Raw genomic sequence first — 57671 nt, 5'->3', positions numbered from 1 at the left:
AAGCCGTGCAGATGTCCGTGAACCCGAAGGTGATTGAAACGCCGAAGGTTTCCGCCGTGGCTCTCGACGGTATTCAGCTGCATGCCGTGACCCGCATTACCGTGCGCGCCAGCATCCAGAAGCTTGTGGGTGGCGCAGGCGAAGACACTGTGGTCGCCCGCGTGGGCGAAGGTATCGTTTCTTCGATCGGTTCTGCAAAGAGCCACAAGGACGTGCTCGAAAATCCGAACATGATTTCTAAAAAGGTACTTGCCTCCGGCCTTGACGCCGGCACCGCATTCGAAATTCTTTCGATCGATATCGCCGACGTGGACGTGGGTCAAAACATTGGCGCTATCCTTGAAACCGACCGTGCCGAAGCCGACAAGAAGATTGCACAGGCCAAGGCAGAAGAACGCCGCGCCATGGCATACGCCGCCGAACAGGAAATGAAGGCAAAGGTCATGGAAATGAAGGCGAAACTCGTGGAAGCCGAAGCCCAGATTCCGATGGCTATGGCATCGGCCCTTCGCGACGGCAAGCTCGGCGTAATGGACTATTACAACCTCAAGAATATCGAAGCCGACACGCAGATGCGCAAGGAAATCGGAGCTGCCCCGGAGACTAAGTAGTAACCATGGAAGGACTACTCATTCTCATAGGAATATGGGTTCTCGATATCGTCATTAAGAAGGTCGCGGCCAACCGAAGGGAGCAACAGCAGCAACAACAGGTGCCGCCGCAATACCAGACCGATGACGACGAACTGGACGAATCCGAAGAACCGGCGCAAGGGCACACCCCTCCGCGCTCGTTGCAAGATTTGATCCGCCAGTTCGAAAACGCCCAGCGCCAAGCGACGCAAGGCAATATCGAGCCGCCCACTCCCCCGGTGCAACGTAAGCACGCAGAGCAGCTGACGCTTCGCGACATTGCCGAAGTCGTTATCGGCGTAGATTTTATCGACCTGGAATTCTTGATGGAAGAATTCGACGTTGACGAAAACACCGCCGCCGAAATGCTCATGGATTTGCAAGCCCACCGCATCGTGGGCCGCGACATGGGCGAAGGCGACTGCGACGTTTTAGTGCACGACATGGAAGAACTCGACAACTTGCTGCTCCACGAAAAGCGTGCCGAGCAAGAAAGAGAATCCGCCGCTCGCAAGCATCACGAAGCCGAAATGGACGAGTTGCGCCGCAAGGAACTGGAGCGCCAGCGTGAGCTGAACGCTCTCGAAGAACGCGCCAAGTCTGCACGTGAATCTGCCGCCGCATTCATGGGAAATGATGTCGTGAGTGGAACCGAACAGGCTCCGCGCCGCGCACCCCTTGTTTCGACTAAAAACCTTACCGACGTGCGTAAGGGATTCATCTGGGCTAAAGTCCTGGACGAGCCCCGCTTCAAGCGCCGCTGGAGCGCTCAGTACCGGTAACTACTTACCGAACCACTTGACCGTAACATCAACGAATTTGCCGTCTTTCTTCATCGAAGCAAGGACGGCATTTATTGTATCGCGGAGAGCCTTGTCAGCTTTGCGGAATCCGACCGCATAAAACTCATTGAACACGCCATCTTCCAAAATGGCATATTTTTTATTGTTCAAGACATTCCAGTACTTGGCAGCGACTTCATCCATAAACACGGCATCGACAGAATCTTGCACCATGGCGTCCAGCGCAAGGTTCATAGTTTCAAACTGCACGATTTCCTTGACATCCTTTTTAATTTCAGACTGTTCAATCATTGACCAAGCAGTCGATGCATTCTGAACGCCGATCCTTTTACCCTTCAAAGAATCCAAGCTATTGTAGGACTCGTTCTTCACCATGAAAACCAGTCTGTTGGTAAGGTAAGGATCGCTCAAGTTCATGGAAGAAGCACGGGCGCTATCGACACTCATGCCGTTCCAGATGCAGTCGATATTTCCGGTATACAATTCTTTTTCCTTGTCGGCCCAAGGGATCAAGTGCAATTTAAGTTTCACTCCCAAGCGGGAGCATACTTCACGCGCCAGGTCCACGTCGAAACCCACGACGTTGCTGTCCTTATCGGTAAAGACCATGGGAGGGAAATCACCCATGTGCCCCATGACCAAAATACCAGAAGCCTTTACCCTATCGAATGAATAATCCGAATGCAGGGATTGTTTTTTCTCATTGCAGCCAGAAAGCGCAACAGCGCAGGCAATGGCAGATATAACCGTGAAAAACTTGTTCATGACGTTTTCCTTTTCAAACTTATTTGCCAAACCATTTCATTGAAATTTTCACAAAACGACCATCGACCTTCATCGCCTTCATCATATCATTTACGGCATCGCGGAGAGCAAGGTCGTTCTTGCGGAAACCGATAGCAAGCTTTTCTTTAATATGAGGATCCGCCCACAAGAAGTATTCTTTCTTGGATTTAAAAATCAAATACTCTGCGATGACTTTATCCATGTACACAACATCGACATCGCCGCTGTCCAATGCCGCAAGCGCCTTGAGGTTGTCTTCAAAAGCAACGATTTCCTTAGCGGACATCCCTATCTCGGATGTGACCAAATGGTCTTGCGAAGTGGAGCCCTTCTGCAAGGCAATTCTCCTATTTTTAAGGGAATCCATATTCGCAAGCGAAGAATCCTTCACTACAAAAAACATGCCATTATTAAAGTACGGATCGCTCAAGCTCATGGTCGAAGCGCGGGAACTATCGACACTCATGCCATTCCAGATGCAGTCAATTGCACCCGAATTCAATTCATGTTCCTTGTTGTCCCAATTAATCGGAACCGTCTTGAGTTTGATACCCATACGGGCACAAACCTCTACGGCGAGATCTATATCAAAGCCAACGATGTCGCCATCTTGGTCATAAAAACCCATTGGCGGATAATAGGCATCGAGGCCAATGGTTAATTCCCCCTTTTCAATAACCTTCTTGTAGGAATCATCTCTTTTTTCACAACCGATGATAGCCACAACAAAGGCGATAAAGGCTATAAACGCAAAAATCTTTTTCACTTTACAATCCTTCTTCGCCTTAAAAAATAAGAAAAAAAAAGCGACAGGAGCAAGCTAACTGCTAAAAAATGTAAAAAGGGCCGCATCGCCGCGGTCCCTTTTTATGTTACAAGAAATCAATTTTTAGAAAATCTTGACAAGAATTGCGACAAGCGTTCGTTCCCGGACTGGTTGAACACGAAATCAGGGCTTCCCTGCTCCACGATAACGCCACCATCCATAAAGATGACCTTATCCGCCACATCACGGGCAAAAGCCATTTCATGCGTCACGATGACCATGGTCATCTTGTCTTCGGCAAGTTTCTTGATAATCTTGAGCACTTCGCCAGTGAGTTCCGGGTCTAGCGCAGAGGTCGGCTCGTCGAAGAAAAGAATCTTAGGGTTCATCGCGAGTGCGCGGGCAATGGACACGCGCTGCTGCTGGCCGCCGCTGAGTTCGCAGGGGTAAGCCTTCTCCTTGCCTTCGAGGCCCATGCGCTTGAGCAAGAATCGACCCATGGCGCGGGCTTCTTTGCGTTCGTCCCCAAGCACACGCACCGGAGCGAGGCAAAGGTTCTGAAGCACCGTCAAATGCGGGAACAAGTTGAAGTTCTGGAACACGAGCCCCGTAGAAAGTCGAATATCGCGGAGCGTTTTCGCCGGCGCGTACTTGACTGCTGAGCCCTTCGCCGATGTGTTGGGGACTACCATGTCCTTGCCGTCGACCTGCACCAGGCCGCCGTCAACCGCTTCGAGCTGGGTAAGGCAGCGCAACAGCGTACTCTTGCCGGAGCCGCTGGGTCCGATAATCGAGAGCACCTCGCCCGCCTTCAGGTCAAAAGAAATATCCTTGAGCACATGCAAGTCGCCAAAGGACTTCTTGACGTGTTCTACCTTGAGGATCGGCGCAGATTCATTCACGTTTTCCATTCCACGCCTCACTTATAGTAATTGAGCTTGCGTTCCAGATAGGCGAAAAGCACGCTCAGCAAAAGGTTTGCCACATAGTAGAACACACCTGCCACAAACAGCGGATAAATGCTGGCATATGCCGCCTGCTGTTTCTTGGCCAATGCAAAAAGTTCCGTCACCGCAATCACCTGCGCAAGCGATGTATCCTTCACCAAGGTAATCACTTCGTTTGCACTCGCGGGCACCACACGCTTTACCACCTGCGGTAAAATGATGCGGAAGAATGTCTGCGTACGGGTCATGCCGAGCATGTAGGCGGCCTCGTACTGTCCTTTAGGAATCGACTGGATTCCGCCGCGGAAAATTTCGGCAAAGTACGCCGCATAGTTTATCGAGAATGCGACAATCACCGCCGGGAAACGGTCAAACGAAAAGCCTAGTCCCGAATATTCGCTCAGGTAATACGAGCCGAAATAAATGGCCACAATCTGCAACAAGAGCGGCGTTCCGCGCATCACCGAGATGTAGAAAGACACCGGGTAACGCACCACGCGCCACTTGCTCATCTTGAGAACCGCAATGAGCAGACCCAACGGAATCGAGAACAGGAGCGTAAGCCCGAAAATGGCGAGCGTCGTGCAGAAGCCGCCCCAAAGGATAGGCAAAAGCGTTGACAATTCCGACATTACTTGCCAAACCACTTGGCAGAGATTTCGTCGAACTTGCCGTCGGCCTTCATGGCAGCCAGGGTAGAGTTCACGGCATCACGCAGGGCCTGGTCCTTCTTGCGGAAACCCACGGCATAGACTTCGTCGGAGAGGCCTTCCTCGAGCACAGTGTAGTCCTTCGCATTCGTCACAATCCAGTACTTGGCCACGATTTCGTCCAGGAACACGGCATCCACGCCGCCCTTGTCCAAATCCATGAGCGCCGTCTGGTTGTCGTCAAACGGGACGATTTCCTTGGCGGCCTTGCCCGCTTCGGAGGCATCCAGCAACTTCTGGGCGGTAGAACCGTTCTGCACGGCAATCTTCTTGCCGGCGAGGGCAGCGAGATTTGCAAGAGCCTTGTCCTTCACCGTGAAAATCATGCGGTTCTTGAGGTAGGCGTCACTCAAGTTCATCGCGGCGGCGCGGGCGCTGTCCACGCTCATGCCGTTCCAGATGCAGTCAATCTTGCCGGTGTTCAGTTCCTGTTCCTTCGCATCCCAGGAAATCGGCTGCGTCTTGAGCTTCACGCCCAGGCGAGCGCAAACTTCTGTAGCAAGGTCAATATCAAAGCCAACGATGTTGTTGTCTTTGTCGCGGAACCCCATCGGCGGGAAAGAGTCATCGAGGCCGAGCACGAACTCGCCTGCAGCCTTCACCTTGTTCAGGGATTCATCAGCAGTAGGCTGTTCTGCCTTTTGGTCGTTACAGGCAGAGAATACAGCGGCACAAGCAAACGCCGCAAGCATTGCAAAAAACTTTTTCATAGAAAACTCCTTTTATGGAGCTAAAAATAGAAAAAAAACGTTAGAATTAAACCTACAAGAAATAGGCTGTAACGTTAAACTGCAGGCTCCAAATCTTCATTGGGGACGCTTCTCGGTAAGCGGCCCCTTTTGTCATCTCGACAATTCCCTCTTTTTCGATGCGGGTCATATCGATGGCAAAGCGCACTCCCAAAGTAAGCCCGCCCTCACTAGTGACCATAGGACATCCCAAGCCCAAAATAAGCGCCCAGCCAAAGTCGTCCGCATCAAAGTCAAAAGAATCATCGACCTCTACACCCACAATGGATCCCCCCACATTCAAGTTAAATTGAGGGCCCGCTTCTACATAAAACTTCGACGATGGCAAAACGCGTACCAATACCGGAAACACAAAGCTATACGCATATAGGTTAAATCTTGCTTCATCTTCATAAGGGTCCTCTGGCGGAAGGCTGTAAACATCCCCCTCTAGAGAAATAGCGTAGAATCTAAAAGCAGCCTCGCCCACAAATCCGACGATTGGGTTCAAACGATACCAATACGAAGTCCCAAGTTCAAAGGCAAATCCCGGCCCAGAAGCCAAACTCAATTTTGTAACGCCTTCTTTGGACGAGCCGAAAGTTCCCTTTACCGGCGCATTATCCCACACGTAGTCAAAGCCCCACATCAGGTGACCACCCCAATAATGCGATTTTAAAGACGACGCTTCTTCTGCAAAAGCAAGCGACGCCAGCAATAGCGCAAAAAGGCAAATTTGAATTCTTTTCATCTCGGCTCCTACAGCAAATATAAACTATTTCTAAATTGTAAACAAAGGGTCGAGGACACTGGCATGAGAAATTTATTCCGCCACATCAGCATATTCGCTTGTTCGCTTTTCTGGAGCAACAACGCCAAAATCGGCAATCCATTCAAATTCATTCGCAAATACTGGGCTCAACTGCTCCTTTCTTCTGTCGCCATCCAGATGATTGCCTGCGCATACGGCGGCGAAGACCCCTATGATTATTCATACGATTGCGACCCGGTATTCGACGTCGAAAAATTCAAAAACGAGGGCTACACCGACTGTGAAAAACAAATTGTCGAACAAGCCTTGATTGCTCACGACCTACAAGTCAACCTTGGCAAGCGCGAAGACGCCACCCTTGAGACTTGGAGCGAAACGCGGCGCAAGATCAGAGAAATTGCCGAAACCTGCGACATGAAAAACCTGCAAGCAGAAGGTTCACTCACATCATACTACTGTTCAGACGGAAGAACCTTGAACACCAACTAAAATGACAAGGGAGGGCTCAGCCCTCCCTAAAACCCTCCCTGCACTCGAAACAAGTTTCTTCGTGGGCACCTTCGGTGCAAAAAAAAAACGAATTAAAAAAGGGCCGCATTGCTGCGGTCCTTTTTAATGCTGGTTTGGTTAGGAATTAATCCTTGCCGTACACCTTTTCGGCGTAGGTCACGGTAGCGCCGAGGTATTCGCGGTTCATCTTGGCGATGTAATCCACGGTGATACCCTTCGGGCATGCAGCCTGGCATTCGTAAAGGTTCGTGCAGTTGCCGAAGCCTTCCTTGTCCATCTGAGCGACCATGGCGAGAACGCGCTTCTTGGCCTCGACCTTGCCCTGCGGCAAGAAGCTGAGGTGAGAGACCTTCGCAGAAACGAAGAGCATTGCAGAAGCGTTCTTACAAGCGGCCACGCAGGCACCGCAACCGATACAGGCGGCAGCGTCAAAGGCGCGGTCGGCATCAGCCTTGGGAACCGGAATCGTGGATGCTTCAGGAGCGGCACCAGTGTTCACAGAAACGAAGCCGCCAGCCTGGATGATGCGGTCGAAGGCGGTACGGTCAACGGCGCAGTCACGGATAACCGGGAATGCGGCGGCGCGCCACGGTTCGATCACGATGGTGTCGCCATCCTTGAACTTGCGCATGTGAAGCTGGCAGGTAGTCGTTGCATGGTCAGGACCGTGCGGCATACCGTTGATGACGAGGGAGCACATACCACAAATACCTTCGCGGCAGTCGTGGTCGAAGGCGAAGCCTTCCTTGCCCTGCTTCATCTGTTCTTCGTTCACGATGTCGAGCATTTCCAGGAAGGACATGTCCGGAGAAACATCGTTGATCTTGACAGTTTCGAACTGTCCCTTGGTCTTGGCATCCTTCTGACGCCAAATCTTCAAAGTCAAATTCAGTCCGCTCATTATTTGTAGCTCCTAGTAGCGAGGTGGACGTTATCAAAGGTAAGAGGTTCCTTGGAAAGTTCCGGTGCGACACCGTCGCCCTTGTATTCCCAGGCACCCACGTAGCAGAAGTTCTCGTCGTCGCGCTTGGCTTCGCCTTCCGGAGTCTGGCTTTCTTCGCGGAAGTGGCCGCCGCAAGATTCCTTGCGGTGCAGGGCGTCAAGAGTGAGGACTTCGGCGAATTCGAGGAAGTCAGCCACGCGGCCGGCACGTTCGAGGTTCTGGTTGAAGGAACCTTCGGAACCGAGCACGTTGACGTTTTCCCAGAATTCGGCACGGAGGGCCGGAATCTTCTCGAGGGCGGTCTTCAGGCCGGCTTCGTTACGAGCCATGCCCACGTATTCCCACATGATGTTACCGAGTTCACGATGGATATCGTTAACAGTGCGGTGACCCTTGATGGAGAGGAGCTTGTGGATGCGTTCTTCGGTCTGCTTCTTGCAGTCTTCGAACGCGGCATCGGATTCGGAAACCTTCTCGAGCTTGGTGCCCGCGAAGTAGCCGCCGATGGTGAACGGAATGACGAAGTAACCGTCGGAGAGGCCCTGCATAAGAGCAGAAGCGCCGAGGCGGTTTGCACCGTGGTCGGAGAAGTTGGCTTCACCGAGAACGAAGCAGCCCGGAATCGTGGACATCAGGTCGTAGTCAACCCAGAGGCCGCCCATGGTATAGTGGATGGCCGGGAAGATACGCATCGGGACCTTGTACGGGTCTTCGTCGGTAATCTTTTCGTACATCTGGAAGAGGTTGCCGTACTTGGCAGACACGCCGGCAACGCCCATGCGCTGGATAGCGTCGGCGAAGTCGAGGTACACAGCCTGCTTGGTGTTACCCACGCCGAGACCTGCGTCGCAGACCTGCTTGGCGTTACGGGATGCCACGTCACGCGGAACGAGGTTACCGAAGCTCGGGTACTTTTCTTCGAGGTAGTAGTAACGGTCTTCTTCGGGGATCTGGTCCGGGCTGCGAGTGTCGCCAGCCTTGCGCGGAACCCAAATACGGCCGTCGTTACGGAGAGATTCGCTCATCAAGGTGAGCTTGGACTGCAGGTCGCCGTGGCGAGGAATGCAAGTCGGGTGAATCTGCGTGTAGCAGGGGTTAGCGAACAGGGCGCCGCGCTTGTAGGCACGGAAAGCAGCCGTCACGTTAGAACCCTGGGCGTTGGTAGAAAGGTAGTAGACGTTACCGTAACCACCGGTGCAAAGGCACACAGCGTCACCCACGTGGCTTTCGAGTTCGCCGGTGATGAGGTTACGCACGATGATACCGCGAGCCTTGCCGTCGATCACGACGAGGTCCATCATTTCGCGACGCGGGAACATCTTCACCTTACCGGCGGCAACCTGGCGCATGAGGGCCTGGTAGGCACCGAGCAAGAGCTGCTGACCCGTCTGACCGCGGGCGTAGAACGTACGGGAAACCTGCGTACCACCAAAGGAACGGTTGTCGAGGAGGCCACCGTATTCACGACCGAACGGAACACCCTGGGCGACGCACTGGTCGATGATGAGGTTGGAGTTTTCGGCCAAGCGGTGCACGTTGGCTTCGCGAGCGCGGAAGTCACCGCCCTTCACGGTATCGTAGAACAGGCGGTAAACGGAGTCGCCGTCGTTCTTGTAGTTCTTGGCAGCGTTGATACCACCCTGGGCAGCAATGGAGTGTGCGCGGCGGGGGCTATCCTGGATGCAGAAAGACTTGACATTGTAACCAAGTTCGGCGAGGGATGCAGCGGCAGAAGCACCGGCAAGGCCAGTACCAACCACGATCACCGTGAACTTACGCTTGTTGGCGGGGTTCACGAGCTTGAGTTCGAACTTGTGCTTGGTCCACTTTTCTTCGATGGAACCACCGGGGATTTTAGAATCAAGAATCATTAGTGGGCTCCTTAAAATTAAGCGTTAAAAGAAACTTCGACGGTGCCAACAGAAGGAATCACGAAAGAAGTCTTGGCGGCTTCCTTTTCCTTCTTCATCTGTTCGTACTGCGGCTGGAGGCTGCGGGACTTTTCGATGAGGGCCTGGGTACCCGGCTGGTTAGCGAGGTAGAAGGCTGCAACGGCGGTGATACCGAAACCAAGGGCAACGATAATGCTGTAAGCGATACCGGCGATGTCGATAATCGGGGTCCACTTCTGGTGAGCAATGCCCATGGTCTGGAAGGCAGAAGAAATAGCGTGGAAGAGGTGCATGCCAATCACGAACATGCTGACCACGTAGAATGCAGCCCAAGCCGGGTTAGCAAACATCTGGATGGTGGTGAGCCACATGTCGCGGACGATTTCGCCTTCGGCATTCACATAGAGGTAGTGTTCGCCGAACTTGAGCATCATGAGGTGCTGCACGAGGAAGCCGAGAATGAAGAGACCGGACCAGATCATGGTGAAGGTCGCGAAAGTCTTCTTGCCCTTGCGAGCGTTGACTTCGTAGTCGATGCCACCGCGGGCGACCTTGTTTTCGATCTTAAGCTTAACAGCGAGGAAGATGTGGAGAGCGAAAGCAGCCACCAGCACCAGTTCAACAAGATAAATCATCTTGATCGGGAAGTGGAGCGGGTTGAATCCGGTCAGGAATTCGGTGTAGGCATTGTAAGACGCCTGAGCCGCGGCCTGATCGAAATTCAAGAGCTGGAAGTTACCACACATGTGGCCGAAGATGAACAGGGCGAGGAACGCGCCTGTGCATCCCATGATCTGCTTCTTACCGATGGAAGAGGTAAGATACTTGACGATCCATTGCATTGAGTTGTGTCTCCTTGAGGGGGGTTATTTTTGAAACTTAGAGGACGCAGCAGGCCTTGAGGCTCGGCATTTCGTAGGCGTAGCGTTCGTCTTCCTTGAACCAGAAGTCCAGTTCGCGCTTGGCGGATTCGGGGCTGTCGGAGCTGTGCACGACGTTTTCGGTCATGGAAGGGGCAAAGTCGTAGCGGAGGGTACCGGGTTCCGCCTTAGCCGGATTGGTAGCGCCGTTGATGGCACGAACCTTGGCAATGGCATTTTCGCCGCCGAGGGCGAGCATCACGGACGGGCCCTTGGTCATGTAGGCTTCGAGTTCCGGGAAGAACGGCTTTTCCACGTGTTCGGCGTAGAAACCGCGAGCATCGGCAGAGGTCATCTGGTGCATCTTCACGGCGCAGACGGAGAGGCCTGCAGCGATGTAACGGTCGATAATGCGTCCGATGAGGCCAGACTTGACCGCATTGGGCTTGATCATTGCAAATGTCATTTCCATAGTAGGTACCTTTTGTTTTAAGATGTGGGAAATATAGGATTTTTATTCCTCGGCTTCGATCTTTTTCATCAAGTCTTCGGCAAGTTTTCCGTTGCTCTTGATGTTATCGACAAGCCACTGGGCAGATTCCTTGAGTTCACTGTTCGGATACTTCTGGAGGAATGTTTCTAAAACTTCGAGAGCCTGGTCATTCTGGCCCAAATTTTCGTTGAGCATAAAGCCGCGGCTGAACATGGCCTTTTCTGCATTCGGGCTATCCGGCCACATGGTGTAGAAGGCGTAATAGTCACCTTCGGCATCCAGGAATTCTTCATTTTCGCTCTCGATCTGAGCCATTTCATAAGCGACATGTTCGAATAGGCTGTCGTTATCGGCATAGGCGAACATGACCTTGCGGTATTCGTAGTAAGCGTCAGACTTCTTGCCAGCCTGGTAGAGAGAATCGGCTCGAGCCAGCAGGACGTTCGCAATCATAGTCGGCTTATATTCGGAAACGCCCGTATCGTAAAGGTGAACCGTTGCCTTGGAATAGGCTTCTGCAGCAAATCTCTGAGACATGAGTCTTTCGACTTCGTCGGAACGGCGGGCATAGATTACGGGAACGCTTTCCTCAAAAGTCTTGCCGACATAAAGCATGCGGTATCCCATGTAATATTCATGCTTGTACATATTTACCGGGAAGGCCGCCACCTTACGAAGGTCTTCCTTAGCTTGTTCGTAATTGTAACCTACATGAATCGGGGAACCTACACGGTCGAACAAAGCCTTAAGGGTATCTTCGGGGATGTTTTCGCCACCGAGTTTTTTCTGGATGTAATGTTCGCTCAAGTAATCCCAGCGGGACTGGCGGACCATGGCCCTGTATTCCCAGCTATGGTTCAAATGAGCTTCTTTTGCAGCATCAGCAAAGGCAAACGCTTCGGCAAGCATCGACACGACACGGTCGTGAATGTTGCGGTTCATTGTACGGTGGATAAACTTTTCGTTAAAGCGGATCATATCCGCTTCCGTGAACACGGGCTCCCCTGCCTTGGTAATCAACACGACAGAGGTATCGACATCAAAGTAATAGCCATCCTTGATTGCATTGGCAATACCCACGTCGACGCGGTCAAACGGTTTTAAGCGAGAAGCATCGATACCGGCCAGGTAGAAGACATGGAACGTATTGTCGCTAGCCTTGAGCACAGGCGTTACAAAGCCCGGCTCCTTATCCTTGAGCGTCGGCATCAGCTGAGGCACGACTCCAATGCCATAAGGCAACACGTAATCGACCTTGACGTGTCCAACGTAGCCGCTATCCTTGGCCGTTTTTGCATTCTTGCTATTTGCTGCAGCCACCGACTTGAACTGATCAAGGGTCGGCGTTTCAGTAAACAGGCCTGCAAGTTTCGCGGAATCCGCTTGCACATGGTAAAGTTCATAGCCGGGAACCGTCATGAACTGATCCTGGTGCTTGTTGTAATACACCTTCGGATCAACGGGAGGAAGTTCCTTGATTTCGATATTGTGCTTCGCGAGAAGATCCGTAGACAATTCCTGCTGCAGGGCAACTCGGCGGACATCGGCAAAAGACTTTTTCGCCTTCAGGGAATCTTCGGCAGTCGGATTTTCAAGCTTGAGAGTATCCTTGATATAGGCTGCGAAAGCTTCGGCATTCTTGGAAGCGTAATAGTAGCTTGCCACCAGAGGACGCACCGACAAGAAATCTCCGGTAGAATCTTCGGGGAACATGCTACGGTTGGCGTCGTAGAACTGGCGGAGTTCGGCATCGCTATAAGTCATGTTTTCAGAGACGTAATAGCGCTGGTAAACCATCGTCAGCACGCGAGCGTCAAGGTCGGCGTAGTAAGCCTTCCATTCGTCTTCCAGCTCGGGATATTCTTCAACAGCCTTAGCCGAAAGCGCTGCCTTTGAATACAGATTGTCATAGAGGTACTGATTCTTGACGCCCTTGAGCCCGCCATTTTTCAACAGCAATGCGTAATCTTCTTGATAGACTTTTTCGCCATCGATGCGAGCAAGGATTGTATCCTTGTCGCCGATACCGTTACAGCCGTTCAAAACAAACAGCGAAGCCAATGAAACAAGAGCCAGGAGTTTTGCCTTCATAATTCCTCTGGTTAAGATTTCAAGACAGCAATTTTCGACACTAAGCTACAAAAATTAGCCCACAAAGATACGTCCGTTGCGGAACAACTGCATCCACGGACCGTCTTCGCCCCAGTCTGCCGGGTGCCAGGAGTACTGGCAGGTACGGAACACGCGTTCCGGGTGCGGCATCATCACGAGGGCGCGACCGTCTTCGGAGCAGAGACCGTTGATACCGAAGGGAGAGCCGTTGGGGTTCAGCGGGTAGCGTTCGGTGTATTCGTGCTTGCCATCCACATAGCGGAGCGCCACGAGACCGGTCTTGAGGCATGCTTCGGCAGCTTCGCGGCTAGCGAATTCCGCACGGCCTTCACCGTGGGCCACTGCGATCGGAAGCACGGAGCCTGCCATCCCCTTGAGGAGCACAGCCGGAGTATCTTCGACCTTGAGGCTTGCAAAGCGAGCTTCGAAACGTTCGGAGAGGTTCTGCACAAAGCGCGGCCAGTGCTTGGCGCCCGGAATCAAGTCCTTGAGGTTAGAGACCATCTGGCAGCCGTTGCAGACGCCGAGAGTGAAGGTGTCCTTGCGGTTGAAGTAAGCTTCGAATTCGGCGCGGGCCTTCGGGTTGAAGAGGATGCTCTTGGCCCAGCCTTCGCCGGCACCGAGCACGTCACCGTAGCTAAAGCCACCGCAAGCCACGAGACCGTTGAAGTCCTTCAGGGAAATGCGGCCTTCGAGAATATCGGTCATGTGGACGTCGATGGATTCAAAGCCTGCATTCTGGAAGGCGGCGGCCATTTCGAGTTCGCCGTTGACGCCCTGTTCGCGCAGAATTGCCATCTTCGGACGGCTAGCGTAGTCCTTGATAATCTTTGCAGACGCCGCCACGTCGAAGGTGACCTTCGGCGTGATACCCGGATCGTCCTGTTCCAACTTGAGCTTGTATTCGCTTTCGGCACAATCCGGGTTATCGCGGAGAGCCGCGATGCGGCGGGTCGTGTCGCTCCAGATGGCGCGCAGGTCGGAAAGACCTTCAGCGTAGTCGCCGATGATTAAGTTGTAAGTATCGTTGAGCGTACCGATTTCAGAAACGGTATCGCCCAGGCCGACAGCAGCGAATGCTTCGAACACGGCCTTCAAATCAGCCTTCTTGACCTGGAGTACGGCACCGAGTTCTTCGTTGAACAGGGCGTCAATCAGGTTACCCTTGAGGGCACCGGCATTGAGCGTGACACCCACGTGACCGGCGAATGCCATTTCGGCAACCGTCGTGTAGAGACCGCCATCGCTCTTGTCGTGGTAGGCCATAATCTTGCCTGCGGCATTGAGTTTCTGGATGGTTTCGAAGAAGGCGCGGAGTTCCTGAGCGGAATCGACATCCGGAGCCTTGTTGCCGAGGTTGTTGTAAACCTGAGCGGCGATGGATGCGCCCATACGGTTCTGACCGCGGGCCAAATCAACGAGCACGAGCGTCGAATCCTTATCCTGCAACAGCTGCGGGGTAAGCGTCTTGCGCACGTCGGCACACGGAGCAAAGGCACTGATAACGAGCGAAATCGGAGCCGTCACGCGGTGGCTACCCTTGTCGTCCTTCCACACAGTGCTCATGCTCATGGAGTCCTTACCCACCGGAATCGTAATGCCGAGATCCGGGCAGAGTTCCATACCGATGGACTTCACAGCTTCGTAAAGGTCGGCGCCATCGCCTTCGTAGTTCGGCGTAGCCATCCAGTTTGCGGACAAGTTCACGCGGCCCATATCAGGCACGCAGGCGGCAGCCATGTTCGTGAGGGATTCAGCCACCGTCATACGAGCGGCAGCAGCCGGAGAAATCAAAGCAATCGGAGCGCGTTCGCCCATGCTCATGACTTCACCTTCATAAGTATCGAGAGTTGCAGAGGTCACGGCGCAGTCAGCAACCGGAACCTGCCACGGGCCAACCATCTGGTCACGGCAAATCATACCCGTCACAGAACGGTCACCGATAGAAATCAAGAACGTCTTATCGGCAACGGTCGGGTTTGCAAGCACGCGGTGAGCCACATCCTTGATGGAAGCATCAGCCGGAACCACCGTGGAAGAAAGCGGGCGCTTCTGGCTCTTTTCGTTACGGATCATGCGGGGCGGCTTGCCAAGGAGCACGCCGAGCGGCATGTCGATCGGAGTCGTACCGAAGTGTTTGTCGGTCAGAGTCAAGTGCTTTTCAGGAATAGCCTCGCCCACCACAGCGTACGGGCAGCGTTCACGCTTACAGATAGCGTCGAACACGTCAAGCTTGTCGCCTGCAATAGCGATCACATAACGTTCCTGGGATTCGTTACTCCAGATTTCGAACGGGCTCATACCCGGTTCGTCGTTCGGCACGTTACGCAGTTCAAACTTACCGCCGAGACCGCCATCGTTCACGAGTTCCGGGAAGGCGTTGGAAAGTCCACCTGCACCCACGTCGTGAATGAAGGTAATCGGGTTTTCATCGTTCATCGCCCAGCAGCGGTCGATGACTTCCTGGCAGCGGCGTTCCATTTCGGGGTTTTCACGCTGCACAGAGGCAAAGTCGAGAGATTCATTACCGGCACCGTTAGCCACAGAGCTAGCAGCACCACCACCAAGACCAATGAGCATGGCCGGACCGCCGAGCACGATCAGGTGGTCACCCGGATCGATGTGGCCCTTTTCGATATGTTCATGCTTGATGTTGCCGAGACCACCAGCCAACATAATCGGCTTGTGGTAACCGCGGACTTCCTTGCCGTTCTGGGCATCGACTTCCTGTTCGAAAGTACGGAAGTAACCGAGGATGTTCGGACGGCCGTATTCGTTGTTGAATGCAGCGCCTCCCAGCGGGCCTTCAATCATAATGTCGAGGGCAGAAGCAATACGGGACGGGCTACCAAAGTCCTTTTCCCAAGGTTGGACTGCACCCGGCAGTTTCAAGTTCGAAACGCTAAAGCCCGTGAGACCGGCCTTCGGCTTGGAACCCTTACCCGTGGCACCTTCGTCACGGATTTCGCCACCACTACCGGTAGCGGCACCCGGGAACGGAGAAATAGCCGTCGGGTGGTTGTGGGTTTCGACCTTCATCAAGATGTCGACTTCTTCGTGGTGGAAGTCGTACTTGTTGTTGCGCGGGTCAGCGTAGTAGCGGCCAGCGACAGCGCCCTTCATCACGGCGGCGTTGTCCTTGTAGGCGCTAAAGATGTTGCTGTTGTGGAGCTGGTAGGTGTTCTTGATCATCTGGAACAGGGACTTGTCCTGCTTGACACCATCAATCGTCCATTCGGCACCGAACACCTTGTGGCGGCAGTGTTCCGAGTTGGCCTGTGCGAACATGTAGAGTTCCACGTCGGTCGGATTGCGCTTGAGTTCGGTGAAATTCTTGACCAAGTAATCGATTTCGTCGGAGGAAAGAGCGAGGCCCATTTCCTTGTCGGCCTTCACGAGGGCGTCGCGGCCTTCGGTGAGCACCGGAATCACATTCAGCGGACGCGGTTCTTCCTTGCTGAAGAGAACTTCCAAGGAGGCGGTGTCGGCGAAAACGGCCTGGGTCATGCGGTCGTGAATCTTGGCGGAGATTTTTTCGCGGGCACCGGCGGGAACAGCACCTTCAAACTTTACATAATATGCAATAGCGCGTTCAATGCGCTTGATGGCCGGGAGACCGCAAATGTGAGCGATATCGGTAGCCTTGGAGCTCCACGGGCTGATGGTACCCGGACGCGGGCACACCACAAAGAGTTCGCCTTCGAGAGCCTTGGGTTCGCGGGCCGGACCGTAATGCAGCACCTTCTTCAAAGTTTCGGTTTCTGCATCGGTCAGGTCGGCGGACAAATCCACCACGTGCAGGAATTCAGCGTAAACAGTAGCGACAGAAAGGCCTGCGCTCTTGAAATCGGAAGAAAGTTTCTGGAGACGGAAATCCGACAGAGCCGGCGTACCACGTAAAATGAGCATTATTAACCTCTATTTGTTTTTTACGCGCAAAATTTAGAAATTAGTAGACAGTAGGAAGTAGGAAGTAGACAGAAATAATCGCAACAAAAAACGGCCCGCCGGGCGGGTCGTTTCTTACAATTTTCTAACTCGTTGAGAGTCAAGCGATTAGCGCTTTTTACCCTTCTTGCCTTTTTTGCCCTTGGCAGCCTTGGCGGGCTTTGCAGCCTTCTTCGGAGCCGGAGCTTCTTCGACGGCTTCTTCTGCGCCTTCTTCGCCTTCTTCAGCTTCTTCGATTTCTTCGCCCGGATTACCGACGAGAGCGTTCACGTTCACGGAGACGAGGCCTGCAAGAGACTTGACTTCGGTCTTCTTGTCGACTTCGACCTTGGAGAACTTGGAGATGATGTAGTAGGCGCCCGTAGCTTCAAAGCGGCGAGTCATGTTCGCAATGCTCATGGAGCCCTTGGTAGACGGGAAATACTTGGATTCCAGGCGAGCCTGATCCTGAGAAGTCTTTACAGACTGCACGGTTTCGCAAGCCAAGGACCACACGCCCTTGTTCACATCGATAGAGTTATTCACGTATTCGATGATCTTGGAGGCCCCCTTGTAGGAGTTGGTGGTGGTCTTGGTGTAGTGTTCCGTAGCCTGAGACACGTAGCTACCCTTCTGCATTAAAAGCGTTGCAAGGAGAGCGATAACCAGAACGGTGAGTGCAATAGAAATATTCTTTACGTTCATTTTCACAACTCCTTATTCGAAATGGTAGGCCGCGGGGGCTTCGAGCTTAAAGTGTTCGGCCATATTGTAGTTGGCAAGAGCGCTATAGTCACTGGACTTGAGCTTGCCCTTTGCAAACGTGAACGAAATGACGCAGTTCTTACCGCAAGCCACTTCCTTGACGCCACCTTCGCTCTTCAAGAGGAACTTGTCGGCAAGGCCGGCCTTTTCGTAAATGGAATTCTGAGCCTGAGCCGGAATGCCGGCAGCTTCATACATGTAGGAAAGTTGCTTGAAACGGGCATCCTTATCGCCTTCGATAGCCTTGACGGCGGCATCAAAAGCGGCTTCGGTCTTTGCTGAGGTCAAGGTTGCATAGACAAGACGCCATGCCATACCGTACTGGTCCACGGCCTTCCACTGTTCCTGAACGGCACCGTTGGAAAGTTCAAGGTAAGCATCCACCTGTTCCTTCACAGTCTTCTGTGCCTGATCGTTGTACTGGCCCTTCAGAACCATCATCAAGGCAAACAAGCCGATAATGAGCACAATATCGACAATCATCAAAATTTTGAATTTCTTTTTGTCCATAGGTATCCTTTTGCAAGTTTTTTGCATATAGAATTTACTTCCAAAATAAAAAAAAACAAGCAAACTTTCCGAATTTTAAGGCTTTTTTACAGAAAACACCCCCTTTTTTAGTATATTGCAGCCCATGAGCGAACAAGAAAACAAAGAAATGCTCCCATCGCAGGTCATTTTCGAAAACCTGAAGGAGCTTATCAGGGCTAAAAATACAGCCCACGAATCCATGTTCAAATTCCACTGGAAAAAGATGTGGCCGTTCAGCCTGTTCTGGCCGCAAGTGGATTTCGAACGTATCGTTCGACTCATGAGCGAAATCCGCAAGAACGCCATCAACCAGAAGAATCTTGTACTACAAGCTCAAGGCAAGGCGAAGGATTTTGAAAAGACATTCCTGAACGCGGTTCCCGCTTACCTGGACGCTCTCGATATTTCTTGCCAGAAACTCTCTGCCGCCGCCCAATGGAAGCAGGACATGCTGATGAAGAAAATCCACAAAGATGTCAAGCTCCGCCGCGACGTGTCGGAATGGAGCCGAATCCTGAAGGAATATGAAGATGCACAAGGCAACCTGGTTCGCGCCGGCGCCATTGTGCAAATGGGCTGGGGCGAAATTATTCAGGCTACAAGCTGTAAATGATGTGGAATGTGGAATGTGGAATGACAAATTACACATCACACATCACACATTACACATTTAAAAAGAGTGCTTTCGCTAGATTCAACCGCCATTTGATTTTCTGGAAAACGCCTGCAGGAGAATTTCCGATATGCGTCGCATTGGTAGAATGTTGACGGTATTCCACCAGCGGTTCGTCCATAGACTTCACCTTGAAATTCTTTTCGGCCACAACGCCAAGCCATTGATCGTGCATCGGAAGATTCTTGGGGAACGGAAGTGCCTTGTCCAGGATATTTCGACGGAACGCCATGCAGCAACCCGTAAAGGTATTCTTCCACCAGTTGGCGACTACCCCACTCCTGTAGGCGCGAATATCGCTCAATTTGCCGGAGCAAACCCAAGAAGAATCTGACTCGCCGGAAGGGCGAAGCATCCACGCGTCATGAGTCACCAGGTCAGCCTCATTCAGCGCCGCAAGAGTCTTCTCCACTTTTCCCGAAAGCCAGATATCATCTTGGTCTGCAAGGAAAACGATTTCACCCTTGGACGCCTGCAGCGCACGCTCGTAATTGTAGATAACGCCCAAATGCTTTTCGGCAGGCAGCACGCAGATTCGAGAATCTCCGAGAGATTCCACTACAGCGAGCGTATCGTCAGTAGAACCGTCGTCAGCAATGACAATTTCGGCATCAGGCGACAACTGCGAAAGAATGCTTTCGAGCTGTTCGCGGATAAACTTGCCGCCATTGTATGTCGCCATGCAGACTGAAATCATTTTCGCCCTACCGTTTTAACAGGAACTTCGGAATGAATAATTTGGGCAGGCGTTTGAGGAATGCCGGACTGAACGAAGCCAATTGCGGCAAGCGTCTGAGCGCTTCGCCCTTTTGCGCGTACGCCAGCATCGAGAACCAGTTCGCCTTCCAGTTCTTGACTGCCTGCGGGTAAAGCTTATGATCCTTGTACAATTCAATAATGCGCAAGAACTCTGCATACATGCGATTGTGATTGGCATGCAAGTTGTTCCCGTGAGTGCGATAATGGCAACACACGACATCGGGCGTCACAGGCTGCGGACCGTACTCATAAAGCAATTTCAGGAACAGCGGATAGTCTTCAAAGAAGAATCTGGAATCGTACCCGCCCACGCGGCGTACCGCCTCGACCGAAAGCATCTCGGCGCAACCATGCAGCGGCTTGAGCCCTAACAGGAATTCTTCAAAATGGATTTCGGGCACCGCTTTCAAGTAAGCCGGATCCACTTGTTCGGCCACGACACCGTCTTCGCTCATGGGCTTTACCTGCCCGAAGCAGGCCACTGCATTCGGATGGGCTTGCAAAAATTCCGACTGTTTTCTCAAACGGTCCGGCGGCATGATATCATCGGACGCAAACGTACAGAAATACTTGCCGCGAGCATGTTCCAGCAATTCATTCAACGTCGCGATAACGCCCCTGTTTTCACGATGAATAAAGCGGAACTTGAATTCTTCGGAAAGCTTTTTCAAGATTTCGGGAGAGCTATCCTTGCTACCATCGTCAAGAGCTATCAGTTCAAAAGCGACACCCTTTTGCGAAAGAATAGAACGAACTGCCACTTCAACATATTTCTCGTGATTATAACTCGTCAGGAGCACCGAAACAACAGGCGGAAGCTCACGCTGTTCGGTTTCTACCCCCTGCGCGAAAGCCTTCACGTAAACGTTTTCGGTCATCTTCTGTGCAAACATGTTCGTTACGGAGTATTCCATTTAAGCCTCCTTACCAAAATGTAAAGCACCACAAAATAGACGAAATTTTCAAACGCGTAAGAAGCCATCGGGCCGTTAAATTCAACGAACTTGATTCCCACAAAAGTGCCTGCGGCCAGCAACAATTCTGAGCCCACTTCTACAGACAGAAACGCCACCGTTTCACGACGGGCAATCAGCACGAGCGCAAGCGCAAAGCCACCAGCCCTAAAGAAATCGCCCACCAGTTGCAAAGGCAAGTAATCGACCGCACCCATGTACGCCTGCGAAAACAGCACTTGTACCAGGATACTACGGCCAAAGTACAGGGCAGCAATCATCGCAAGCGAAATTCCCATAATGCGAAGCAGCAACGGATTAAACATCTTGAAAAAATCTCCGCGGCTCATGCTTGCAGAAACCCGCGGCAAGATAATGACCGTCAAAATGGCAGACATCGCCATGAACAAAAAGTCAGAAACTTTCCATACGCTCTGCCAGATGCCAGCCGCATCGTTTCCAAAATGGTAAGCCACCATAGTACGCATCAAAGTGAGCACCACGGGCGTCATCACCATCGGAATCAGGCCCATTAAGGCATACGAAAGCCACGGTTCACGCGTATCAAGCGCCGTTTTCCAAATTTGATTGATGCTAAAACCGGCTCGGCTAGAAATTCTACCCGCAAAAATGGCCGCCACAATCGACTGGGTCGCAATAATTGAAAGCACCGACAGTCGCCCCGTATAAAGGAAAAACGCCACCCAAATCACTTGCCACACCGACGTTACGATATTGATCAGTGCCCACTTGTGATTTTCGCCAAGGCCGTTCATAACGGCAGCTGTAATCGTAATGATGTTTGTCGACAAGATACCCGGCAACGCAAAGAGAATCGCCGCCTGTGCAAGACGCGTCGGAACACCCGGCAACAGGGTTTGCAAAGGCGCCATAAAGCAAAACAGGACAGCTACAACAAACGTGAAAAGGCTAGCAAAAGTAGTTAGACGAAAACCGCCACGCCAAATGCCCAGCAATTTTTCACGATTGTCCTTATTCTGCGCCGTCAGAGCAGTCCAGCCGTTCTGCAAGGCAAGCGAAGACGTCGCCGAGCCAATGCTCATGAAATTCAGGAACTGCCCTACGCATGCAAATGCCGCCGGCGGCAGGAATATCGCAAGCAACTTGTTGATCGCAAAAGCACGCAGCGCGTTGAACAACGTGACTGCACCGGAGCCGGCAAAAAGTTTTGTAAAGTTCAAATCAGACTGCATTTAGGCAAATTCGTTCAAGGATTCAATGACGTAAGAAACTTGATCGTCGGTCAGGGACGGTCCCATGGGAATGCTGAGTTCGGTCTTTGCCAATTTTTCGGCAATGGGTAACGCGCTATGACGGAGTTCACCGCGGACAACCGCTCCGGAAAAAGCCTCTTGCAAATGCGGCGGAATCGGATAATGAATCAATGTTTCGACTCCGCGAGCCTTCAAAAACTTTTGCAGTTCGTCTCGGCGTTCACAGAACACCGGGAAAACATGCCATACATGCGACTTCGGATTTTGAGGACCAGGCGTTACTCGCACCAGCGGGTTCTTTATTTCGGCACAGTAGCGGGCCGCAATTTGCTGACGGCGCGCATTCCAGGAATCCAGATGCGGGAGTTTTGCAAGCAGTATGGCAGCCTGGATTTCGTCCAGACGGGAATTCACGCCTACATACTTATTCACATACTTCTCGACAGAGCCATAATTGCCGAGGGACCTTACCACTTGGGCAAGTTCCAAGTCGTCGGTCACGACAGCACCCCCGTCACCCATGGCGCCGAGGTTTTTGGTCGGATAAAAGCTGTAAGCCGCCGCGTTGGACGAATAGGGCACGCCACAAGCTCCGTGAGCCTGGGCGGCATCTTCAAACACAAGCAACCCGCGTGATTTTGCAAATTCACAAACGGCGGGCATATCCGTCAAGCGGCCGTACAAGTGGACCACCAAAATGGCACGGGTCTTTTCCGAGCAAGATTCCGCCAATCGGGACACATCCAGCACACAAGTTTCAGGATTCGGTTCTACCAGCACTGGCACAAGCCCTGCCGCACGCACCGCCAAAACGGTCGCCACAAAAGTATTCGCCGGAACAATCACCTCATCGCCCTGTTGCAAGCGACCCAGTTGAATAGAAGCCCTCAACATCAAAGTCAGCGCATCGAGGCCATTGCCTACACCGACACAGACCTTTGCACCGCAATAAGCGGCAAAAGCCTCTTCAAAGGCCGAGCAACGCGAACCGCGAATATACCAGTTTGACTTTATAACAGCATCAACGGACTCCGCCAAAGACGAGCCCAAGTCGCGTTCCACGTAGTCTAGCGAATAAAAAGGAACCTGAATCATCAATAGGAAAATAGTAAAATTAGTACCTCAAATAACCAGTAACGCAGAACAATCCACTTTTTTGCTTTATCATTTGCTATTTTACAGGCATGTACGAAATTTTGCCCTACAGCCCCGAAAAAGAATCGCGCTGGGACCGATTCGTCATGGATGAATCCATGAACGGGACATTTTTGCAGACTCGCAAATTCCTGAACTACCATCCGGAAGGCAGGTTTTCTGACGCCTCGTTCCTGATCGAAAAGAGCGGAATCGTTGTCGCAGTCGTTCCCGGTTGCAACGTCGAGGGCAATTTTATTTCGCACCAGGGTTCTACTTTTGGCGGTCCCGTTATTTCCAGGGATTTTTATTCCGGAAACAAGATTCTTGAAATCATCCAGGTCATGAACGACCATATCGAAAAGAATTTCAAGGGAATCCGCCTCAAGCCCACCGCCCCGATTTTTGCGACCGCCCCCACAGAGCTGTTGGAATACGCACTAGAAAACAAAGGTTTTACGCGGCACACCGAACTCAGCTGCTACACGCCGCTGAGCAAGGATGTTGACCCGCTTGAAAACTGCAAGCGCGAATGCCGCCACAATTATAGGCAAGCCGAAAAACTGAACCTCACCTACGGCGAAATTCCCGACAGCGAAATGGAAAAGTTCTACGAATTTCTGGTCCTTTCGAAGGCTCGCCACAACACCAAGCCCGTTCATACTTTGTCTGAACTGCGAGACCTCAAGGGAAGGTTCCCCGAAGAGATTCTTTTCCGCGGAATCTGGAAAGGCGGCGTTTACCTTTCGGGCATGATGATTTTTGTTTTCAGGCAGGCAAAGACTTACCACTTTCAGTACCTCGCACCTGACGACAACCAGCGAGAAACCAATGCCACGACGGCATTGTACGTAAACGTCATGCGCGAAGCCGCCCAGAACGAGTTTGAAAGATTCTCCTGGGGAATTTCGACAGAAGACGGAGGTAAATACCTGAACGAGAACCTTTACCGGTTCAAGGAAAACTTCGGAGCGCTCCCCTGCCTGAACGCTAGATTCGAGAAGTAATTCCGGTCTTATTTTCCGTTCACTTCTTTTATAAAGTCTTCGTATTCGTAGATGTAGTCCGATTCGTCGTAATGTTCGGACGCAAGGACCATGCAAACCGCACCCGACGAGAAATTCTCGATTTCACGCCAATGCATGGTCGGAATATAGAGACCATGGTAGGAGCGGTTCAGCGAGTACTTGGTACGGGTCTTGCCGTCGTCCAGAACCACATCGAAACTACCGCTTGCGGCAATGATCAGCTGACGGAGATTCCTGTGGGCATGACCCCCACGGGTAGTGCCACCGGGGACATCGTACAGGTAGTACAGGCGTTTGATGTCAAACGGAATCAATTCGCCCCCTTCCACGACGCTCAGGTTGCCACGCTGGTCATGGGCAATGGGAATATCGATCAAACGGGGTTCTTTCAGCTGTTTTTCGGTCCAATCCATGCCCCTAATATAACAAAACCGACCTCGGAAGGAGGTTCGGCTTGAAAAAACTCCAAAAATTGCTATATATGGGACTCCAAACTAGTGCATGTCGCGCCAAGCTCTGCCAACATGCATGTTAACCAAAGAGCTTCCTTTAACGAGGTAAACATGTCCTCTTTCCGTGGACCAAAAGGTAAGGTAGCCCGTTCTCTCGGACTCGCCGTCTCTCAGAAGACTCAGAAGGCTCTCGATCGCCGCAACTTTGCACCCGGCCAGCATGGCCAGACCCGCAAGAAGTCTTCTTCTGTGTACAAGCAGCAGCTCGTTGAAAAGCAGCGTCTGCGTTTCACCTACAACATTTCCGAAGCTCAGTTGGCCAAGGCTTATGACGAAGCCAACCGTCGCGCCGGTTCTGCTGGTGACAACCTGATGATCTTGCTCGAAACCCGTCTGGACGCCCTCGTCTACCGCATGGGCTTTGCTCGCACGATTTTCGCTGCTCGTCAGTATGTCGCTCACGGCCACTTCACCGTGAACGGTGTTCGCAGCTACTCTCCGTCTCGCCAGATCAAGGCCGGTGACGTGATTGCAGTTCGCGAAGGCTCTAAGGAACACGTTCAGATCAAGGAAGCCATTGCTAACGCTCCGGCTACCCCTGAATACGTGACTGTTGACGCTGGCAAGATGGAAGGCTCTCTCGTGAAGCTCCCGCTCCGCGACCAGATCCCGGTCAAGCTCGAAGAACAGCTCGTCGTGGAATACTACTCCAGGTAGTAACCACTCAAACCAAGAGTTTGGACACCCTGCTTCAGCAGGGTGTTTTTTTTTGCATTCACAAAAACAGACGGCCGTCAAAAACATATATTTATCTTACGAAGTGAGAAAATACGATGGCCTCGTTTAAGAGTAGACAAAATATAATGGTGATCGAAGACGATCCGAATTGCCAGGAAATTCTCCAGAACGTCCTGGAAGAGTCTTACAATATCACCGTAGTCGGCAACACGCAAGAAGCCTTGCTTTTGTTGATGGACGCCCCCACGACCTATTCCCTTATTTTACTAGAGCTGGAACTGCCCGACGATGCCTGCATCGAATTTTTAAAGCAACGAAGCGCCCAAAGCTTTTTGCAGAACATTCCCGTTATCGTCATTACAGGAGAAGGCGATGACAACGGGTGTTACAAACTGGGCGCCGACGAATTCATACGAAAGCCCCTGAACACCCCCGATATTATTCTCGCCCGCTGCGAGCGCACCATGGCTTTATACGAAAGCAAGAACCTGGTGCAACAGACCGAAAGGGACAAGCTCTCGGGACTTTATACCATTGACTATTTCTTTGAATACCTGAAGCAGATACTCCCGCTGGACATGGGGTCTGATCGTGATGCCATCGTGATTGACGTGGAGCATTTCCGCCTGATCAACGAGATTTACGGACGCGGTACCGGAGACCAGGTCTTGGCGGAAATCGGCGCCTACTTGCAGCAAGTGCTTACCAACCTGAACGCGATTGCCTGCCGCGCAAGCGCAGACGTTTTCTACGTATACTGCATTCACCAAGATGACTACCAAGAGCTTCAGACAGCGCTTCAGACTATTCTTACCCATTATATCAAAGTAAGCAATATCCGAGTCCGTGTGGGCGTATGGCATTACGTAGAACGAGGAATGATTGACCCCGAAACATGGTTTGACCGTGCCAAGAGCGCTTGCGACCGCATTAGCGGAAACTTTACGATTTCTGTATCCACATACAACAGTGGACTACACAGTAAGCATCTTCGCGAAGAACGCTTGATCAGGGACGTTTACGAAGCGATTGAACGCAAGGACTTGAGGGTGTACTATCAGCCCAAGTATGCTATTCAAGGCGACAAGCCGCACCTGCGCAGTGCCGAGGCGCTCATCCGCTGGATTCACCCGACACTCGGCTTTATCAGCCCGGGCGACTTTATTCCTTTGTTCGAATCGAACGGCCTGATCCAGATGGTGGACTACTACGTGTGGAAAGAAGCCGCCGCCCAAATCCGCCGCTGGAAGGACGAATATGACTTTACCGTTCCCGTGTCGGTAAACGTTTCGCGTATTGACATTTACGATCCGGATCTTGAGAACAAATTCTGCAACATTTTGAAAGAGAACAACCTTTCGCCCAGCGAGTACATGATCGAAATTACCGAAAGCGCCTACGCCGAAAACGCACAGGGCTTAATCGAAGTGCTCGACAGCATGCGCAAGAAAGGGTTTAAAATCGAAATGGACGACTTTGGTACCGGCTATTCTTCGCTCGGCATGCTGACCGAAATTCCTATCGATATTCTGAAAATCGATATGTCTTTTGTCCGCAGCATGGAAAAGCACGAAAAGAACAAGAGGATGGTGGAACTGATTATCGACATCGCCAAGTTCTTGAAGGTTCCTTGCGTTGCCGAAGGTGTCGAAACTGAATCTCAGCTGCGCGCACTCAGAAGAATGGGTTGCGACGTAATTCAGGGCTATTTCTTTTCGAAACCGGTGGCGCCTGAGGATTTCGCCAAGTTTATTGAAAAAGAAAAGAGCCTGTGGACTAAGTAAGACCGAAGATTTTGTATCTTGTGGATATGAAATCTATTGCTCTTAAAGTATTCGATTATCTCAAAAGTTATTTAAAATCCCTGAACTGGATTGTCCTTTTGGGGATTGCCGCATTCTGCATTGCGCTTGCCGTAATCAACAACATTCGCGTTGAAGATTCCAAGTCTGTCGACTGGATCGGCAGCCAGGAAATCCTTGCCAAGCCGGACGAGGTGCTGTAATGAAGAAGACGATTATCTCTGCAGCTCTCCTTGTGGTGGCCTCAATTTTGGTAGCGATTGGCGTTGCCGAAATTTCGTTCCCGGAATCTTTCTTGACTTTTACCGACCAAGATTGGCTGATTGACATTTGGCCCAAGGCTTACCGCTACAATATTCATGTGGGACTTGCCGCCATCATCGTCGCCACGGGCATTTGCGTTCCGGCTTACCGCCTGCAAAAGGACTTTGCCATCCGTGCGCTCGAAACCTTGTTCCGCGTGGGCATCGGCGGCATGTTCATTTTCGCCAGCATCTACAAGATTCAAGACCCGCACCAGTTTGCGGTTCTGGTGGCCCAGTACCAGTTCTTCCCCGCTTTGCACCTGGAAAGCGTGAACAATTTCTTTGCGCTGGTTTACCCGCAGTTTGAATTTTGGTTTGGCCTCGCCATGATTGTCACGCCGTTCGTGCGTGAATCGGCCTTCGCCATTTTCTGGATGTTCGTAAGCTTTATCATCGCCCTCACCTGGGCCTTGGGCAACGACCTCGGAATCACTTGCGGCTGCTTCGAGCTTGAAGACGGCGACGCCCACGACAAGGCCGAAGCCTGGACAAGCCTGATTCGCGACTTGATCCTGATTTGGCCCACGCTCTGGCTTGCTACTAGAAAGAACCACAGCCTGATCAAGGTGTGGCGCAGGAAATAAATTTCGTGATAAGTTTCCTGAATTTAAACGATTGAATTCAGGAAATCCACAACGCGCTTCGAATAAGCTTCGATAGAAACACGGTCCAAAAGCGCTTGGGCCTTTTCTTCGTTTACGACCTTTTCGCCAGCGAGCACGCGGTCCAAAACCTTGGCGTAAGCCTCGGCATCAGTCGGCGGATCAATGAGCGGACATACGCCATCCAAGTTTTCGAGAAGCGAAGTCGTACCACCGGCAACGGCAGGAGTACCGCAGCTGATTGCCTCGACAGGCGGAAGGCCAAAGCCTTCAAGAAGGCTCGGGTACACCATGAGTTCGGCATGGTAGTAGAATTCACGCAGTTCCGGGGCGTTAAATTCAGGGAAATGGAAAACGTTGTAAAGCTTTTTCGCATTGATAATATCGCGATAATGCTGAGTCAACTTACCCACGCGGACAAATGCGACATCGGGGCGCAAGCGGGCCATTTCGTAGTACGTTTCCACATTCTTTCGCGGTTCGGCAAGGCCCACATGCACGCACATGGCCTTGTAGTTCTTGATTCCGTAGCTGCGGCGGAAGGCTTCGCGTTCTTCGGCAGTCTTCGGTTTTTCAAGACGCTTGAATACGGTTCCATCGATTGGGCAGCCAATGACTGCGCCCGGAGCATTCGCCATGCGCGGGCCAAAGTGCTTGCACACGGCGTTCTTGGTCCATTCGGAATTGAACACGAAGCAGTCAGCATTGATTGTCGGATCGATATAGAACTTGTTCAGCAAGATAAACTTGATGCTGTGCGGGTACTGGGTTTCGGCAAAATCATCATGCAGGTACAAGACAGACTTTGCATCAGGACCGCCTTCGCGCTTGTTCTTTTCAATTGCCTTCTTGGCAGACGAAATCAAGAAACCGAGTTCCGGGCGAATAAAGAAAACGACATCGGGCTTGACTTTTCTGACGCAATCGTAAACGGGCTTGCGCAAGCTAAGAAAACCTGTATAAAGCGACTTCACCCAGACTTCGTGAGCCGTATACGTGCTCGGATCGGCCACAATCTTGCCGCCTTCGGCCGTATGTTCCGGATTCGGGAAAAACTTGGGAGTCTTCATCCACAGAACATGCGTATCAAATTCCTTGGCTACAGACCTCACCAAGTTCAACGTCAGGCGGCCAAAACTGGTACATTCGTTCTTATCGCAAATAAACAGGATTTTCTTCATAGTCAAATTCCGGTAATGGCTTAAAATATAACATTATATTTATATATTGTGGGCTATGGCAAAACTCTGCATCGTAATGGCAACGTACAACGGCGAAAAATATCTTTCGCAAATGCTAGATTCGCTAGTCAACCAGACTCGGCCCGCGGACTCTATCATTGTCGTTGATGACGGCTCTGCCGATTCGACCGTAGCAATCCTCGAAAGCTACGCCGACAGGCTCCCCTTAAAGATTATCAAGTTTGAACACAACCAGGGGCACCGCGCCGCATTTTCAAGGGCGCTCGAAGAAGCGCAGAAGATTCTTGCCGAAAACGATTATATTGCGCTGGCCGACCAAGACGACATTTGGCTTCCGCAAAAGCATGAGCTATTGATTAAGGAAATTGAAAGCCGCGACGTGGATCTTGTTTTTGGCGATGCCGAAGTCATCGATGCCGACGGAAACAAGACGGCCGATTCTTGGCGCGCCCTCGGGCAGATTCCCGAGCACCTTTCTTTGCAAGCAATCATGACCGGCTTTACCAACGTGACCGGTTGCATGGTCCTCTTCCGCGCAAGCCTGCTCAAGGATATTCTCCCGATTCCCGTTGCAGTTCCTGTCCACGACCAATGGATTACATTCTGTGCGTCTGCAAGGAACGGCTACGCCTCCATCAAGGCTCCTGTCATTCAATACCGCATTCACGGTTCAAACGCCATCGGGCTTGGTCACACGCACACTTGGACCGGAAACCTGAAGTTGAACTTGGGCTGGGCCAAAATGTTGCGTGAAACGCCACATTACCAGAAGCTAAGCGCTACCGACCAGAAATTTTTGAACGTCTACATTTCGTACGTCGAAAGCAGACTCACAAAGTTTATTCTGCCCGGTTACCTTTTCTGGATTATAAAGAACGCTAAGGCGCTTTACCCGCATGTATCGTCGAAAACGGCGATGCTTCCGCGAATCCTGTACGGAATCATCGGGGCAAAATTTGCAGCCAAGTTCATGGGAAGGTCGTAATGCAAACCTGCGCAGTCCTTGTCAACTATAAGAATGCGGCCTTGACGGTACGATGCCTGCACGCCCTGGCACAGGGCACTGTCAAGCCCGATCTTATTTATGTGATTGACAACGCCACTTGCGAAGAATCCCAAAAGGTTTTCCAAAGCGAAGATTTTTCGATTCCAGTAAAGTTTATTTGGAATAAGCACAATGTAGGCTTTGCCGCAGCCAACAACCAAGGCGTGCGTGCGGCACTTGCAGAAGGTTTCGAAGGCTTTGTTTGGCTGATCAATAACGACACCGAACCCAAGGGAACTGCCCTCGAAATGCTCTTGCAGAAAGCAAAAGAATCGGGCGCAGGCATTACAGGTTCGCTGATTGTAGACGAAAAAGGCAACTACATCGGTGGCGCTGGAACGGCACACGCAAAGTTTGCATCGGTCGGCCGCCCTCAAGCACCCCAAGGTTCTAACGTTCCGCATTTTGATTATATCGAAGGCGCTTCGTTCCTCATTTCGCCCGAATGCATTAAGAAAGTCGGTTTGTTGAGCGAAGATTTTTTCTTGTATTTTGAAGAAAGCGATTACTGCTATAGGGCAAAGAAAGCGGGATTCTCGCTCGCCTGGGCAACCGAAAGCGTTGTCAGTCATAGAATCGGTTCAAGTACCGGAAGCGAAAACGCCAAAGGCTGCGTTCCCTTCTTTATCGATTGCCTGATGATCCGCAATCGCATTCATTTCGCCAAGCGTAACGGATTCCCCGCAGTCGGCATTTGGGCCGGGTTTCTGATTTCGCTTGCCATACGCATCAAGCGTCGCCAGCTCAATCGAGTCCTGAAAATTATCGAGATTACCTTTTCTACGAAAAGGCTTAAGAAATTCATTGAAAGCAACGGTGGCTACTATGAAATTCATGAATAAGAATCTTTATTGGGGACTGTTTTTTGCAGTCTCTGTAAATGCAGCAAGTGCCACAAATTCTTTCAACGAAAGTCCCGCCCACTTCACGTTTACCGATTCCGCCCGCCACCACGAGGTGAATATCGGCGCACAGTTGGTGGATTCCCTTGCGATTACGAACTTGACGAATGCCCCGACGCATTACGACAATTCGGCCTCGGTTCGCCTGTTCTTGAACGGACACTTTACCGAACGATTCCTGTTCAACGCCAGCGTCAAGGTGAGCACGGATCACACGAATAAAGAAATCTACGACAACTTTTACAATCCGAGCGAAGGAATTCCCTACAACAAGCAGAGCGACAACAAGCGTACTTGGGATATTTTCGCAGCTAACGCCAGCTACGACTTGGACGCCGTAAAGCTTCTCGCCGGATTCGATTACCTGAGCATGGGCCCCGCTCGCCGCAACCACGTGATTCTGCGCGGCGAACAGAGCAATTACCGCCCGTGGCAAGATTCAACGAGCCGCATTTACGAACCGGCGCCTACACCCTATTTCGGCTACCAGTTTGAATTAGGCCCGATTGTCTACTCGCAGTACGCCATGAAGCTTTTCGAGAAGAAAAACTTTGGCAAGTACATGCACGTACACCGTTTGGACTTAAACTTGCCCAAGAACATTACATTCGGCCTTTCTGAAACGGCGCTCTACGGAAGCACCACCGAGGAATTCCCGAACCCGAACGAAGACGCCGACAGCACCGGCCGCGAATTCGAATGGGCTTACGTGATTCCATTCATTCCTTATGTTTTCCAGGAACACCTGCAGGGCGACCAGGACAACATTTCGCTCGCGTTCGATTTGAGCGTAAAGACGATTCCAAACTGGGAATTCTACGGAGAACTCTTGTGGGACGATATGAAGTCCCCCACATCTATGTTTGATGACGGCTGGTGGGGCAACAAGTGGGCCACCTCTGTCGGCATCGCTCGCGACAGCCTTAAACTCGGCAGCTCGCTTTGGAACTGGTACTTGGAATACACCCGCGTAGAGCCTTGGGTCTACACGCACCACAAAGGCGGCGGCTACACATACCGCAGCTATTCCCAGAGCCTCGGCACCGATCTCGGCCCGAACAGTCAGGAAATCTACAGCGAAGTCAGCGGACTTTATAAAGTCGAAAGCGGACTCTTGAAAGACGCCTTGTTCAAGGGAACGCTGCATGCAAGCGCCGTCGCCAAAGACACGGCCTTCGGCGGCAACATCACCGACATGCACACGCCCGAAAGCGCCACCGACAAGAAGTTCTTGAATGACAAGACCACCTTGCACTACGTAGAAGTTGGCGGTAAAATCGAAATCAAGCCCTGGGATTGGATGACCATCCGCGCAGGCTATGACCGTTACTTCGGTGATTACGAAGGCTTCCGCGCTATGGTAGGCGGAAGCTTCCAGTACTAATAATTTTGCGAAAACTTTTTATTCCTCGAACAGCGCATTCAGCTGTTCGGGGGTTTTTGCATCCAACGCCTGCGCACGCCACTGCGGGTTCAGCAGCTTACGCGCAATATTTGCGATGAACTGTGTATGACAATTGGCAGACTCTGCCGGCGAAAGCAATAGACAAATGTATTGCGGCACTTGGCCCTGCTTTACAGCAATGTCAGTAAAACCCTTGGGACAAACCGCAAAAGCAAACAGCGGCTGCGGAAGTCCCGGCACACGCGTATGCGGCAAGAGCAAGCCCTCGCCCATGTAGATTCCCTGGGACACGCGTTCCGACAAGGACTTCCATGTTTCCATGGCATCAAACTTGACCGGGCCATGCACCAGGGCATCGTAAGCAAAGCCCAAAGCCCTTGCGAAGGACTCGGGTTCCGCATAATGTTTTACGTAGATGGGCTGCATTTATACCAACGCGTTGTCCATGAAGTCAAAGACCTTCGGCGAAGTAGCCTTGGCCATCTTCTTGAATTCATCAAAGACAACACGCAGCTGACGCTTACCCGGTTCAATGTACTGTTCAAATTTCTGGATTCCCTTGACCTTGCTCAAGAAGCAATAGGCGCCCATGGCCTGCATCACGCGCTGCAAGCTAGCGTGAATAAAGGCTTCCCAAGCGTCTTCCTTGGTGTAGGTCTTGGTTTCGCGATAAGAAACACGCCAGTATTCAAAGAAGTCCTTGATTTCGGTCAGAGAAAGTTCTACGTACGGGTCCCACAAGAGAGAGGCCAAGTCATAGAACATGGCACCGCGGCGGGCGCCCTGGAAATCCACGAAAGCGATTTCGGAATTCGGCTTGACCATGATGTTCTGGCTCTGGAAATCGCGGTGCATCAACACCTTGTGCTGGGCTTCCACAGAAACCGCAATCAGGGAATAGAACTGACGCACGTATTCAGGGATTTCAGCAATGCCCTTGAAATTCTTCAGGTAGTTTTCAGTAAAGTAGTCGGTTTCCCACTTGAGAGCAGCGAAATCGAAACGACGCAGCCAAAGGTCAGAGCGAGAGCTGAACAGCGAGCGGGAAATGTTTTGCCACTTGATCAAGGAATCGATGACTTCGGGGTAGAGAATACGAACGTTGCCCGTCTTCTTTTCGGAACCCGGCGAAACAATATTGTCGAGCAAATTGTGTGCACCTAGGTCTTCTTGAAGCACAGAGCAAGAAGCTTCGTCCACGCAATAAATCTTAGGAACCGGAAGTCCGAAAGAGTTGAATGCTTCGGCATAATCCACAAAACGCTTAAAATCTTCATCGACCGAGGCAGAAACCTGCAACACGGCGCTCTGCTTACCGGAGGCAATTCGGTAATACTTACGACCCGAACCGGCACCGGCAATAGGGGTTATTTCGTAATCGGCATAGCCGCGGGACTTCAAATACTTTTCAATAACAGGCGAAACAATTTCGTTACTCATGCCTTCCAATATAAAAAAAATGATTCCACGTTAGTGGAATCGAATCCGTGTGGTAATAAAAAAGCTTTATTATTACGAGAACTTAATTCTCGGGTCTACGAGCGTGTAGAGGATATCGCTGAAAAGGCGGCCAATCATTGCCATCAAGCTGCTGAGGAAGATGACGCCCATGACCACGTTGTAGTCGCGATTCACCATGGAGTTGTAGTAAAGTAGGCCCATGCCATCGATATCGAAGACCTTTTCGATAAGGAGCGCGCCCGCAAACATCAAAGTGCAGATTTCAGAAAGACGCGTGGCAATGGGAATCAGGGCGTTACGGAGTGCATGGCGAACGAGCGCCTGGTTAAAGCTCATGCCCTTCGCAAGCGCGGTACGCATATAATCTTTGCCGAGTTCTTCGAGCGCGGAGTTCTTCATCAGGAACGTGAGGAACGCGAATTCGCTGATCATGTAGCAGAAAATCGGCAGAATCAAATGGTGCCCGAGGTCCACAATCTTTTCGAAGAAGGTAAAGTCTTCGAAGTCATCGCTCGTGAGGCCACCCAGCGGGAAAATGTCGAGGTACGAACCGCCTGCGAGGAAGATAATGAGCAAGATACCGAGAGCGTAACCCGGCATCACGTAGCCCGAGAAAATCACGCCCGAAGAAAGGGAATCCAACTTGCTGCCGTGATGCACCGCCTTCCAAAGGCCCAGCGGAATGCAGACAAGGTAGCTCAAGAAAAACGAAGTAATTCCAAAGAACAGCGAAATCGGGAAACGACTCGTAATCACGTCCCACACGGGGAGGCCATAAGTATAGCTAGAGCCCAAGTCCAAGTGCAGAACGTTCCAGAGCCAAGTCAGGTAACGTTTCCAGGCGGGTTGGTCAAAACCGAAGTACGCCTGGATTTGCGCAATCTGATCAGGCGAAAGAGCCTTGGAGGCATCTACCCCGCCCTTCATGGCCGCGGCTTGCTGCGCACGCGAAATCATTTCCTCCACAGGTCCACCCGGCAACAGCTGGATAAGGATAAAGCATACCAATGAAATCCCGATGAGAGTCGGGATCATCAAAAGTAAGCGGCGGAGGATATAAGAACGCATGACCTTACAATGCGATTAACGCATCTTGCCGGAGCGGAGCACGTCCATCATGTTGAAGGGTCTTGCCGTTCCGTTTGCAATGTGGCAAGCGAGGAAGTTCACAGCGTCCACAGTGCCTTCGGCGTAAATCTTGCGGCCGCATACATTGTGCTGGAATTCAAAGTGAACCGTACCGTCAGCGCTGTCGAGACTGTAGGTGTGGAAGGCGTGACCGCCGAGATATTCTTCGGGCACGTGCATGCGTTCCATCTGTTCCTTCTCGTCGCGGACCTTTTCGATATCGTCGACGGTGAAATCAAAACCCATCTTCTGGAAGTCACCCACCACGGCGCGTGCGGTACCGCTGGTGTCAGCCTTGGTCTTCTGGTGGCTTTCCACCACGGAGAGCTTGTAGCCGCTGAATGCCGTCGGGAATTCCTTAGCCAAGAATTCAATCATCGTCTGGAAAGCGACAATCTGCTTTGCCATGTTCGGGGCAATCACGCTGGGGTGATTTGCGTCGGCAACGAGCTTGGCGAGCGCTTCGCGGTCACCGCCGGTGGTGCCCATCACGAACGGAATCTTGTGTTTGACGTAGAAGGCGGCGTTGTCGTTCACAGCCGTCGGGTGCGTGTAATCGATGCAAATGACGTTCGGGTACTTTTCGAGAACTTCGCCAATGCGAGCTTCGCGATTGCTCGGCTTCAAAAGTTGGATGGTCTTGCCGGCGACTTCGGCTTCGTTTTCCACAATAATTTCACCCGTCAGAGAATACGGGACGAGTTCCAAGCCGCGAGCCACGCAGGTTTCGGCCACAATACGGCCCATGTTACCCGGAATACCATTTACCATCACTTGTACAGACATAATAACTCCTAGTTTTTGGGAGGAAAGATAGAAAAAGAACTTAGTTGAAAGAACTTAAAACTTAGAATTTCCAGCGGTTTGATTCATACTCGTCGAGAACGAGCAAAGCGTGGCGCGCTCTTTGAATCTTTTTGAGAGTGGTTTGGTCCTCGGCGAGGTGTGAAAGCGCAATCCGGCAGCGTTCTGCAAATTTGCCGACAGTTTCGCCAGGTTCGCGGCGGAGTCCTACTCGGGCCAAATCCCGCTCAGCGCGGTCAAGTTTTTTCACCCATTCCAGAGACCGTGTCGAAACAAAGGCGTGGCTCTTTGAATTTAATTTATACGCAACGTAAATCTTGCGGCCAGCAAAGCCTGCTACAAGAATGACAAGTACCGCATACAGAATCGGACTTTCTAATAATGCGGTCGATTGATTTTGCCAATTGTCGACGACGCGGCGCCACTCGCCTTCTTTAAGAGCATGCATCACGCGGGCGAAACGCCCGCGCACGCCCTCCCATTTGACGCTCCACCAGCTGGGTGCCTGTGCAAACTGCGGCAAAATGGGAGGCGTCGGGTCGAAGATTACCCAGCGGTTATCTACATACGCTTCGACCCATGCATGTGAATGCTTGCGCCGGAAAATGCTATAAGGCAGTCCTTCAACCACTTCAGGATTTGCAAAGCCCGTCACATACCGCGCCGGAATATTCAACCGGCGCAACACCAGAGTCGCCAAAGTCGCATAGTATTCGCAAAAGCCCTGCTTTTCGCGCCAGAAGACGGCCAGCGGTTCATTCTTCGCTCCATTCCAGCGCGTAATTCCCGGCACCGAGAGCGAGTAGGTGAAATTTGCGAGGTAATATGCCAACATTTTCTGCAACACCAGAGAATCCGCTGCAGTCGAATCCGCAGCAACCGAATCCGCAACCGTGTCGCGCAATTCCATCGCCGCAATCACGGTATCAATCAGCGGCAAGTACCGCTCGCCCACCATCAAGTCGCCCGCACCCGGAACCAGCAAGGAATCAGGCAATTTGCAAGCCTCCGGTACATTCTCCGCCGAGACCGGTCTGCATTTAAAATAATGCCAGTCGGAGCGTTTTCCGTTTCCGTCCAACCCCTGCACCATGCCGCCCGAATAGTAAGTCAGCGAATCCACATCTTTCGCCGCAAAACCCACGACACCGTACGGCGCAAACACAAATCCAAAATTATTGAGCGTCGACTGCACCCAGATTTGTTCCACTTCACGCAGGGAATCGGCCTTCGTCAGCGAATCCGCCACTTCGAGCACGGCGTAGTCCACCTGGTAGTAAGCTGGATAAAGCCGTTTCGCAAACGATGTCGGCAATTTCCAGATACCCGCCGCATACTTTTCGTAGCTGGCCGCCTTAAAGTACCTTGACGGTTGCTTATCCCATACACGCAACACGACCTGGCTATTGTAGCGGGAATTGTAATTACTCCCAAAGCTACCCAGTGCCGCGACCGGATCAAAGCCCATCATTCGTTCGCGCTGGTAATAGTTTTCGGCCATTTGCGCCCCATAGCGGTAACGCTGCGTTTTCCAGTATTGCCAACCACCGTAAGAGATTGCGCTGAGCACTGCAATCACGAGCAAAAAGAGCCCGTACTTGTAAGGTGCCGTACCGCGGCGGCTATAAGCACAAAGCGCAAGCAAAAATCCGACAAGTCCGACAAAGCCCCAACCATGCGGCACCATGTACATTCCAAAGAGTAACGCGCCCACGCCATCGAAGGCGACAAAGACTTCAAAACCACCATTCCCGCGACTCCGTTCCTGCAACGCCGCCAAATACAGCAAGTAGATTCCCGGCAAGAAAATCAAATAAGGCGACACCCCGTTTTCAACCGAAGGCGTCATCACCCAAAAAAGTGCAAGCGGGACTATCGCTCCATACGCCAAAATCTTATTGTAACGCGGGCGCTTCGCAAACTCTCGACGACGAGTTGCATTCAACACGCCGACAACTACAAAGTAGATTGCAAATAAAAGGCCAAGCCACAAGAAATCAAAAGTATGGCCCAGATTCACCGAGGCCAGGCAAAGGAACAACACCTTGAAGGCGTAGCGGATGTCTACCTTCTCGCTCGCCATCATAATGTCACCCTCTCGCCATTCAAATCTTCAGGCGAAACCACCAGCAATTTATCTTCGGTCGAAGCAGGCTGCGTTCCGACCACGATATGCTTGTTCACAAGCGGTTCTTCGTTTTCGTAAAGTCCAATGCGAAGCACCGGATCCATCGGACGCGCCGCAGGCGCCCAGGGTGTAGGCTGTTTTGCATGCGCAAGCGATGCCGGCGGAATTCTCGCCAGGGCATCCAGCAAATTTTTGCGGCTTTCGCTACCGCCATCCAAGGCAATTTCTTCACTATCGATAAAAAATCGTCCGAGAATTTCGCGGTCCAGGAGCCACTCGCCCACCGCCGCCGTCATACGAATCGCATGTTCCAGGTACTGCCGCGACTTGAAATTCGGAGTCGCCGTATCCAGGAGCAAAATAATGCCAGCGCCACGCTCAATTTCAAATTCTTTCGTGAAAGGCTTTCCGTAGCGGGCAAAAGCCTTATGGTGCAAGTCACGCAGAGAATCGCCTTCGCGGTAAGGCCGCACGCCGATAAAATTCATACCCCGCGTAAGGCTTGGCATCAGGAATGGAGCAAACGCCATGCCCGAAGCGCCCTGCGTCAGGAATGGGAATTCTTGCACCTTGAGCGCCCGCGGGTAAACCAGCAATTCTACCGAGCCGTTAAAGCCATAAGGCCAGCGCAAAAGTCCCATGATTTCGGGCACATTCGCCGAGACCTTGTTGAGCATAAAGGAGCCGCGGCGCGTCGTACGCACTTGGCATTCCATCTTGCGCGGCGGCTCGCCCTTCTTAATCTTTTCGCGGTCCGATTCAAAGCCTGTAAGCGAGGGCGGCAAACGATTCGCCCCCAAAGTCACGCAATCAATCGTCGAGCGCACCGCCACATAAGCGGTCACTGTAGCCGTTTCGCCTTCGCGCACACAATTCACCGACACGCTTTCAACCCAAATCTTGCTCCGCTTCGCTGTCACGAACAGGCTAAAGACAAGCCCCAAGAACAGCAGAAAATCAATGCCCGCAAAAATCCAGGCCGCCCAAAATCCCGGCACTGCGCCCGCAAACATCGCGAGCAAAAACAGCGATGCAAACGCACGACCCGCCGGAGTAAAGTAATCCAGCCACCAAAAGTAAACAGCCATCAAAATCCCCGATTTTTTCGGGGTCCGCGGAATCGCGTTCAACAGCCATTTAGCAAAGGAAGACATTCGCGTCCTTACTTAGGAATCGCCACCTGCTTCAGAATTCCCTGCAAAATCTTCTTGCTGGCGTCAGGGTCACCGCTATCTTTGGCGAACACGCGGTGTTCCATCACCGGGAAGAACACGCGCTGAATGTCATCGGGATTCACAAAATCGCGGCCATTCACATACGCACACGCCTGCGCCATGCGCACCAGGTTCATGCCCGCTCGTGGACTTGCCGCGAGACGCACGCCGCCGTCGTTACGCGTTGCCTGCACCAAACTCACAATGTAGCGTTCCAGCGATTCATCAATGTGAACCCGCTGCACTTGGCCGCGTGCCGTCAAGATTTCTCCGGGAACCGTCACCGCCCGCACCGAATCAATCGGTCGGCTCGTACGGTGCGCCCGCAAAATTTCAAGTTCCGTTTCTGCACTCGGGTAGCCCACGGAAATGCGCACCATAAAGCGGTCCATCTGCGCTTCGGGCAGCGGGAACACGCCGTGGAATTCCACCGGATTTTCAGTCGCAAGCACCATAAAGAGTTCCGGCAACTTATAGCGTTCGCCCTCCAGCGACACTTGGCGTTCTTCCATAGCCTCGAGCAAAGCACTCTGCGTTCGCGGCGAAGCTCGGTTGATTTCGTCTGCCAGGAGCACCTGCGTAAATACAGGCCCTTTACGAATTTCAAATTCACCCGTATTCGCCTTGAATACGGCACCGCCCGTTACATCAGCGGGCAGCAAATCCGGCGTAAACTGGATTCGTGCAAAGTCGGCCCCAATTGCAGCCGCAAGCGCCTTTGAAAGCGTGGTCTTGCCCGTACCGGGAACATCTTCCACCAGCACATGGCCATCGGCCAATAGCGCCATCACCAAAAGTTCCACCGTGTCCGATTTACCCAGCAGAACCCCATTTAAAGAATCTATCAGCTCTTTTACCATATTCTAAATATATAATAAAAAAGGAATCACGTTAGTGATTCCAAATCCGTGTGGCCTAAGGCTATTTACTTCGCCCTTTCGCGCATCATGGCAATTTCTTTTGCGTAGCCGGGCAATTCATTCGGCGTTTCCAAGTAAAACGGCAAATTCTTCAGCGCCGCATGGTTCACCACCCGTGTCAACGCATCCAAGCCGATATAGCCCGCGCCCAACACCTCATGACGATCCTTATGGCTACCCATGGGGTTCTTGCTATCATTCAAGTGAATCGCCTTCAAACGTTTCAGGCCTATCACCTTGTCAAATTGTTCAAGAACTCCATCCAGGTTGTCAATAATATCATAGCCGCCATCAAAAACATGGCACGTGTCCAGGCATACACCCAGTTTATCGCTCAATTCAACGCGGTCAATAATGGCACGCAGTTCCTCAAAAGTACGGCCCACCTCGGAGCCCTTGCCCGCCATCGTTTCAAGCAGCACAAGCGTCTTTTGTTCCGGCTTTAAAATCTGGTTCAGCGCGCGAGATATCAAGTCCACGCCCACTTCGACACCTTGCTTCACATGGCTTCCAGGGTGAAAATTGTACATCGCCCCCGGAAAGTGATCCATGCGCCAGATGTCATCGATCATCACGTCAACCGCATACTGCCGCAAGCCTTCGTCAGCAGCGCAAGCATTCAGCGTATAAGGAGCATGCGCCAAAATCGGGGCAAAATGATTGTCATTCAGCAACTTGACAAGCGCATTTGCGTCGGCCGCGTCAAAGGGCTTTGCCGAGCCGCCGCGAGGATTCCGCGTAAAAAACTGAAAAGTATCAGCGCCAATCGAAAGCGCCGTCTGCCCCATGGCCAAAAAGCCCGCCGAAGATGATAAATGACAACCGATATGCATAGAATAAAATTTAGCTCTATACCAAAGAAAAAGGGGTTCGTTTTCGAACCCCAAGTCTTATTTATCGAATAATTCTGTACTTTGGCTTTACAACCTTATGTCCAAGCTTACCGCCAGCGCGCTCAGCTTCTTTCGAAAAATGTCCGAGTTTTTCTTTACCATAACCGGCTGTACGTTCGTATTTCGCTTCCGTTGCAAGTTCCACAGCCTTTGCCATCTGCTCATCCGGATCCGAAATTTCAAAGTCAGGGACAATACCTACATCTTGGAAAAGTCCCCAGTTTTTGTCATAGGAAACAATTGTTGTAATAATAGCCAGGCCTTCGGGAACCAAGAAGTCCGGCATAAGTCCTTCTTCGTTTCCAAAGACATAAAATTGTCCTATCTGCTTTCCATAAGACAATTCACCAACAATCGGAGCCTTTTTGCTGATACCTAGAGCAGAAAGAAGGACTTCCGAGCAGCTTGCAGACCAATCATTTTCAAGCATGACCAGGTAACGGTCTTTTGCACTTCCGTCTTTTTCAGCAACAACGGCTGTCGTATCAAAAATTTGAACGAGCTTTGTCTTACCATCCTTCTTGACAGAATCAACATCGGTCACCACGTCAATAACACTCGTGTCACCTTTTGCAAGGAACTCAGCAGTCATAGGGTAGCACTCTTCAATATCACCACCGCCATTTTCACGAAGGTCAATGATAAGGGACTTGTATTTTTCTGTTTGTTTCAGAGCTTTTTTAAATTCCTCATAGGTTCCAGCACCATCAATCGATTGGCTGGAAAATTCCGTAATTTGGATAACGGGAATAGAATCTCCCTTTTCATTTTTTTCGTAATGCAAATAGACGGTCGGTTTACTTACAAAACCGACAACAGCTTTGACTTCTGCGATTTCACCATCTCTGAGAACATACATAGAAATGGTATCGCTTTCGGCATCTTCCATGCCCTGATAGACATCCCCTAAGCCATAGACGTCTCCAACCCTAAGTCCAAGTTCCTTGGCTTCATCACTCACGCTGGTAATAACGAAAAGTCCATCTTCAATTTCACTGGGTTCCGATTCAATTCCTACAAGGTCATAATCGCCAGAAGCCATCATTTGTTCAGCGATCATCGGAGCTACAGAGGGATCATAATAATGAGTATAGGCGTCAGCCATCTGGTTGTACATATAACACACATCGTAGTATTCCTTTGTACAAGCAGTCTGTCCACCAGGATCCTTTGCATCTTTGGACGAGCCCTTGCCAAAATAGGCATCGACATCATCAGCAAGTTCATCACGAGAATGCCCATAAAAGTAAAGAAGGTCAAGCAATGTAAAATTGGTATTCAACTCTTTGTATGCCGGAGTCTCTTTTGCGGGATCCAGATTTTCAACATCTCCAGAATTCGTACTAGACGACGAGGATTCGTCAGAGCAGGACGACATAAAGGTTATTACGCAAGAAAGCGCAACCAAGCCTAAAAACTTCTTTTTCATATATTCTCCTTGAATTAAGGCCGAAAATATAACAAAATAAACTTTTAGACAGCTTTTTGTAATATTAATTTCGTTAATATTTTACGCAAACAATCTTCTTGCGACTTGCCTTAAAACTCTCAAGCCATACGTAACGACGTTCAAGTTCGATTTTTCATCGGCATAACGCGTCGGAATCGGAAGTTCCGCGAGCTTGTAGCCCAAAGAATCCGCAATCGAAATAATCTCGAGATCAATATCGAACGACGAGCTCAATTTATCGAATTCAAGCGTTCTCAAGAACTCGGAATCATACACGATAAATCCGCTGTGGCGGTCCGTGAGTTTCTGGTAAAAGGCAAAGTTTTCAATCGCCGTCAAGAAGGCGCCACCCAAGCGCTTGTACAAGGGCATGTTTCCAGCCTTGGCACCGCCGCGGGTCAAATGACGAGAGCCCTGCACCAAGGCAAACTTTCTTTCGTCTCCGTGGTCCACATTGTTGACTGTCTTGAGATAGTCAAAAAATTCATCCAGTTGCTCAGCCGGGTACTGCCCATCGCCATGCAAACAGGCAACCAGCTCTGCACCGGAACGCAGCCCTTCGGCAAGGCCTTTCTTCACCACGGCTCCATAACCCGAATTCTGTTCAAAACGCATGTAGCGCAAACGGCTCTTTCGTTCTTCGGCAAGCGAACCCGCAAAATTCTCGAAGGCGCCACGAGTATCGTCGGTAGAACCGTCATCAATAATCAAGATGATAGACTTATTCCAGACCTCATCGGAAATTTTTTGCAAAACCGATGCAAGCGTACCGGCAACATTGTAAGCGGGGATAAATATAAAGAAGTCGTTAGCCATAATGGTGTGCAAACCATGTTAAGGATTCTTCTAGGGCAGTCTTCAACGGAATTTTAGCCTTGAAACCAACAAGGCGTTCCGCTTTTTCGACAGAAGGCATACGGCGCAAGGAATCGTCATAGCCCTTCCCATAGTATTCTTCGCCCGAAATCACCTCGACTCCGGACACTTCGTTTTCATGCACACCCTTAATTGCGGCATACACGGAGCGCATCAGTTGGGCAAGCTCTGCAATCGAAACTTCGTTTGCCGCGTTGCCCACATTGAACGCTTGCGAAAGGGCCTTTTCACCCGACGCAAACACGCAGAACATAAAGTCCACCGCATCGTGCACCGAGGTAAAGCAGCGTTTCGCAACACCTCCATTTACAAGTTTTAGCGATTCCCCACGAACAAGTGCCGTCGAGAAATTCGCAAGTACGCGAGGAATCCCATCGCCGTCGACACCCGGCATAAAGTCCATAAACGGGCCCACGAAATTAAAGGGTCGAACCACCGTCCAATGGAGTCCGTCCAGACCGGCCAAGTAGCGTTCGGTCAAGAGTTTTGCCGTCGCATAGCTCCAGCGGCTTGCCGCCACTGGCCCAAACACAATTTCCGATTCATCTTCTACAAGCGCACCGGAATTTGCAGCCGTCTTGCCGTAAATCTCGGACGTCGAAAAATGAATCAACCAGCTACCGCTTTGGGCGCAGGCATCGGCAAGTGCCCGCGGATGGTCGTAATTGCTGCGAATGACTTCGGCAGATTCGGCCATGTAGCGCCCTGGCGTACAAATCGCCGCCAAGTTGACCACTACAGGATACTGCGCAATACGCTTTACCACCTCGGGGTCTGCAAGGTCTGCGCTCAGGAATTCAAAGCGAGGGTTCGCCAAGTGCTCCTGAATGCGGTAGGAATCAAGATCAACACCAAAAACGCGCCAACTCGTGCGTTCAAAAATAGCACGCAAAAGGTGACTACCAATAAAACCACCGCAACCCACGAGGGCTACGGTGATTGAAGAATCGTTAAATTCGAGAGTCGAGTTCAAATTACTCGGTCACCTTGAAGGTACCGGAATTTGCGCCCTTGGCAGTCTGTTCGTACGGAACCACGCGAATGATTGCCGTCTTGGTCGGTTCTGCCACGTCGTCGGTCAGCACGACCTTCTGTTCATAGCACTTCTTGCCATCCGGTTTCATGGGACCGGCAGATTCTTCGAGCATGTCGAGGCCGCCGTCTTCTTCAGAAGTCTTGAAGACGAAACGGTAACCGGAACCTTGCACGTCAGAACCATAAATCACGGTGATGGTATCGCCCATTTTGAAGGAATCGCCCTTCTTGGGAGAAACGACCTTCACGCCATCTTCGACGGAGCAATCATTGGATGCAGAGGGTTCGTCATTGGAGCTTGCAGACGAAGAATCATCGCAAGCAGCAAACATAAATGCAGCGGACACAGCGCATACAGATGCCATCAATTTAAAAAGCTTCATAAAGCCTCCATTTTTTACTTAATATACAAAAATGAAGACATCAAGACCTGTCCATTGAGCTGAACCCGCACGAAATAACGCCCAGACGTCATTTTCGACTGATTTTGCAGCAACGAAACCGTTCCGAGAGCGACATGGCGCGTTTCTTGGGCAACCACCTTGCCCATCGCATCGGACACCTGAACCATCAACATTCCACCGGCTGTCGTGATTGTCTGGTTTCGGGCATCAAAATGCAGGCTCGGAGCCGGACGTACATTGACAATCGTCGTGCCGCTCGAAGACGATTCCACGTCGTTTTCAACCTTAGCCGGCTTGCAACCGGTGCGGTACACTCCCTTCATGTCAAAGGCAATCATGTCGATATTCGGGCCGCCGTCACTTGTCGTCGAGGCGATCTTCATCTTGAAATCGAGAGCGTCCACCCAGACATCTTCAATGTAGGCGGTATCCCACTTGTCCCAGCTACCCGTCGAGGGGAATGCCACATCATACGTTCCGTTGTCAATCGTGATTTTCATGTCGCGATTGGTATTTCCCTGGAATGAATAGCGGATCATGACGCGGGCATTGGAGGCCGACTGGTCAGACGTCAGCTTGTAAGTCGCAGTGCTGTAGGCGCTATTTTCAATATTGAAGAATCCCTGACCCGTATAGCCTTCGTGGTTCGTTTCCGTCAAGCCATCTGCAATTTCGGGGTTCGCCATATCAATCGGAGAAGGCCAGGCTGCGTCGGCTGTACCATCGAAGCAAAGCTTCGGGTCAATGGAACTCGAAGATTCCGGACCCTCGGAACTAGAGGACGTGGGATTTTCGTTGCCGGATTCTTCGCTATCGTGAGCAATCTTCTTGCATTCGGAACCGCCCTTGAACATGGCCGTATAAGTGATGTTGCGAGCCTTGGTCTTGAAGCCGTAATAAATCATATTCTTCGAGATTTCGTTACAGTCGTCGTCCACCCACTTTTCAAAGGTCTGGCCGTTCGGCGTCACGCGGAGCGTCATCGGGGAACCCGCCGGGAAATACTGGGTCTGCGTAATGAGGCCGCTGTAGTTCGAAAGGTTGGTCTGCACCTTGATGGAATAACGCTTCTTGATAGCAGAAACAAGCGTGGTGAGCGCAGCCTTGGCATCGGCAGAGAGATTCGAATTGTTCTTAAGGTTATCTTCAAGTTCTTCGCAAATCATCTGGGCATGGCCCATGGAGCCCATTTCCTGGAAATGCGTAGTACCATCGTTCACGCCATCCGGGTAATTCGGATATTCGCCCTTCTCCAGTTTCTTGTACAGATAACGTGTCACGTAATCCGGCATGTTCTTGTAAGTAGTATTGTAGGTATTGTACGACTTCATGTTCAAATCCACAAACGGGACCTTGTTGTTCTTCGCCACCGTCTGCATCATGCCGCGGGCATCGTAATTTTTGTCGCCGGTAGAGAACACGTTACGGCTACCGTTCAGGTTCATCGGCGAAATCAAGATGACATTGGCGCCCTTTGCCTTAGCGGCGTCCACATATTTCTGAATATATCCCGGGAAATCTGCGGGCGGAACATAGCGAGCTTCCTTACTGTAATCACGGTCATTATGGCCGAACTGCACGAAAAGGTAATCGCCCGTTTGGAGTTTGCCCTTGACTTCATCCAAGCGGCCTTCTTCAATAAAAGTTCTAGAACTGCGGCCACCAATGGCATAGTTATTCACCTTCACGCGAGATGCGTCAAAGAAATAACCAAGTACCTGACCCCAACCCGTTTGCGGATAAGCGTTATCCTTGTAGGTGCAAACGGTGGAATCGCCCACCACATAAATCGAGAAACTGGTGGAATCACTCACGGCAACGCCAGCAAAAATGGCGGCAGCAACGAAGAATTTTAAAATTCCCTTCATATACTACCTCACCTTCGCATAATTAGCGATAAACTTGGCACTGCCCTGGCGGACCACAACGCGGTAGAGTCCGGCAGACTTCACTATCGTTGCAAGCGAAACTTCTGATGCGTTTTCGACAATTCGCTTTGCCACCAGACGACCACCCATATCGAACACATTCACATGAGCACGTTCCGTACCAACAAGGCGCAGCATTTCGCCATGCAAAGCAAAACCAGTCACATCGCGAACCTTATTCAAAATAGTCGTCGACGTATCTTCGGTGCAGCCTTCGCTTACGCGGCAAACGCCGTCGATACTGAAACCAAAGGCATCTAGATTCGGAGCGCCATCGCTTGTAAGCGACATAATCTTGAGTTCCGTTTCACCCTGCGGGGCATCCATCACCACGTAGGCCGTATCCCACTTGTCCCAGGCACCCGTAGGCGGCGCACTCACGAGGTAGTCGTGGTCCAGATAAGCATTGAACATGCGGTCGGAATTTCCGCCATTGGCGTAGCGCACGGCAAGCGTCACGTAACCCGCCGCCGGGAACTTGACCTTGTAAGAAGCGAAAGACGTCTGCGAGTTTTCGAGATTGAAGAAGCCATCGCCCATAAAGCCGGTCCAGTTGTTTTCCTTGTAGCCGACGCCCGTATCGGGGCTATAGGCATCGAAGAACTTCTTGATGTTCTTGTCGACATCGACATCAATCTGCTCGGTACCTTCAATCGGAGTAAACGGAACGAACGTCACATCGGCAAGGCTCTTCGGAGTCGTCGTCGGGAATGCCGTCAACGCCTTGCCGTCACCGGTATACTTCTGCGCCGTACCGCCTTCATATACTGCGGTAAACTGAGTGGCAGCAGAGCCCATCACGAACGTATGGATGTAGGGAGACTTCACATTGGAGCGGCTCGGGGCACCCACCTTATTGCCGTTGCCGTCGTACCAGCCGAGGAATTTCTTGCCGCTCTTCGGCATGGTCTTGAGCATCACGGTCATTCCCTGCGGGTAATACGCGCCGAGGGATGTCGCATCGGCAGCACCTTCGGGGCTCACCTTGACATCGACCTGGTACATGGGCGCCATGTAGTCGCCGAGCTTTTTCACAATCGGGTCCGTATGCGCACGCATCTGTTCGGTAATGATACGCCCGAAAGCGTTCGCACCGTTCATCTGCAAGTGCACCTGGTCCGTCTGGTCACTGCCAAGATTGCTGTATTCTGCCTTGGTCGCATAGTTGAAGATGAACTGAGCCGCATACTGCTCGCCCACCGAAATCATGTAGTTCGCGACCATCTCGCTCATGTCGATAAACGGCACGTTGAGTTCTTCGGCGAGGCTCTTGTTGAGCGCCGGATAACCGCGGTAGCTGTTATGAATCTGCGTCGGGGAATCGTAATACAGGCGGCGAATTGGGCTCATGATAATCGGGTACGCGCCCTTCGCGCGGACATCGCTCACCATCTTCTTCATGTTGGAAGCGAAGAAATCCTCAGTACTGTAGTTCACGTCATTGATTCCGAACTGGATCACGACGTAGTCGCCCGCCTTGAGTTTTTCAGCGATGCAGTTGCCATTGGAGCAACCTTTCTTGAAGAACATATCGTAATAACCGACAGCAGTGCTGCCATCCTTGGCCTTACCACCGCCACCGAGCGACATGCCGCCCTGGCCACGGTTCACCACCGCCGCCTTGGTCGGGTCGAACCAGTAATGGAAATCCTGACCCTGCCCCTGCTTGGGATAGTAGCCCTCGTTCCAGTCCTGCATGGTGGAGTCGCCACACATGTAGATGGTCACCGCCGACCATGTGAGCGGAGCGACGACCATCGATGCGATTACGGCAGATTGCCAAACCTTGGTGAATATATTCATAACATCCCATCCATTTCCAATTTTATTTATCTCTTAAACAGAGATTTCTGTTTAACCTTTCCGTCCAGTTTCACATTCACGATGTACATTCCTTCCGGAAGCACACCGCGTTCAAGTGCCAGCACAGACTCGCCTGCCGTCACGTAACCCGAGACAGCGCCACGCATGGTACCGGAAGCATCGTAGAACAAGATTTCTACAAATCCCGGAACCGAGGTGAAAAGCGTACCCGTCGACGGACGGTACATGAAACCCCCATCCAAACGGGCAACAGGAAGTGCTTCAGACTTTTTGTCCGTATAGGATTCCACGCCTGCAATGTCAAACAAGAATGCATCCACATCTGCGCCGCCATTCTTTGTCGTAGACTTTAGCGTAATGGTATTCTTGCCCTTCTTCAGCGTGATTTCGATATCAAACGTATTCCATGCAGACCAGCTACCCGTCTCGTCCATCTTGACCGTTCCGATTTCTTCGTCATTCACGACCAGAATCATATCGCGCGCGACGCTATCGCCGTTAGCAAAGCGCACGGACATCGTTGTCGAAGAAGCCTTTGCGGACTTGATCAGCCAAGTACCATAGCTAGACTTCGCGTTCTTGAAATCGAAATAGCCCTTTTCAATATAATCCTTGCTTTCATTTTCCGTGGAGCCCTCGCCCTCGTCAGGATAGGCCGCATCCACAATGGAAGATCCCGTCGGAACCGTCTTAGACGAATCGGTCTTAGCCGTATCAACGACTTCGGCTTCCTTCACGACAATTTCGCCCGAGGCAGTTGCATTTTCGGCCTTGCTCCCCACCGTCTTTACGGTGTACTTGAACGTACCCGTCTTTTTAGGCTTACCGGAAATGGCAACCGTCTGCGTTGCAGAATCCACCTTGGCGGAAACACCCGACGGAAGTCCTTCCACCTTGACTCCGGTACAGAACATGTATTCGTAGCTAATCTTCTTTATCGAATTGCCCAAGGTTACTGTCTGCTTTTCTTTTCCACCCATCAAGGTGAGAGATGCATCCGGATACACGGTAAACGCGCTATCGCCCACGGTATACACGCTCGGTTTCATGAATTTCTTGACCATGTCCGGCAAATAGTAACTCGTATGAGGCGGCTGGTTGTAGGCCGTATTCTGCCAAGCGACTGCAGTACGATACACCGCATCATGCATCAGCGTATACAGGCGGTACGGAGACGTGACCGGGGTCGACAGGATATAGATCTTGGAAGGATCCTTCTCTGTACGAAGAATCAGTTCTTCACGCCAGTCACCAAAGAGGTCTGCAGCAAGGAGCGGTGTATTCTTGGTACCATTGCAACCGATAAGTCCAAGCGTCTCGGCCCCATCAAAGAACTTTACGGATGTTTGCGCAGTCAAATTGGGCTTGATAATTTCGGGGCCATCCAACAGCTCGTCCTGCAAATCCCCGTCAAAGTAGATACGGAAATTAATCGGATAGAAATTGGAGGTACATTCCGTCGCGTAGGAGTACTTTTGAATCTGTTCAATGTAGAAGCTATCAATCGTATCGCACACAAGAGATCTGGCACTATCAATGAGTTCACCCTGTGCCGAACGGATCAATTTTCCCTTCGAAGACCACATTTCAAGACCGCGGTGCGAAGAATCAATATCGGCAGCGATACCACGACCGTTATCAACACCCGTCTGCAACGTTCCCCATAAAACCGTACCATCGGCACCACGCATTTCTTCTATGTATTTAGACGTATGGTTTTCATGCACGCCAAAGTATTCAAGCCCCGGATGGTCCGGATCAATATCGGTCAAATGTCCGGCATCACCATGCCCAAAACCAGTCGAATAGCGGACCGTTCCGTCATGATTCAGAGCCGCAGCGCCATAGACAACTTCATCAAAGCCATCGCCATCCAAGTCGCCGACAAAAATATTATGGTTGCCCTGACCATAGAGGCCCTCGCCCGGTGTTTCGGACTTGTGGAGCCAACGTAATTTCAAATCCTTTCCATCGAAATCATAGGCAGCTACATAAGCCGCCGTATAGTAACCGCGGGCAAAAACGGCACTCGGATGCACGCCGTCAAGGTAAGCCGTTGCCGCCAGATAGCGTTCGCCGCGGTTTCCGTAATTATCGCCCCAAGTAGTACCCGAATCATTTGCCGGGCCGAGCCTTCTGACATCGCGCGTAGGAAGATAATCCACCGTCGTAATTTCAGCGCCATCAATTCCACGGAAAACCGTCAAGTATTCCGGACCGGACATCGGACGGCCCGCCGTATCGAGATAATCCTTGGTGGAATCCCCGATTACATGACCCAGCCCATCAACGGTACCGTCAGCCGTCTTGACAATCATTTCGGCCTTGCCGTCCCCATCGTAGTCGTAAACCTGGAACTGCGTATAGTGCGCTCCGGAACGGATGTTCCAGCCCATATTGACACGCCACAGTTTGGTCCCATCCACCTTGTAGGCATCGATCAAAGTCGGGCTGGTATACCCGTTCTGCGAATTGTCCTTGGAGTTTGACGGATCCCATTTCAGAATCAGTTCATATTGGCCGTCACCGTCAAGGTCCGCCACGCTCATGTCACTGGCCCAATAAGTACAGGTATCACCACCCTTAGACGGAGGACAAGCAGGGGCATCCACCTTGAGCATCTTGTACGGGAAGGAGCGTCCACCATAGGTAACGTTCGAATCCAGGACTAAAGACGGAGTTTCCTTTGTCCCTTCCTTGCCACCGACCACCTTCGCGACCGTATACTTGGACGTTATTTTCCCATCCTTGTCCAAGTAATTGGTCCCATCGGTTTTTCCGACAGAGGCAATCTTCTTGCCGTCGCGATAGAGATTGAATTCCGTATTAGGGTCTTCCGTACCGAGAAGACGCCACGAAACGAGCACTCCGGACTTGCCCAAGCTAGAAACCAGAAGTCCCCTATTCAGGGCCTCCATCTGGCGGGGGTACGCAAAGGAAAGGAGCGGGAGCGCTAGGACTAGCGCCGCAATAACCGCAAGAAAACCGTGACGAGGATGTTTTGTCATAATTTCTCCTGACATTGATGGGTTATTTGCCAAAACATCCGTATCCGTTCACAATATACTATTTTACCCTACTTGTCACCTTTCCAGAACTTGGAAACGGCAAGATTTTTACCATCGATTCTGACCTTCACGATATACACGCCCTTCGGGAGCAATTCGCGGTCAAGCGAAATCGTCGTAGAGCCTGCATTCACATTCCGCGACACTCCCATACGCATCGCACCGGACATGTCGTAGAAGTAAATTTCAGCAAGGCCTGCCTTCGGGGTGTACAACACACCCGTCGAGGGGTTGAACACCATTCCACGCACAGAAGCTGCAACAGGCGTTATCGTGGTCTGCTCGTCGACCTGGCCCGCATAGGCGCTCACGCCTTCGATATCGAAGTAGAACATATCCACATTCGCGCCACCATCGGCGGTCGTCGACTTAAGCGTAATCGTATTGAGTCCCTTCGCCAAATCAATCTTCGCATCGGTCGTAAGCCAAGTCGTCCAGCCGCCGGTCGCATCCATAGAGACTGTCCCTACCTTGACTCCGTTCACCACAAGTTCCATATCGCGTGAGGCACTGCCACCGTTTGCAAAGCGGATGCTGATGGTGGTAGAAGCAGTATGTTCGGAATGCAGGTTCCATGTCCCGTAGCTTGCGGTGGAATTGTCGAAGTTGAAGTATCCCTTCTCGACAAAGCCCGTATTGGTCGTCTCGGACCAGCCGATTCCCGCATCCGGCGTAGAAGCATCGACCTTGGAGGCCTCCTTCTTCGTCGCAACCTCTTCAGCATTTCCCGGAGCAGCAACAGAGAGCACACCCTTCGCAGACGCGGCATCACCCTCACCACCTTCGGTTACAACGGTGTAGGCAAATACGCCCGCTTCCGTCGGAGTTCCCGAAATGGTCACGGTCGAACCCTCTACCTTCGCGGTCACGCCCTTCGGGAGTCCAGTCACCTTCACGCCGTCGCAGCCGATAAACTTGTAGCCGAAGCTCTCGATTGCATTACCCAGCAGGATTCCCTGGTTTTCAAGCCCATCGCCCACCTTCGAAATAGAAGGAGCGAGGCCCGCGACACCTTCGGTACCAAGCATGTAAATGTCGGGTTTCTTCAAGTTCTTCACCATGTCGGGCAGGTAATAGCTCGCATGAGGCGGCTGGTTATAGGCAACATTCTGCCAAGCGACACTCACGCGATATTGCGGGTCGTGCATCAGCGTGTAGAGCCTGTGCGGAGTCGTCACGGGAGTCTGGAAAATCGTGATTGTCGAAGGATCCGTGCTGGAACGTGCAATGAATTCTTCGCGCCAGTCGCCAAACAGGTCTGCCACAATGCAGGGATTCGCCTTAGTGTAGTTGTTCAGAGTCGAACTATTCACTTCATAGAAGCTGAAGTAGCGATCGACCGTCTTCTTGCCAGAATTCCACTTTTCAATCTTTCCTCCGCTGCCGCCACTGCCTGTAGCATCCAGCAATTCATCCTGTAAGTCACCATCAAAGTAAATGCGGAAATTGACCGAAGGCTTCGTCTCATGCAAAAGAGTCCCCTTCACGGTACGCATTCCACCACTGGTACCCGACCACATTTCGAAGCCGCGATTCGTGGAATCGACATCGGCAGCCATGCCACGGCCATTGTCCACATTTCCAGCCTGGGTCTGAGTCGTTCCCCAGATGACCTTGCCATCCTTGTCGCGGTATTCTTCACTATACGCATTCTGCTTTTCTTCGTGAACATCGTAGACTTCCAAACCCGGATGGTCAGGATCCATATCAGAAAGATGCATGGCATCGCCATGGCCAAAACCAGTACGGTATCGGAGCGTTCCGTCATGATTGAGTGCGGCTGCTCCCATAACGATTTCGTCAAAGCCGTCGCCATCCAAGTCGCCAACGGAAAGGTTGTGGTTGCCTTCGCCGTAAAGTCCCTGTCCCTTCTTGTCGGAACTGTGCTGCCAGCGAGTCTTGAGTTCCTTGCCGTCAAAATCGTAGGCGGCCACAAAGAATTCGGTATAGTAGCCGCGGCTCATAATGACGCTCGGGTGAACCCCGTCGAGGTAGGCAATCGCCGCCAGCATACGGTTATCGCGGTTTCCATAGTTATCACCCGAAATCTTTCCACGGGCAGGCCAGTAATTAATCGTATGAACAGCCTCGCCGGTATTTCCCTTGAACACCGTCAGGTACTCGTTACCGGTCATGATCGTTCCCGAAGAGGAGCGGTAATCCTTGGAACCGTCGCCAATGACCTTGCCCTTGCCGTCGACTGTGCCGTCGGAGGTTTTCATCACGATTTCGGCAATACCGTCGCCATCCAGGTCGTAGACCATGAACTGGGTGTAATGGGCGCCGGCACGGATATTCTTGCCGAGGTCGATACGCCACAGGAGGGTTCCATCCATCTTCAAGCCGTCAATAAACACCGATCCCGTGTAACCCGACTGGGAATTGTCCTTGGAATTATTCGGATCCCACTTGAGAACCAAATCCAGTTCGCCGTCGCCATCCAGGTCACCCACGCTCATATCGTTCGGGCTGTAGCTGCATGTAGAGCCATCCGGCATCGTCTGGTCCTTGGGCACATTGAGTCCCTTGACGGTCTTGTACGGGAACCCCTTGCTGTTCTGGTCCAACACGATAAGCGCACCTTCCGCCTTGCCTTCCTTGCCGCCCACCACGGCGGCAACCGTATACTTGGAAGTCGTCTTTCCGTCGGCATCCAGGTAGTTCGTGCCAGCAGTCTTTCCGATGGAGGCAATTTTTGTTCCGTCACGGTAAAGATTGAATTCCGTATCCGGATTCTCGGTGCCCAAGAGGCGCCAACTCACGAGCATGCCCTTGCCCGTGTTCGCAACCGCAAGGCCGCGCGAGAGCTTTTCCATCTGGCGGTCTGCAGAAAAAGCAGGAGAAGCCAGCCCAAACGCTAACGCTGCACCTGCAAAAATCGACGATGTTTTTAAACCAATTCCCATATAAACTCCATTTATTATGGCCTTACTGCTAATCTATTTCTAAATGCTCAAAACAGAACGCAAATTATTCTTAATTGTAGTCTTTAGACAACAGGACTCCACAGCAATTCCTTTTCTAAATATAATCAAAATTTTTATAAAAAGTCCACATTATTTTAAAAATTTACACATTAAATTCCAATTACGAAATAATTTTAAAAATAAAAAGTCTACATTTCTTCATTAATGCCGTCAAGTGTGGACAATTACGGAATCGCCCGCAAGCCCATCACAAGCAAAACGCATTGTTTCAAATTAAAACACAACCTCCTTAAAGCCTTAAAAGCCGCCAAAAACGTTTCAAAACGATACTACGAATTGCCTAATAAGACCAAAACAGACACAAATCGCCCACCAATAGAACTTGGCACAGAAATTGCTTATTCTAGGGCGAAACAAAAAAAATAGTCCAACTTGGACTAAAAAGTTCAATCAGGGCGCAAAAGCCCGCAAAAAAGGAAAAGTGAAAATGATTAAGCCTCTTGCAGATCGAATCGTCGTCAAGCCGGCAGAAGCCGAACAGAAGACCTCTTCGGGTCTCTTTATCCCGGATAACGCCAAGGAAAAGCCGATGCAGGGTAAGGTCGTGGCCGTGGGCCCGGGTCGCAAGAACGACAAGGGCGAAGTCGTCGCTATGGAAGTCAAGGTCGGCGACGTGGTTCTCTACGGCAAGTACAGCGGCACCGAAGTCACCGTTGACGGTGAAAACTACCTCATCGTGAAGGAATCCGACGTCATCGCTACTCTGTAATAGCGCAACAAAAGGTTTTAAATAAAAAAGGAAAAACAAAATGGCAAAGCAACTTAAGTTTGATGTAGCAGCTCGCGAATCCCTGATGAAAGGCGTGGACAAACTCGCCAACGCAGTGAAGGTTACCCTCGGTCCTAAGGGCCGTAACGTGATGATCGCAAAGGCCTTCGGTGCCCCGAACGTCACCAAGGACGGCGTATCTGTCGCTAAGGAAGTTGAACTCGAAGACGCTTACGAAAATCTTGGCGCCCAGATGGCCAAGGAAGTCGCCAACAAGACTTCTGACGCTGCTGGTGACGGTACCACCACTGCTACCGTGCTCGCTCAGGCTATCACTCGCGAAGGCCTCAAGAACGTGGCCGCCGGTGCAAACCCGATGGATATCAAGCGCGGTATGGACGCTGCTGTCGAAGCCGTGATCAAGGAAATCGGCAAGATGGCCGTGAAGATCAACGGCAAGGAACACATTGCCCAGGTCGCAACGATTTCTGCTAACAACGACCCGGAAATTGGTGAACTCCTCGCCAACGCTATGGAAAAGGTCGGTAACGACGGTGTGATCACCATCGAAGAATCCAAGACCGCTGAAACCATCCTCGACGTTGTCGAAGGTATGCAGTTCGACCGCGGCTACCTCTCTCCGTACTTCGTCACGAACACGGACAGCATGGAAGTCAGCCTCGAAAATCCGTACATCTTGCTGTACGACAAAAAGATTTCTACCATGAAGGATTTGCTCCCGATGCTCGAACACGTTGCAAAGCAGGGCAAGTCTCTCCTCATCATCGCCGAAGACGTCGATGGCGAAGCTCTCGCAACGCTCGTTGTGAACAAGATGCGCGGCACCCTGAAGGTCGCTGCAGTCAAGGCTCCGGGCTTCGGTGATCGCCGTAAGGCAATGCTCGAAGATATCGCTATCCTCACCGGTGGTATGCTCGTTTCCGAAGACACGGGTGCAAAGCTCGAAGACGCTCCGGTTACGGTTCTTGGCCAGGCCAAGTCCATCACCATCACGAAGGACAATACCACGATCGTCGAAGGCGCTGGCGACGCCGCTTCTATCAAGGGCCGTATCGCCCAGATCAAGAAGCAGATCGAAGCTACCACCAGCGACTACGACCGCGAAAAGCTCCAGGAACGCTTGGCCAAGCTCGCGGGCGGCGTTGCCGTGATCAAGGTCGGTGCCGCTACTGAAGTTGAAATGAAGGAAAAGAAGGACCGCGTCGACGACGCTATGCACGCAACTCGCGCTGCCGTCGAAGAAGGTATCGTTCCGGGTGGTGGCGTAGCCCTCATCCGTGCCGAAAAGGCCATTGACGCCCTCAAGTTCGACAACGCCGACCAGAAGACCGGCGCTGCCATCATCCGCCGCGCAATCGAAGAACCGCTCCGCCAGATTGTCCAGAACGCTGGCCTCGAAGGCTCTGTCGTGGTGAACAAGGTGAAGGAAGGCAAGGACGCCTTCGGTTACAACGCTAAGACCGACACCTATGAAGACCTCATCAAGGCTGGCGTGATTGACCCGGCTAAGGTGACCCGCACGGCCCTCAAGAACGCTTCTTCTATCGCTTCGATGATTCTCACGACTGACTGCGTGATCACCGAAAAGAAGGAACCGAAGCCGGCTGCTCCGGCCATGGATCCTTCCATGGGTGGCATGGGCGGCATGATGTAATCGACCGCTAGAATCTACTCCTTATGGACGTCCGGTTCTTTGAACCGGACGTTTTTTGTATAAAATTATTTGGATTATGAAGGCGGGAGTCTGCTCGGCATAGCCGAGCAGTTCCGGCTGGGGCTCGGAAATGAAGAGATAATTCACGGCGGGACTCACAAAGCACTTCGTGCTTTGTAGCCTCTGTGTTATGACGGCGGGATGCTTCTCCGCTTTGCGGAGAAGCTCCGGCTTCGGCTCTGATATGCCGGCAAGCTAGCTTGCCGTCGCATCTTCGCCTTGCGCCGTAGTCGAACCAAGGTTCGACTACACCCGCCAACGAGTATGAAAAAGGGTCCCCTCAAGGGGACCCTTTTTCATACTCGAGGCGGGATTCGAACCCACGACCCATTGCTTAGAAGGCAATTGCTCTATCCAACTGAGCTACTCGAGCGTTGTGGCGCAAATATAGAAAAAATTTCTTATTCGTGTCAATTTTCCGCAGGTCAATTCTTAACGCAACGGACAGGCATTGCAAAATCGTTGTACTTGTGCGATGAACTAAATTTATCTGATTTACGATTACTTATGGCTGCATAATAATGTTCAGAAATTCCGTTTTGATCCCTTGTCCAAAAATAGGCTGTACTCCCTATTCCACCGAATTTACCAAGGGTCCAACCAAAATCGGGTTCATTCCCTCCGCGACACCCTCCAGGAAGAATCGTAAATCCTGTGGAGTTCGTACTCAAGGCAGTATTGTTGTACTGAGTCCA

Annotated in this window: 51 protein-coding genes and 1 tRNA gene (2 of these 52 cut by a window edge); 14 read left to right on the top strand and 38 right to left on the bottom strand. The window is 51.6% G+C overall.

Translation table 11 applies throughout. The annotated features are described in order from the left end of the window. Both floA and B7989_RS06655 read left to right on the top strand, forming a co-directional pair. A protein-coding gene (floA, locus tag B7989_RS06660) for a flotillin-like protein FloA (protein ID WP_072797389.1) crosses the window boundary here: on the top strand, nucleotides 1-611 show its 3' portion. It extends 361 nt beyond the left edge of the window; 611 of the gene's 972 nt are visible here — the last part of the coding sequence; its start codon lies off the left edge, out of view; its stop codon occupies nucleotides 609-611. A 5-nt stretch (nucleotides 612-616) separates the two neighbouring features. Beyond that, nucleotides 617-1414 (top strand): hypothetical protein, encoded by a 798-nt coding sequence (locus B7989_RS06655; RefSeq protein WP_088627766.1) that lies wholly within the window; start codon nucleotides 617-619, stop codon nucleotides 1412-1414. Here the strand turns inward: B7989_RS06655 and B7989_RS06650 are convergent, their stop codons facing one another. The 6 genes from B7989_RS06650 to B7989_RS06625 form a co-directional block, all read right to left on the bottom strand. Further along, complete coding sequence (locus B7989_RS06650) at nucleotides 1415-2200, bottom strand: transporter substrate-binding domain-containing protein (RefSeq protein WP_088627894.1); 786 nt, start codon at nucleotides 2198-2200, stop codon at nucleotides 1415-1417. Between the two features lie 19 nt (nucleotides 2201-2219). Beyond that, a complete protein-coding gene (locus B7989_RS06645; protein WP_088627765.1) occupies nucleotides 2220-2987 on the bottom strand; it encodes a transporter substrate-binding domain-containing protein in 768 nt (255 codons plus the stop codon). A 116-nt stretch (nucleotides 2988-3103) separates the two neighbouring features. Next, complete coding sequence (locus tag B7989_RS06640; RefSeq protein ID WP_088627764.1) at nucleotides 3104-3898, bottom strand: amino acid ABC transporter ATP-binding protein; 795 nt, start codon at nucleotides 3896-3898, stop codon at nucleotides 3104-3106. Nucleotides 3899-3906: 8 nt separating this feature from the next. Then, nucleotides 3907-4566: an amino acid ABC transporter permease gene (locus B7989_RS06635; RefSeq protein ID WP_088627763.1), complete on the bottom strand. Its 660-nt coding sequence runs from the start codon at nucleotides 4564-4566 to the stop codon at nucleotides 3907-3909. Then, entirely contained in the window at nucleotides 4566-5354 is a 789-nt protein-coding gene (locus B7989_RS06630; RefSeq protein ID WP_088627762.1) for an amino acid ABC transporter substrate-binding protein, read from the bottom strand. Before B7989_RS06630 ends, B7989_RS06635 begins: the two co-directional genes overlap by 1 nt. 52 nt (nucleotides 5355-5406) lie before the next feature. Then, nucleotides 5407-6123 (bottom strand): outer membrane beta-barrel protein, encoded by a 717-nt coding sequence (locus B7989_RS06625; protein ID WP_088627761.1) that lies wholly within the window; start codon nucleotides 6121-6123, stop codon nucleotides 5407-5409. 63 nt (nucleotides 6124-6186) lie between these two features. Here B7989_RS06625 and B7989_RS06620 point away from each other — a divergent pair, with 63 nt between their 5' ends. Beyond that, the gene (locus B7989_RS06620; RefSeq protein WP_088627760.1) at nucleotides 6187-6633 is read left to right on the top strand and encodes a hypothetical protein; all 447 of its coding nucleotides are present in this window, start codon (nucleotides 6187-6189) and stop codon (nucleotides 6631-6633) included. Nucleotides 6634-6778: 145 nt separating this feature from the next. Here B7989_RS06620 and B7989_RS06615 read toward each other — a convergent pair whose 3' ends face one another. From B7989_RS06615 to B7989_RS06580, 8 genes are all read right to left on the bottom strand, one after another. Then, nucleotides 6779-7555 carry a succinate dehydrogenase/fumarate reductase iron-sulfur subunit gene (locus B7989_RS06615; protein ID WP_014547104.1) on the bottom strand — a complete coding sequence of 259 codons (777 nt, stop codon included), beginning with the start codon at nucleotides 7553-7555 and terminating at the stop codon, nucleotides 6779-6781. Next, on the bottom strand, nucleotides 7555-9468 hold the full coding sequence (locus B7989_RS06610; RefSeq protein WP_072978799.1) for a fumarate reductase/succinate dehydrogenase flavoprotein subunit: 1914 nt from the start codon (nucleotides 9466-9468) through the stop codon (nucleotides 7555-7557). The genes B7989_RS06615 and B7989_RS06610 overlap by 1 nt, the downstream gene beginning before the upstream one ends. Before the next feature lie 17 nt (nucleotides 9469-9485). Then, entirely contained in the window at nucleotides 9486-10331 is an 846-nt protein-coding gene (locus B7989_RS06605; RefSeq protein WP_088627759.1) for a succinate dehydrogenase cytochrome b subunit, read from the bottom strand. 37 nt (nucleotides 10332-10368) lie between these two features. Continuing rightward, entirely contained in the window at nucleotides 10369-10821 is a 453-nt protein-coding gene (ndk, locus tag B7989_RS06600) for a nucleoside-diphosphate kinase (RefSeq protein WP_072797367.1), read from the bottom strand. Between the two features lie 42 nt (nucleotides 10822-10863). Continuing rightward, entirely contained in the window at nucleotides 10864-12933 is a 2070-nt protein-coding gene (locus B7989_RS06595) for a peptidyl-prolyl cis-trans isomerase (protein ID WP_088627758.1), read from the bottom strand. Nucleotides 12934-12987: 54 nt separating this feature from the next. Beyond that, on the bottom strand, nucleotides 12988-16863 hold the full coding sequence (gene purL / locus B7989_RS06590) for a phosphoribosylformylglycinamidine synthase (RefSeq protein ID WP_088627757.1): 3876 nt from the start codon (nucleotides 16861-16863) through the stop codon (nucleotides 12988-12990). 147 nt (nucleotides 16864-17010) lie between these two features. Continuing rightward, entirely contained in the window at nucleotides 17011-17586 is a 576-nt protein-coding gene (locus B7989_RS06585) for a hypothetical protein (RefSeq protein WP_073320609.1), read from the bottom strand. 12 nt (nucleotides 17587-17598) lie between these two features. After that, on the bottom strand, nucleotides 17599-18156 hold the full coding sequence (locus B7989_RS06580) for a hypothetical protein (protein WP_088627756.1): 558 nt from the start codon (nucleotides 18154-18156) through the stop codon (nucleotides 17599-17601). A 124-nt stretch (nucleotides 18157-18280) separates the two neighbouring features. Between B7989_RS06580 and B7989_RS06575 the strand changes: the two genes are divergently transcribed. Continuing rightward, the gene (locus tag B7989_RS06575; RefSeq protein WP_088627755.1) at nucleotides 18281-18790 is read left to right on the top strand and encodes a hypothetical protein; all 510 of its coding nucleotides are present in this window, start codon (nucleotides 18281-18283) and stop codon (nucleotides 18788-18790) included. Between the two features lie 49 nt (nucleotides 18791-18839). Here the strand turns inward: B7989_RS06575 and B7989_RS06570 are convergent, their stop codons facing one another. The 4 genes from B7989_RS06570 to B7989_RS06555 are packed head-to-tail and all read right to left on the bottom strand — an operon-like array spanning nucleotide 18840 to nucleotide 22892. Then, complete coding sequence (locus B7989_RS06570; protein ID WP_088627754.1) at nucleotides 18840-19547, bottom strand: glycosyltransferase family 2 protein; 708 nt, start codon at nucleotides 19545-19547, stop codon at nucleotides 18840-18842. A 7-nt stretch (nucleotides 19548-19554) separates the two neighbouring features. After that, nucleotides 19555-20523 (bottom strand): glycosyltransferase family 2 protein, encoded by a 969-nt coding sequence (locus B7989_RS06565; protein ID WP_233144284.1) that lies wholly within the window; start codon nucleotides 20521-20523, stop codon nucleotides 19555-19557. Next, entirely contained in the window at nucleotides 20508-21776 is a 1269-nt protein-coding gene (locus B7989_RS06560; protein WP_233144283.1) for an O-antigen translocase, read from the bottom strand. Before B7989_RS06560 ends, B7989_RS06565 begins: the two co-directional genes overlap by 16 nt. Further along, nucleotides 21777-22892, bottom strand: a complete 1116-nt coding sequence (locus tag B7989_RS06555) for a DegT/DnrJ/EryC1/StrS aminotransferase family protein (RefSeq protein WP_088627753.1) — start codon at nucleotides 22890-22892, stop codon at nucleotides 21777-21779. Nucleotides 22893-22981: 89 nt separating this feature from the next. Here B7989_RS06555 and B7989_RS06550 point away from each other — a divergent pair, with 89 nt between their 5' ends. Continuing rightward, entirely contained in the window at nucleotides 22982-23938 is a 957-nt protein-coding gene (locus B7989_RS06550; protein WP_088627752.1) for a GNAT family N-acetyltransferase, read from the top strand. Between the two features lie 8 nt (nucleotides 23939-23946). Here the strand turns inward: B7989_RS06550 and B7989_RS06545 are convergent, their stop codons facing one another. Beyond that, complete coding sequence (locus B7989_RS06545) at nucleotides 23947-24372, bottom strand: FdtA/QdtA family cupin domain-containing protein (protein WP_088627751.1); 426 nt, start codon at nucleotides 24370-24372, stop codon at nucleotides 23947-23949. Between the two features lie 150 nt (nucleotides 24373-24522). On the opposite strand from B7989_RS06545, the gene rpsD reads away from it, so the two are divergent. The 4 genes from rpsD (at nucleotide 24523) to B7989_RS06525 (ending at nucleotide 27840) form a co-directional block, all read left to right on the top strand. Next, nucleotides 24523-25128 carry a 30S ribosomal protein S4 gene (gene rpsD, locus B7989_RS06540; RefSeq protein ID WP_085534877.1) on the top strand — a complete coding sequence of 202 codons (606 nt, stop codon included), beginning with the start codon at nucleotides 24523-24525 and terminating at the stop codon, nucleotides 25126-25128. A gap of 146 nt (nucleotides 25129-25274) precedes the next feature. Continuing rightward, a complete protein-coding gene (locus B7989_RS06535; RefSeq protein ID WP_158212877.1) occupies nucleotides 25275-26933 on the top strand; it encodes an EAL domain-containing response regulator in 1659 nt (552 codons plus the stop codon). A 26-nt stretch (nucleotides 26934-26959) separates the two neighbouring features. Then, the gene (locus B7989_RS06530; RefSeq protein WP_139261054.1) at nucleotides 26960-27154 is read left to right on the top strand and encodes a hypothetical protein; all 195 of its coding nucleotides are present in this window, start codon (nucleotides 26960-26962) and stop codon (nucleotides 27152-27154) included. Continuing rightward, a complete protein-coding gene (locus tag B7989_RS06525) occupies nucleotides 27154-27840 on the top strand; it encodes a MauE/DoxX family redox-associated membrane protein (protein WP_088627748.1) in 687 nt (228 codons plus the stop codon). The genes B7989_RS06530 and B7989_RS06525 overlap by 1 nt, the downstream gene beginning before the upstream one ends. Nucleotides 27841-27863: 23 nt before the next feature. Here B7989_RS06525 and B7989_RS06520 read toward each other — a convergent pair whose 3' ends face one another. Further along, nucleotides 27864-29039, bottom strand: a complete 1176-nt coding sequence (locus tag B7989_RS06520; protein WP_144264985.1) for a glycosyltransferase — start codon at nucleotides 29037-29039, stop codon at nucleotides 27864-27866. 55 nt (nucleotides 29040-29094) lie between these two features. Here B7989_RS06520 and B7989_RS06515 point away from each other — a divergent pair, with 55 nt between their 5' ends. From B7989_RS06515 to B7989_RS06505, 3 genes are read left to right on the top strand one after another with little or no spacing between them, the layout of a single operon-like run. Then, entirely contained in the window at nucleotides 29095-30045 is a 951-nt protein-coding gene (locus B7989_RS06515; RefSeq protein ID WP_088627747.1) for a glycosyltransferase family 2 protein, read from the top strand. After that, a complete protein-coding gene (locus B7989_RS06510; protein ID WP_088627746.1) occupies nucleotides 30045-30947 on the top strand; it encodes a glycosyltransferase family 2 protein in 903 nt (300 codons plus the stop codon). Before B7989_RS06515 ends, B7989_RS06510 begins: the two co-directional genes overlap by 1 nt. Further along, the gene (locus tag B7989_RS06505) at nucleotides 30931-32391 is read left to right on the top strand and encodes a hypothetical protein (RefSeq protein WP_088627745.1); all 1461 of its coding nucleotides are present in this window, start codon (nucleotides 30931-30933) and stop codon (nucleotides 32389-32391) included. Before B7989_RS06510 ends, B7989_RS06505 begins: the two co-directional genes overlap by 17 nt. Before the next feature lie 18 nt (nucleotides 32392-32409). Here the strand turns inward: B7989_RS06505 and B7989_RS06500 are convergent, their stop codons facing one another. The 16 genes from B7989_RS06500 to B7989_RS06425 form a co-directional block, all read right to left on the bottom strand. Continuing rightward, on the bottom strand, nucleotides 32410-32838 hold the full coding sequence (locus B7989_RS06500; protein ID WP_088627744.1) for a PTS sugar transporter subunit IIA: 429 nt from the start codon (nucleotides 32836-32838) through the stop codon (nucleotides 32410-32412). Continuing rightward, nucleotides 32839-33852 (bottom strand): aminoglycoside phosphotransferase family protein, encoded by a 1014-nt coding sequence (locus B7989_RS06495; protein WP_088627743.1) that lies wholly within the window; start codon nucleotides 33850-33852, stop codon nucleotides 32839-32841. It lies immediately after the preceding gene. A gap of 72 nt (nucleotides 33853-33924) precedes the next feature. Then, nucleotides 33925-34941, bottom strand: a complete 1017-nt coding sequence (locus B7989_RS06490; protein WP_072797323.1) for an ABC transporter permease subunit — start codon at nucleotides 34939-34941, stop codon at nucleotides 33925-33927. Between the two features lie 15 nt (nucleotides 34942-34956). Then, nucleotides 34957-35787, bottom strand: a complete 831-nt coding sequence (gene dapB / locus B7989_RS06485) for a dihydrodipicolinate reductase (protein ID WP_088627742.1) — start codon at nucleotides 35785-35787, stop codon at nucleotides 34957-34959. A 61-nt stretch (nucleotides 35788-35848) separates the two neighbouring features. Further along, nucleotides 35849-37891 (bottom strand): transglutaminase family protein, encoded by a 2043-nt coding sequence (locus B7989_RS06480; protein ID WP_233144282.1) that lies wholly within the window; start codon nucleotides 37889-37891, stop codon nucleotides 35849-35851. After that, nucleotides 37888-39021, bottom strand: a complete 1134-nt coding sequence (locus B7989_RS06475) for a DUF58 domain-containing protein (protein WP_158212876.1) — start codon at nucleotides 39019-39021, stop codon at nucleotides 37888-37890. The genes B7989_RS06480 and B7989_RS06475 overlap by 4 nt, the downstream gene beginning before the upstream one ends. A 74-nt stretch (nucleotides 39022-39095) precedes the next feature. Then, nucleotides 39096-40007 carry a MoxR family ATPase gene (locus tag B7989_RS06470; RefSeq protein WP_088627740.1) on the bottom strand — a complete coding sequence of 304 codons (912 nt, stop codon included), beginning with the start codon at nucleotides 40005-40007 and terminating at the stop codon, nucleotides 39096-39098. 65 nt (nucleotides 40008-40072) lie between these two features. Beyond that, a complete protein-coding gene (locus B7989_RS06465; protein ID WP_088627739.1) occupies nucleotides 40073-40900 on the bottom strand; it encodes a deoxyribonuclease IV in 828 nt (275 codons plus the stop codon). A gap of 61 nt (nucleotides 40901-40961) precedes the next feature. Further along, entirely contained in the window at nucleotides 40962-42389 is a 1428-nt protein-coding gene (locus B7989_RS06460; RefSeq protein ID WP_088627738.1) for a S41 family peptidase, read from the bottom strand. An 81-nt stretch (nucleotides 42390-42470) separates the two neighbouring features. After that, nucleotides 42471-43226: a glycosyltransferase family 2 protein gene (locus B7989_RS06455; RefSeq protein WP_088627737.1), complete on the bottom strand. Its 756-nt coding sequence runs from the start codon at nucleotides 43224-43226 to the stop codon at nucleotides 42471-42473. Next, a complete protein-coding gene (locus tag B7989_RS06450; protein WP_088627736.1) occupies nucleotides 43219-44259 on the bottom strand; it encodes an NAD-dependent epimerase/dehydratase family protein in 1041 nt (346 codons plus the stop codon). The genes B7989_RS06455 and B7989_RS06450 overlap by 8 nt, the downstream gene beginning before the upstream one ends. A 1-nt stretch (nucleotide 44260) precedes the next feature. Continuing rightward, nucleotides 44261-44704, bottom strand: coding sequence for a hypothetical protein (locus tag B7989_RS06445; RefSeq protein ID WP_088627735.1), 444 nt, complete (start codon nucleotides 44702-44704; stop codon nucleotides 44261-44263). Nucleotides 44705-44718: 14 nt separating this feature from the next. Then, nucleotides 44719-46593, bottom strand: coding sequence for a GDSL-type esterase/lipase family protein (locus tag B7989_RS06440; RefSeq protein ID WP_233144281.1), 1875 nt, complete (start codon nucleotides 46591-46593; stop codon nucleotides 44719-44721). 3 nt (nucleotides 46594-46596) lie between these two features. Further along, complete coding sequence (locus tag B7989_RS06435) at nucleotides 46597-48456, bottom strand: GDSL-type esterase/lipase family protein (protein ID WP_088627734.1); 1860 nt, start codon at nucleotides 48454-48456, stop codon at nucleotides 46597-46599. Nucleotides 48457-48482: 26 nt separating this feature from the next. Beyond that, nucleotides 48483-51485: a carbohydrate-binding protein gene (locus B7989_RS06430; protein ID WP_158212875.1), complete on the bottom strand. Its 3003-nt coding sequence runs from the start codon at nucleotides 51483-51485 to the stop codon at nucleotides 48483-48485. Nucleotides 51486-51553: 68 nt separating this feature from the next. Then, nucleotides 51554-54451, bottom strand: a complete 2898-nt coding sequence (locus tag B7989_RS06425) for a carbohydrate-binding protein (protein ID WP_088627733.1) — start codon at nucleotides 54449-54451, stop codon at nucleotides 51554-51556. 508 nt (nucleotides 54452-54959) lie between these two features. On the opposite strand from B7989_RS06425, the gene groES reads away from it, so the two are divergent. Beyond that, complete coding sequence (groES, locus tag B7989_RS06420) at nucleotides 54960-55241, top strand: co-chaperone GroES (protein ID WP_088627732.1); 282 nt, start codon at nucleotides 54960-54962, stop codon at nucleotides 55239-55241. Between the two features lie 40 nt (nucleotides 55242-55281). Next, nucleotides 55282-56916 (top strand): chaperonin GroEL, encoded by a 1635-nt coding sequence (gene groL, locus B7989_RS06415; protein WP_088627731.1) that lies wholly within the window; start codon nucleotides 55282-55284, stop codon nucleotides 56914-56916. A gap of 359 nt (nucleotides 56917-57275) precedes the next feature. Here the strand turns inward: groL and B7989_RS06410 are convergent. Together B7989_RS06410 and B7989_RS06405 are read right to left on the bottom strand one after the other, a co-directional pair. Next, nucleotides 57276-57349: transfer RNA gene (locus tag B7989_RS06410), tRNA-Arg, on the bottom strand. A gap of 52 nt (nucleotides 57350-57401) precedes the next feature. Beyond that, nucleotides 57402-57671, bottom strand: partial view of an FISUMP domain-containing protein gene (locus B7989_RS06405; protein WP_158212874.1) — the final stretch only. 1050 nt of this gene lie beyond the right edge of the window; the window shows 270 of its 1320 coding nt (coding positions 1051-1320); the start codon falls outside the window, past its right edge; it ends in the stop codon at nucleotides 57402-57404.

Origin of the sequence: Fibrobacter sp. UWB5 (assembly GCF_002210295.1) — a bacterium.
Lineage (GTDB): Bacteria > Fibrobacterota > Fibrobacteria > Fibrobacterales > Fibrobacteraceae > Fibrobacter.
This window is presented reverse-complemented; position numbering and strand designations above follow the sequence as displayed.

Bases quoted from the DNA above. Each gene is read 5' to 3' on its own strand.
- B7989_RS06460 (WP_088627738.1), bottom strand. From the start codon at position 42,389: ATGAAAAAGAAGTTTTTAGGCTTGGTTGCGCTTTCTTGCGTAATAACC.
- B7989_RS06505 (WP_088627745.1), top strand. From the start codon at position 30,931: ATGAAATTCATGAATAAGAATCTTTATTGGGGACTGTTTTTTGCAGTC.
- B7989_RS06650 (WP_088627894.1), bottom strand. From the start codon at position 2,200: ATGAACAAGTTTTTCACGGTTATATCTGCCATTGCCTGCGCTGTTGCG.
- B7989_RS06500 (WP_088627744.1), bottom strand. From the start codon at position 32,838: ATGCAGCCCATCTACGTAAAACATTATGCGGAACCCGAGTCCTTCGCA.
- groES (WP_088627732.1), top strand. From the start codon at position 54,960: ATGATTAAGCCTCTTGCAGATCGAATCGTCGTCAAGCCGGCAGAAGCC.
- B7989_RS06445 (WP_088627735.1), bottom strand. From the start codon at position 44,704: ATGAAGCTTTTTAAATTGATGGCATCTGTATGCGCTGTGTCCGCTGCA.
- B7989_RS06550 (WP_088627752.1), top strand. From the start codon at position 22,982: ATGTACGAAATTTTGCCCTACAGCCCCGAAAAAGAATCGCGCTGGGAC.
- B7989_RS06515 (WP_088627747.1), top strand. From the start codon at position 29,095: ATGGCAAAACTCTGCATCGTAATGGCAACGTACAACGGCGAAAAATAT.
- B7989_RS06575 (WP_088627755.1), top strand. From the start codon at position 18,281: ATGAGCGAACAAGAAAACAAAGAAATGCTCCCATCGCAGGTCATTTTC.
- B7989_RS06465 (WP_088627739.1), bottom strand. From the start codon at position 40,900: ATGCATATCGGTTGTCATTTATCATCTTCGGCGGGCTTTTTGGCCATG.
- dapB (WP_088627742.1), bottom strand. From the start codon at position 35,787: ATGTCTGTACAAGTGATGGTAAATGGTATTCCGGGTAACATGGGCCGT.
- B7989_RS06555 (WP_088627753.1), bottom strand. From the start codon at position 22,892: ATGATTCAGGTTCCTTTTTATTCGCTAGACTACGTGGAACGCGACTTG.
- B7989_RS06480 (WP_233144282.1), bottom strand. From the start codon at position 37,891: ATGATGGCGAGCGAGAAGGTAGACATCCGCTACGCCTTCAAGGTGTTG.
- B7989_RS06490 (WP_072797323.1), bottom strand. From the start codon at position 34,941: ATGCGTTCTTATATCCTCCGCCGCTTACTTTTGATGATCCCGACTCTC.
- B7989_RS06640 (WP_088627764.1), bottom strand. From the start codon at position 3,898: ATGGAAAACGTGAATGAATCTGCGCCGATCCTCAAGGTAGAACACGTC.
- B7989_RS06615 (WP_014547104.1), bottom strand. From the start codon at position 7,555: ATGAGCGGACTGAATTTGACTTTGAAGATTTGGCGTCAGAAGGATGCC.
- B7989_RS06605 (WP_088627759.1), bottom strand. From the start codon at position 10,331: ATGCAATGGATCGTCAAGTATCTTACCTCTTCCATCGGTAAGAAGCAG.
- B7989_RS06520 (WP_144264985.1), bottom strand. From the start codon at position 29,039: ATGAAGAAAATCCTGTTTATTTGCGATAAGAACGAATGTACCAGTTTT.
- B7989_RS06495 (WP_088627743.1), bottom strand. From the start codon at position 33,852: ATGAGTAACGAAATTGTTTCGCCTGTTATTGAAAAGTATTTGAAGTCC.
- B7989_RS06430 (WP_158212875.1), bottom strand. From the start codon at position 51,485: ATGACAAAACATCCTCGTCACGGTTTTCTTGCGGTTATTGCGGCGCTA.
- B7989_RS06435 (WP_088627734.1), bottom strand. From the start codon at position 48,456: ATGAATATATTCACCAAGGTTTGGCAATCTGCCGTAATCGCATCGATG.
- B7989_RS06565 (WP_233144284.1), bottom strand. From the start codon at position 20,523: ATGGAATACTCCGTAACGAACATGTTTGCACAGAAGATGACCGAAAAC.
- B7989_RS06560 (WP_233144283.1), bottom strand. From the start codon at position 21,776: ATGCAGTCTGATTTGAACTTTACAAAACTTTTTGCCGGCTCCGGTGCA.
- B7989_RS06585 (WP_073320609.1), bottom strand. From the start codon at position 17,586: ATGAACGTAAAGAATATTTCTATTGCACTCACCGTTCTGGTTATCGCT.
- B7989_RS06525 (WP_088627748.1), top strand. From the start codon at position 27,154: ATGAAGAAGACGATTATCTCTGCAGCTCTCCTTGTGGTGGCCTCAATT.
- B7989_RS06455 (WP_088627737.1), bottom strand. From the start codon at position 43,226: ATGGCTAACGACTTCTTTATATTTATCCCCGCTTACAATGTTGCCGGT.
- B7989_RS06470 (WP_088627740.1), bottom strand. From the start codon at position 40,007: ATGGTAAAAGAGCTGATAGATTCTTTAAATGGGGTTCTGCTGGGTAAA.
- rpsD (WP_085534877.1), top strand. From the start codon at position 24,523: ATGTCCTCTTTCCGTGGACCAAAAGGTAAGGTAGCCCGTTCTCTCGGA.
- B7989_RS06610 (WP_072978799.1), bottom strand. From the start codon at position 9,468: ATGATTCTTGATTCTAAAATCCCCGGTGGTTCCATCGAAGAAAAGTGG.
- B7989_RS06635 (WP_088627763.1), bottom strand. From the start codon at position 4,566: ATGTCGGAATTGTCAACGCTTTTGCCTATCCTTTGGGGCGGCTTCTGC.
- B7989_RS06625 (WP_088627761.1), bottom strand. From the start codon at position 6,123: ATGAAAAGAATTCAAATTTGCCTTTTTGCGCTATTGCTGGCGTCGCTT.
- B7989_RS06425 (WP_088627733.1), bottom strand. From the start codon at position 54,451: ATGGGAATTGGTTTAAAAACATCGTCGATTTTTGCAGGTGCAGCGTTA.
- groL (WP_088627731.1), top strand. From the start codon at position 55,282: ATGGCAAAGCAACTTAAGTTTGATGTAGCAGCTCGCGAATCCCTGATG.
- B7989_RS06655 (WP_088627766.1), top strand. From the start codon at position 617: ATGGAAGGACTACTCATTCTCATAGGAATATGGGTTCTCGATATCGTC.
- B7989_RS06535 (WP_158212877.1), top strand. From the start codon at position 25,275: ATGGTGATCGAAGACGATCCGAATTGCCAGGAAATTCTCCAGAACGTC.
- B7989_RS06580 (WP_088627756.1), bottom strand. From the start codon at position 18,156: ATGGACAAAAAGAAATTCAAAATTTTGATGATTGTCGATATTGTGCTC.
- B7989_RS06620 (WP_088627760.1), top strand. From the start codon at position 6,187: ATGAGAAATTTATTCCGCCACATCAGCATATTCGCTTGTTCGCTTTTC.
- B7989_RS06595 (WP_088627758.1), bottom strand. From the start codon at position 12,933: ATGAAGGCAAAACTCCTGGCTCTTGTTTCATTGGCTTCGCTGTTTGTT.
- B7989_RS06530 (WP_139261054.1), top strand. From the start codon at position 26,960: ATGAAATCTATTGCTCTTAAAGTATTCGATTATCTCAAAAGTTATTTA.
- B7989_RS06475 (WP_158212876.1), bottom strand. From the start codon at position 39,021: ATGGCTGTTTACTTTTGGTGGCTGGATTACTTTACTCCGGCGGGTCGT.
- B7989_RS06630 (WP_088627762.1), bottom strand. From the start codon at position 5,354: ATGAAAAAGTTTTTTGCAATGCTTGCGGCGTTTGCTTGTGCCGCTGTA.
- B7989_RS06510 (WP_088627746.1), top strand. From the start codon at position 30,045: ATGCAAACCTGCGCAGTCCTTGTCAACTATAAGAATGCGGCCTTGACG.
- purL (WP_088627757.1), bottom strand. From the start codon at position 16,863: ATGCTCATTTTACGTGGTACGCCGGCTCTGTCGGATTTCCGTCTCCAG.
- B7989_RS06440 (WP_233144281.1), bottom strand. From the start codon at position 46,593: ATGAAGGGAATTTTAAAATTCTTCGTTGCTGCCGCCATTTTTGCTGGC.
- ndk (WP_072797367.1), bottom strand. From the start codon at position 10,821: ATGGAAATGACATTTGCAATGATCAAGCCCAATGCGGTCAAGTCTGGC.
- B7989_RS06545 (WP_088627751.1), bottom strand. From the start codon at position 24,372: ATGGATTGGACCGAAAAACAGCTGAAAGAACCCCGTTTGATCGATATT.
- B7989_RS06570 (WP_088627754.1), bottom strand. From the start codon at position 19,547: ATGATTTCAGTCTGCATGGCGACATACAATGGCGGCAAGTTTATCCGC.